Below are 56611 nucleotides of genomic sequence, written 5' to 3' on the forward strand. Positions count from 1 at the left end.
CCTATCCATTCAAATCATTGCCCGTCAAGATTGGCGGAACGCCCGGCAAGCCGGGCTTCCGCCCTACACCTTATAGCCCCGCATGATGCGTCGTTTTTAGCTTCGCCCTTCGGGCTCGCAGAAACCGAAGGGGGCGGCGCTAAAGCGCCTGGAAAGGCTTATCGCCTTTCCTTATGCGAGGCTAAACCTTATAGCCCCGCATAATCCTTCGGTTTTCGTAATCCACCCGCAACAGCACCGCCATCGCAATCAAATTCATCAGCATGGCCGAGCCGCCGAAGGACATCAGCGGCAGCGTCAGGCCCTTGGTCGGCAGCAGACCCATATTCACGCCGACATTGAAGAACACCTGGATGCCGAGCCAGATGCCCAGGCCTTGCGCCACCAGCGCCTGGTAGTAACGCTCCAGCTTTTTCGACTCCACGCCGATGTGGAAGGCGCGGCGCACCACCCAGGCGTACAGGCCGATCAGCACGCAGATGCCGGCGAAGCCGAACTCCTCGGCGATCACCGCCAGGATGAAGTCGGTATGCGCCTCCGGCAGGTAGAACAGCTTCTCAATGCTGCCGCCCAGCCCCACGCCGAACCATTCGCCGCGGCCGATGGCGATCAGCGAGTGGCTCAGCTGATAACCCTTGCCATACGGGTCGTCCCACGGGTCCATGAAGCCCAGCACCCGCTTCAGGCGGTAGGGCGAGGAGATAATCAGCAGCACGATGGCCACCACCGCCATCACCGCCAGCCCGGAGAAGATGCGCATATTGATGCCGCCAAGGAACAACAGCCCCATGGCGATGCTCATCACCACCATCAACGCGCCGAAGTCCGGCTCTCGCAGCAGCAGGAAGGCCACCACCACCATCGCCATGAACATCGGCAGGAAGCCTTCCTTCAGGCTGTGCAGCAGGTGGCTCTTGCGCACCGTGTAATCGGCTGCGTACAGCACCACCGCGAACTTCATCACCTCCGACGGCTGCAAGTTCAGCACCAGCAGATTGATCCAGCGCCGCGAACCGTTCACCACCTTGCCGATGCCGGGAATCAGCACCAGCACCAGCATCACCAAGCCGATCAAAAAGATCTTGCCCGAATACTTCTGCCAGAACGCCGTGGGGATCTGGAAGGCCGCGTAGGCCGCCGACAGCCCTATCGTCATGAACACGATGTGGCGGATCAGGTAGAAGTAACGGTTCTGCGTCGCCGCGTCCGCTTCCGCATAGGCGATCGACGCCGAGTACACCATCACCAGGCTGATAGACAACAGCAAGGCCAGCGCCCAGGCCAGCGCCTCGTCTATCGGGGTGATCGCCGTGTAACGGCTGGCCGGGTTGCGGATCATTTCCGCTCCGCCTTCACCGCCGCCACGGTGTCGATGAACACCTGGGCGCGATGCGCGTAGTTCTTGAACATGTCCAGGCTGGCGCAGGCCGGCGACAGCAACACCACATCGCCAGGCTGAGCCAAGGCCGCCGCGCGGCGAGTGGCGTCTTCCAGCGTGTCGAAGCGCTCCAGTGCCAGGCCGCTATCCTGCAGCGCGGACGCTATCTTGCCGGCGTCGCGGCCAATCAGCAGCACCGCGCGGGCAATGCGCTGGCAAGCCGGTTTCAGCGGGGCGAAGTCCTGCCCCTTGCCGTCGCCGCCGGCGATCAGCACCACCTTGCGGGTCATGCCATTCAACGCCGCCTCGGTGGCGCCGACATTGGTGCCCTTGGAGTCGTCGATGAAGGCCACGCCGTCGAACTCATCCACCAGCTCAACCCGGTGCGACAAGCCCTGGAAAGTCTTCAGGCCATCCAACAAAGGCGCCAGCGGCAGGCCTATGCCCTGGCACAGCGCCAGCGCGGCCAGCGCGTTGGCGGCGTTGTGCAGGCCTTGCAGCTGCATGTCGGCGCAGTCGAAGACTTTTTCGCCGCCGATGCTCAGGTGATAGCCGCCATTGCGCGACAGCGCGTAGTCGGCCGCGCCGGCGAGCGAGAACCACTTCACCTCATGGCCGGGCCGCGCCATGGCGCGCACCAGCGCATCGTCCTTGTTCAACACCTGCACGCCCTGGCCATGGAACACCTGGGTCTTGGCGTGGGCGTAATCCAGCAAATCGTTGTAGCGGTCGAGGTGATCCTCGGAAATATTCAGCACCGTGGCGGCATCAGCCATCAGGCTGTAGGTCGACTCCAGCTGGAAGCTCGACAATTCCAGCACCCACACATCAGGGCGTTTGCCGCTTTGCTCGCGCTCCAACTGCGCTTCCAGCACCGCCAGGCCGATATTGCCGGCGACGACGGCATCCAGACCCGCCGCCTGGCACAGATGGCCCACCAGGCTGGTGACGGTAGTCTTGCCGTTGGAGCCGGTGATGGCGATCACCTTGCTGCCGTCGCCCTCGATAGCGCGCGCCAGCACCTCGATATCGCCCATCACTTCGCCGCCGGCGCGGCGGAAGGCGGCGATGGCCGGATTAGCCAAGGGCACACCGGGGCTCACCACCAATAGATCGGAGCCGGCGAAAGTGTTTTCGTCGAACAGGCCGCTGATCACTTCAGTGCCCGGCAGATGGCGCTCCAGCTCGGCCAGCCGCTCGGCGGACGGCTTGGCGTCGGCCACGCGCACGCGCGCGCCGTGGGCGGCCAGATAGCGCGCGGCCGCCAGGCCCGAGCCTCCCAGCCCCACCACCGTCGCTTGTAGCTTGGCGTAATCCATCGCCTTCATCCTCAGCGCAGCTTCAACGTAGACAGGCCGACCAGCACCAGCATCATGGTGATGATCCAGAAGCGGACCACCACCTGGGTTTCCTTCCAGCCCTTCAACTCATAGTGGTGATGCAGCGGCGCCATGCGGAACACGCGCTTGCCAGTCAGCTTGAACGAGCCCACCTGGATCATCACCGACAAGGCTTCCATCACGAACAGACCGCCCATGATGAACAGCACGATTTCCTGACGCACGATCACCGCCACCGCGCCCAGCGCCGCGCCCAGCGCCAGCGCGCCGACATCGCCCATGAACACCTGGGCCGGATAGGCGTTGAACCACAAGAAGCCCAGGCAGGCGCCGCACATCGCCGCGCAGAACACCACCACCTCATGCGCGCCGGGAATGAAGGGCAGGCCCAGGTACTTGGAAAACACCGCGTGGCCGGCCACATAGGCGAAGATGGACAGGCCGGCCGCCACCAGCACGGTGGGCAGCGCCGCCAGGCCATCCAGGCCATCGGTCAGGTTGACCGCGTTGGAGGTGCCGACGATCACCAGATAAGTCAGCACGCAAAAGCCCACCGCGCCCAGCGGATAGGCGACGGACTTGACGAAGGGGACGATGAACTCGGTGGACGCCGGCAGCTTGGCGGTGGCGATCAGGAATACGCCCGCGCCGATGGCGATGGCCGATTGCCAGGCCATCTTGAACTTGGCGGACACGCCTTTCGGGTCCTTGTACACCACTTTGCGCCAGTCGTCGTAAAAGCCCAGCGCGCCGGTGCCCAGCATCACAAGCAACAGCAGCCAGACGTACTTATTGGATAGATCCGCCCACAACAAGGTGGTGATGGTGATGGCCAGCAGGATCAGCGAACCGCCCATGGTCGGCGTGCCGGCCTTGACCAGGTGAGTTTGCGGGCCATCGTTGCGCACCGCCTGGCCGACTTTCAGTTCGGTCAATTTGCGGATCACCCACGGCCCCATCCACAGGGAAATGGCGAGCGAGGTCAGCGTCGCCATCACCGCGCGCAAGGTGATGTAGTTGAAAACATTGAATGCCCGGATATGGGCGCCGAGCAGGTCGGCCAGCCAAAGCAGCACGTTAAATCCCTTCCTTCTGATGCATCAGGTGTTCCACCACCCGTTCCATGCGCATGAAGCGCGACCCCTTGACCAGAACGGCGGCACCCGACGCCAAGCGGCTATCCAGGCACTCCAACAGCTCGTCAATCGAATCAAAATGGCGCGCGCCCGCGCCGAAAGCGGCAGCGGCGTGGCGCGAAACCTCGCCCAGCGAAAAAAGCTGTTCGATGCCGCGCGCGCGCGCATGTTCCCCAACCTCGGCATGCAGCGCCGGGGCGGTGTCGCCCAGCTCGCCGATGTCGCCCATCACGAAGACGCGCGGAGCCGGCAGGCCGGCCAGCACGTCGACGCCGGCTTTCATCGAATCCGGGTTGGCGTTATAGCTGTCATCCAGCACGGTCAGGCCGCGCGGGCTGTGTTTCAGTTGCAGGCGGCCCTTGGCGCCGGCGAAGGCGGCCAGGCCGGCGGCGATGGCGGCCAGCGGCACATCCAGCGCCAAGGCCACGGCCGCCGCAGCCAGGGCGTTGCGGACGTTGTGCTCGCCCGGCGCCGGCAGCGCGATCTGGATCTCGCCAGCGGGCGAAACCAATGTGAAGCGGCTTTCCAGCGCCGACAGCGCCACATCGCGCGCGCCGACATCGGCGCCGGCCGACAGGCCGAAGCTCAGCTGGCGATGCGCGCCGGCGGCGGCGCGGAACAGCGCCAGATTGGCGTCATCGGCGTTGACCACGGCCACGCCGTCGTCGGCCAGTCCTTCGAAAATCTCCGCCTTGGCGCGGGCCACGTCTTCAGTCGAGCTGAAAAAGCCGAAATGGGCGCGCATGGCGTTGTTGACCAGCGCCACTTGCGGACGGGCCAGGCCGGTCAGGTAGCGCAGCTCGCCGTGATGGTTCATGCCCATCTCGATCACGGCGTAGCGGTGTTGCGGCTGCAAACGCAGCAGCGTCAGCGGCAGGCCGATGTCGTTGTTGAAGTTGCCGGCGGTGGCCAGCACCGCGTCTTCTCCGGCATGGGCGCGCAGAATGGCGGCCAGCATTTCCTTGACCGTGGTCTTGCCGTTGGAGCCAGTGATGCCGATGCGGACAGCCGATTGCGCGGCGGCCCAGCCGGCGGCCAGACGGCCCAGCGCCAGGCGGGTGTCGTCACCGGCCTGGATCAGGCTGGCGCCCGCCAGTTCGAAACCGTCGCGCACCAATGCCGCCGCGCCCTTGGCGGTCACCTCGGCGACGAAATCATGCGCGTCGAAGCGCTCGCCCTTCAGCGCCACGAACAGATCGCCGGGGCCGGCTTCGCGGCTGTCGGTGATCACGCGCGACACTGCGCCGTCGGCGCCGATCAGGCGACCCTGGGCCAAGGCGGCGGCGTGGCTCAGCTTCATCATGCTTGCGTCCCCCAGGCCGTCAGCGCCTCTTCCGCCACGCGGAAGTCGGAGAACGGCCGCTTGACGCCGGCGATGTCCTGATACTCTTCATGGCCCTTGCCGGCCACCAACACCACGTCGCCCACCTTGGCCTGGCTCACCGCCCAGTGGATGGCGGCTTCGCGGTCGGCTTCCACATGCGCGCGGGCGGCGTCCATGCCGGCCAATACGTCGCGGATGATGGCTTGCGGGTCTTCGCTGCGCGGGTTGTCGCTGGTCAGCACCGCCACGTCGGCGTGCTTTTCCGCGATGGCGCCCATCATCGGGCGCTTGCCCGGATCGCGGTCGCCGCCGCAGCCGAACACGCAGAACAGCCGGCCGCCGGCCGGGCGGATATCGGACAAAGTAGCCAGCGCCTTTTCCAGCGCGTCCGGCGTGTGGGCGTAATCGATCACCACCAGCGGCTCATGGGTGCCGCCTATGCTCTGCATGCGGCCGCGCGCCGGCTGGATGCGCGCCATCACCGCGGCGGCGTCCTGCAGGCTGACGCCGTTGACGCACAGCGTGGCCAGACAGGCCAGCAGATTGGCGGCGTTGAAGCGGCCCACCAGGCCGGTGCGCACATCCACCACGCCCCAGGGCGTGGTCACAGTCAGCTGCAGGCCTTCCAGCGTGGCGGCCAACGCCAGCGGGCGCACATCGCCCTGCTCCAGGCCGTAAGTCACCACTTGCGTAATCTTGGGGTCGATCTCGGCGGCCAACTGGCGGCCGAAGGCGTCGTCGGCATTGATCACCGCGTGCTTCAGGCCTTCCCAGAAGAACAGCTTTTTCTTGGATTCGCCGTAGGCTTCCATCGAGCCGTGGTAGTCCAGGTGATCGCGGGTCAGATTGGTGAACACGGCCGTCGCGAAAGACACGCCGTTGACGCGGAACTGGTCCAGGCCATGGCTGGAGACTTCCATCGTCACCACATTGGCGCCCTGGCGGCGGTATTCGGCCAGCTTCTGCTGCACCGTCACCGGGTCCGGCGTGGTGTGGGTGGTTTCGGTCAGTTGGCCGTAGAAACCGTTGCCGACGGTGCCGATCAGCGCCGCCTTCTGGCCCAGCAAGGAAAAAGCCTGCGCCAGCCAGTGGGAAATCGAAGTTTTGCCGTTGGTGCCGGTGATGCCGACCACTGTCAGATCGCGCGAGGGCTGCTCCAGCACGTGGGCGGCGACGATGCCGGCGCGCTCGCGCAGATTGGGCACCGCCAGATTGGGCGCCTGCCACTCGGCCTTCCAGGCGAAACCGTCGGCGTCGTCCCACAGCACCGCGGCCGCGCCCTTTTCCAGCGCGGCGGCGATGAAGTCGCGGCCGTCGGTGTATTCGCCGCGGCAAGCCAGGAACACATCGCCCGGCAGCACGCGGCGGCTGTCCGCCTCCACCCGTTTGATGGCGACGCCCAGCTGTTGCAACAAGTCCGGATTCCAATCCGGCAACGGAGTCAAACGGCTCTTCATGATCTTAGAAGTCCGCCGGAACAGGGGTCGATTCCGGCAATAAAGTGTTATTGGTTGGCTCGTCGGGAGTCACGTTCAGCACGCGCAGCGCGCCGCCTGCCACATTGGCGAATACCGGCGCCGACACTGCGCCGCCGTAGTATTTGCCCGCCGAGGGTTCATCTATCATCACCGCCACGATCACCTTGGGCGCGTGGCCGGGCGCGAAGCCCATGAACAGCGCGCGGTGCTTGTTGGCCACATAGGTGCGGCCCTCCAATTTGCGCGCGGTGCCGCTCTTGGCGCCTATGCTGTAGCCGATAATGCGGCCGCCCACGGCGCCGCCGCCCGGCTGGCTGTTGGCGATCAGCAGGTCGCGCATTTCGTGCGCGGTCTTCTCGCTGATCACCCGCTTGCCCGGCATCGGGTTATTGGTCTTGTACAGCGAAATCGGCAACATCACGCCGTCGTTGGCGAAGATGGTGTAGGCGCGCGCCATCTGGATCAGGCTGACCGACACGCCGTAGCCGAAGGACATGGTGGCCTGCTCGATCGGCCGCCATTTGTGCCAGTCGCGCAGGCGGCCGCTAGCCTCGCCGGGGAAGCCGGTATTGGGCGCGCGGCCAAAGCCCAGCGCGTCGTAGTGTTTCCAGAAATCTTCCGGGCTGTTCATCAGCGCCAGCTTGCTGGTGCCGACGTTGGACGATTTCTGGATGATGCCCAGAATGCCCAGGCTGGCCTGCGGCGACACGTCGCGGATGGTGGCCGGGCCTATCATGTAGCTGTGGGTATCCAGCACGGTGTTCAGATTGGCCTTGCCATGCTCCAGCGCCAGCGAGATAGACAGCGGCTTCATGGTGGAGCCGGGCTCGAACAGGTCGATCACGCCGCGGTTGCGCATCATTTCCAGCGTCACCCCAACGCGGTTATTAGGGTTGAACGAGGGGTAGTTGGCCAGGGCCAGCAGCTCGCCGCTGTGCGCGTCCAGCACCACCACGCTGCCCGCCTTGGCCTTGTTCTCTTCCACCGCGGCCTTGATTTCGCGGTAGGCCAGGTACTGGATGCGATGATCCACCGCCAAAGCCAGCTTCTGGCCGTCGCGCGGCGGTTCGATGGCGGCCACGTCCTCGATGATGTGGCCGCGGCGGTCCTTCAGCACCACGCGGCGGCCATCCTTGCCGGACAGCATCTTCTCGCGCGCGAGCTCGACGCCTTCCTGGCCTTTGCCGTCCACGCCGGTGAAGCCGATGATGTGCGACACGATCTCGCCGGCCGGGTAGAAGCGGCGGAATTCCTGCTGTTTGGCGATGCCGGGCACGCCCAGCGCCATCACCTTGTCGGCCTGCTCCGGGCTGATCTGGCGCTTGATGTAGACGAATTCCTTCTTGCGGTCTGACAGCTTGCCCGCCAGCTCTTCAGGAGACATGTCCAGCAAAGCGGCCAGCTCGCGCAGCTTGGCCGGCGGCACCGGCTCCATATCGGCCGGGCTGGCCCAGATGGTTTGCACCGGCGTGCTGATCGCCAGCGGCTCGCCATTGCGGTCGGTGATCACGCCGCGGTTGGCTTCCAGCGTCAGGGTGCGGCGGAAGCGCGCCTCGCCCTGGCCTTGCAGAAAGTCCTGCTGCACCACTTGCAGATACATGGCGCGGCAGATCAGCGCGAAGAACAAGCCCGCCAGCATCAGCAGCACCCAGCGCACCCGGCCTGAGGTCATGCGCAGGGCGGGACTGGCCGAGACCGGCCGCTGGCGGATGCTGTAATTCGAACCGGCGCGCATCACAGCACTCCCTTCGGAGAGATCACCTGGATCTGGCGCGGATCGGGGGTATGCATGCCCAGGCGGGCGGACGCGGCTTTTTCGATCACCGCGTGCGCGCCCCAGGTGCTCTGCTCCAGCTGCAGCTGGCCAAACTCCACCTCCAGCTGCTGCGCCGACTTGGTTTCCTTCTGCAAGTCGCTGTAGAGCTTGCGCGACACGTGCGTGGACGTCACCACCGACCAGGCGGAGAACACGGCCATCAGCAACAGCGTCGCGTTGAGCTTGTTCATGCGTCGATCTCCCGCCACGGCGCGGCCGTGCGTTCAGCCACGCGCATGATGGCGCTGCGGGCGCGCGGGTTTTCGCGCAGCTCTTCCTCGCCGGAGCGAATGGCCTTGCCCACCAGGGAAACCGGCGGCTTGGCCATGTCCTCGGCGCGCACCATGGCCCATTGCGGCAGCTTCTCTTCGCTGCTGACGTCGCGCAGGTATTGCTTGACGATGCGGTCCTCCAGCGAATGGAAGCTGATCACCGCCAGGCGGCCGTCGGTCTTGAGCAGGCGCGCGGCCTGCGGCAGCACAGCCTTGAGCTCGTCCAGCTCGCGGTTCACAAAGATCCGGATCGCTTGGAAGGTACGCGTAGCCGGGTCTTGACCCGGTTCCCGAGTGCGGACGTTTTGCCCAACGAGCACAGAGAGCTCGCGGGTGGTCGTGATGGGGCTTTCGTCCCGTTGCGCAACAATGGCTGCTGCGATCTTGCGAGCAAACCGCTCTTCACCATAAGTTTTGATGACCTCTCTGATATCGGCCTCATCTGCCGTTGCCAACCATTCGGCGGCGGTCACGCCGCGAGTGGTGTCCATACGCATGTCCAGCGGCGCGTCGAAACGGAAGCTGAAACCGCGGCTGCCGTCATCGATCTGCGGCGACGACACGCCCAGATCCATCAGCACGCCGTCGACCTCGGCCACGCCCAGGCGGCCGAGCTCGGCCGTCAGCGTTTCGAAACCGTTGTGGACAATGTTGAAACGGGAATCTTCCGCCGCCAGTTGCTCGGCGACGGCAATGGCCTGCGGGTCCTTGTCGAAGGCGATCAAGCGGCCATTCGGGCCGAGCTTCGACAGGATCAGGCGGCTGTGGCCTCCGCGGCCGAAGGTGCAATCGACGTAAACGCCATCGTCGCGGATGGCCAGCGCGTCGACCGCTTCGGTCAGAAGCACCGTGCGGTGCACGAATGTCGGGGTGCTCACAGCGTGAAATCTCCAAGGTGTTGCGCCAAATCGGCTTGGTCGATAGCCAGCGCGTCAGCGGTTTGGCTGTCCCATTCCTCGGCATTCCACAGTTCGAATCGGTTGCCCATGCCTACCAGGGCAACATCCTTGTCCAGCGCGGTCAGCTCGCGCAGGCGGGCCGGCAGCAAGATGCGGCCGGCGGAGTCCATCTCCAGCGTCTCGGCATGGCCGAGCACCAGTCTTTGATAGCGTTTCAGGGTGGGATTGCCGGTGGGAAGGGCCAGCAGGCGGGCCTCGACCGGGCGCCAGTTGGGTTCGGGGTAGAGCAGCAGGTGGTCTTGGGATTCGAGCGTGACGATCAACTTGTGGCCGAAAGCGGACAGCAGTGTCTCGCGGTGCTTGGCCGGAATAGCCAAGCGCCCCTTGCTATCGAGAGACAAGATGCTGACGCCACCAATCATGATATGAGAATCCGCTGACCGAGAAGACAGGGCCGTCGCCCCGCGGAGGCATTCTGCCCCACTTTTACCCACTTTACCCCACTTTCCGCCACTATAAGAAAGAACCGCCCCACGGTCAACATCGGGATTCTCTAATTCGCCTTTTGCGACAATGACTTACAGGGAGAGGTAAAAATGGAAACCGTGGCAAATCAGAGACTTAAATTCACCAGTAAAAGTGAGACCTGAATATTGGTTTTGACGTCGATTGAAAACCGCATGTAACAATCGGCAATGGAACTGTCTGACAAAACAGTATCTTCAAGAAAAGAAACACATTCCGCGGTCAGAATTAAAGCAATGTGTTTAAAAAACAACATGGCGGCTATAACAGCCGCCATATTGCTTAGATCAGCGCCGGATCAAGACAGCTTTTGACGCAGGATGTCCTGCACCTGAGCCGGATTGGCCTTGCCCTTGGACGCCTTCATCACCTGGCCGGCCAGCGCGTTCAGCGCCTTTTCCTTGCCGGCGCGGAATTCCTCCACCGCCTTCGGGTTGGCGTCGATCGCCTCTTCCACCATCTTTTCGATGGCGCCGACGTCGGACACCTGCTTCAGGCCGTCGCGCTCGATGATGTCATCGGCCGACAGCTCGCTGTCCCACAGCGCTTCGAACACCTGCTTGGCCAGCTTGCTGGACAGGGTGTTGTCGGCGATGCGCACGATCAGGCCGGACAGGCGCGCCACCGAGATCGGACAGTCGGCGATGTCCTTGCCGTCGCGATTCAGGCGGGCGGCGATTTCGCCGTTGATCCAGTTGGCGGCCAGCTTGCCCTGGCCGGAGGCCTTGGCGGCGGCTTCGAAATACTCGGCCTGCTTGAGACTGGAGGTCAATAGCGCCGCGTCGTAGGCGGACACGCCGTAAGCTTCAACGAAGCGGGCCTGCATCGCCGCCGGCAGCTCCGGCATCTCGCCCTGGATGCGGGCGATCTGCTCGTCGGAGATGCGCACCGGCAGCAAGTCCGGGTCCGGGAAGTAGCGGTAATCGTGCGCGTCTTCCTTGCTGCGCATCATGCGGGTTTCGCCGCTGTCCGGGTCGAACAGCACGGTGGCCTGCTGCACCTTGCCGCCGTCTTCCAGGGTGTCGATCTGCCACTGGATCTCGTACTTGGCGGCCTGCTCCAGGAAGCGGAAGGAGTTGAGGTTCTTGATCTCGCGGCGGGTGCCAAATTCCTTCTGGCCTTCCGGGCGCACCGAGACGTTGACGTCCATGCGGAAGCTGCCTTCCTGCATATTGCCGTCGCAGATGCCCAGCCAGGTCACCAGCGTGTACAAGGCTTTGACATAAGCCAGCGCCTCGTCCACCGAACGCATGTCCGGCTCGGACACCACTTCCAGCAGCGGCGTGCCGGCGCGGTTGAGGTCGATGCCGGACAGGCCCTGGAAGTCTTCGTGCAGGCTCTTGCCGGCATCTTCTTCCATATGGGCGCGGGTCACGCCGATCACCTTCTCCTGGTCGCCGACCAGAATCTTGAGCTTGCCGCCCTCGACGATGGGCAGGTCCATCTGGCTGATCTGATAGCCCTTGGGAAGGTCCGGATAGAAGTAGTTCTTGCGGGCGAACACGTTCTTCTGGTTGATGTTGGCGCCCAGCGCCAGGCCCAGGCGAATCGCCTTGTCCACCACGGCGCGGTTCAGCACCGGCAGCACGCCGGGCAGGGCCAGCTCCACCGCGGAAGCCTGGGTGTTGGGCTCCGCGCCGAAGGCGGTGCTGGAGCCGGAGAAAATCTTGGAGACGGTATTGAGCTGCACGTGCACCTCGATACCGATTACGACTTCCCATTTCATGATTGGAAAATCCTTCTATTCTTTTGCCGCGAAAGCTTTCCGCCTAGTCCCTCTCCCCAACCCCTCTCCCGCCAGGGGAGAGGAGCTTCAGGCAGAGACGGCCGCGAGGGCCTCGCGCGCGATTCTTGTGGCTAATTCAAAAATTACAGCGCGGGCGCCTTGGCGTGCCAGTCAGTCGCCTGCTGGAACTGGTGCGCCACGTTCAGCATCTTGGCCTCGGCGAAGTAGTTGCCGATGATCTGCAGCCCGATCGGGCGGCCGTTGGCGGCGAAGCCGGCCGGCACGCTCATGCCCGGCAAGCCGGCCAGGTTCACCGACAGGGTGTAGACATCGGACAGATACATCTGCACTGGATCGGACGCCATCTGGCCCAGATCGAAGGCAGCGGTCGGCGCCACCGGCCCCAGAATCACGTCGCACTGGCCGAAGGCGGCCTTGAAATCGTTGGCGATCAGGCGGCGGATCTTCTGCGCCTTCAGATAGTAGGCGTCGTAGTAGCCGTGGCTCAACACATAGCTGCCCACCAGGATGCGGCGCTTGACCTCGTCGCCAAAGCCTTCGGCGCGGGTCTTCTCGTACATGTCCACCAGGTCCTTGTAGTCCTTGGCGCGATGGCCGTAGCGGACGCCATCGTAACGGGACAGGTTGGTGGAGGCCTCGGCCGGGGCGATCACGTAATAAGCCGGGATCGACAGCTCGGTGTTGGGCAGGCTGATTTCCACCGCCTCGGCGCCCAGCTTCTTCAGCTCGGCCACGGCGTTATCGACCGCGCGCGCCACATCGCCATCCAGGCCGGCGGCGAAGTATTCCTTGGGCAGGCCCACACGCAAGCCGTTCAAGGGGTTGCCAAGCTCGCGAGCGTAGTCTTCCTTGGCGCGCTCCAGGCTGGTGGAGTCGCGCTCGTCGAAGCCGGCCATCACGTTCAGCATCAGCGCGCAGTCCTCGGCGGTCTGGGCGATCGGGCCGCCCTGGTCCAGCGAGGAGGCGAAGGCTACCATGCCGTAACGCGAAACCACGCCGTAGGTCGGCTTGATGCCGGTCACGCCGCAATGGCTGGCCGGCTGGCGGATGGAGCCGCCGGTATCGGTGGCGGTGGCTACCGGCGCCAGGCGCGCGGCCACCGCGGCGGCGGAGCCGCCGGACGAACCGCCCGGAATGGCCTGCGCGTCCCACGGGTTCTTCACCGCGCCGTAGAACGAGTTTTCATTGGACGAGCCCATGGCGAATTCGTCCATATTGGCGCGGCCCAAGGTCACCATGCCGGCGGCGGCGCACTGCTCCACCACGTGGGCGCTGTACGGCGAGACGAAGTTGTCCAGCATCTTGGAGCCGCAGCTGGTCTTCCAGCCTTGCTGGCAGAACAGGTCTTTGTGCACCAGCGGCACGCCGGTCAGGGCATGGGCGTTGCCGGCGGCGATGCGCGCGTCGGCGGCCTGGGCTTCGGCCAGCGTCTTTGCGCGATCCGTGGTGACGATGGCGTTGAGCTGCGGGTTCAGCGCCTCGATGCGGTCCAGGTATTGGCTGGCCAGCTCCACGCTGGAAACCTGTTTGGCCGCCAGCTGTTGCGACAATTGCTTGAGTGTGGCTTGTGTCATATCGGTCAAATCTTGCTATCCGGATAGTCTGGCCCGGCGCGCCAGGCTCAGGGAACCAATCGCGCCGGAAGGGCTCACAGGCTTACTCGATCACCTTGGGAACGAGGAACAAGCCTTTTTCGACTTGGGGCGCCACCGCCTGGAAGGCCTCGCGCCGATTGGTCTCGGTGACCACATCGTCGCGCAGGCGCAGCGACACGTCCTGCGGATGCGCCATCGGCTCGATGCCGGTGGTGTCTACGGCCTGCATCTGTTCGATCAGGCCGAAAATATTGTTGAGCTGGTCTGCCGTGGCAGCGATTTCCGCCTCGCTCACATTGATGCGGGCAAGCTTGGCAATCCGTGCGACATCCTGATGCGTCAGCGACATGGCTTCCTCGTTAAAACCTTTAATATTTCAAGCTTTATAGGGTATCATACCCCGTTTGATTCTCCCAAGATCGACATTGCGCCACGACGCATCCGGGCAGCATTTTTCGCTTAGCGTTTTATGCCGCCTCAGACGCGACGGGGCCATACAGTGCAGGCCTGCTTGACGCCCGCGAATCGAGGCATGTTCTGCTTCAAGGCCAGCCGAATGGGCGCACACTCCGCCCACAAGCGACGTTGATTGCAGTTGTGATTGCAAAATCTCCGATTCGGCGGGGCTGCGGCCCGGCAACAAGATAAACTGGATTTTTTACGGACGCCGGTGGCGTCCGCCACTGACGAAAACTGACCAGGATCGCCCAATGTTTCGTTCGCTGACCGGATACTTCTCCAACGACCTCGCCATCGACCTCGGCACCGCCAACACCCTGATTTACATGCGCAGCAAGGGCATCGTGCTCGACGAGCCGTCGGTGGTGGCCATCCACAACGACGCGCCGACCAACAAGAAATCCATCCTGGCCGTCGGCCTGGAAGCCAAGCGCATGCTGGGCCGCACCCCGGGCAGCATCCAAGCCATCCGCCCGATGAAGGACGGCGTGATCGCCGACTTCACCGTCACCGAACAAATGCTGAAGCAGTTCATCAAGAAGGTGAACCCGAACCGCTTCTTCGCCGCCAGCCCGCGCATCGTGATCTGCGTGCCCTGCGGCTCCACCCAGGTGGAACGCAAGGCCATCCGCGACTCCGCCCTGGCCGCCGGCGCGCGCCGCGTGGAACTGATCGAAGAGCCGATGGCCGCCGCGATCGGCGCCGGCCTGCCGGTTGAGGAGCCGACCGGCTCCATGGTGGTGGACATCGGCGGCGGCACCACCGAAGTGGGCGTGATCTCGCTGGGCGGCGTGGTGTACAGCAACAGCGTGCGCGTCGGCGGCGACAAGTTCGACGAAGCCATCATCAATTACATCCGCCGCAACTACGGCATGCTGATCGGCGAAACCACCGCCGAAGAAATCAAGAAAACCATCGGCTCCGCCTTCCCGGGCGCCGAAGTCCGCGAAATGGAAGTCAAGGGCCGCAACCTGGCCGAAGGCATTCCGCGCGCCTTCACCGTGTCTTCCAATGAAATCCTGGAAGCGCTGACCGAACCGCTGAACCAGATCGTCTCCGCCGTGAAGATCGCGCTGGAGCAAACCCCGCCGGAACTGGGCGCCGACATCGCCGAAAAAGGCATGGTGCTGACCGGCGGCGGCGCGCTGCTGAAGGATATCGACCGCCTGCTGGCCGAAGAGACCGGCCTGCCGGTATTCGTCGCCGAAGAGCCGCTGACCTGCGTGGTGCGCGGTTCCGGCAAGGCGCTGGAGAAAATGGATAAGATCGGCACCATTTTCACCAACGTGCCTTAAACTTCCAGCATCGGACCTTAACGAAGCAAGCGGACGCCGCGCCGTCAAGGCGCGGCGTGTCTGGCCATGGATTTCGCCAACACCCCCAGCTTTTTCCGCTCCGGGCCGCCGCCGGCCGCCCGTCTGGCGATGAGCGTCGTCGCGTCGATCGCGCTCTTGATCGGCGATAGCCGCTATGGCCTGATGGAGCAAGCCCGCGAGGCCTTGTCGCTGGCGCTGTACCCGGTGCAGCGCGCGGTCAATCTGCCGGCCCAGGCGGTGCGCCACGCCGGCGACTACCTGATCTCGCAGACCGAGCTGAAACAGGAAAACACCCAGTTGCGCGAGAAGCAGCTGCAGATGTCCGCCCAATTGGCGCGGCTGCAGACGCTGGAGCGCGAGCTGAACGAATTGCGCCAGCTGAACGCCATCCGCGCGCAGCGCGACGACTCGGCCCAGATCGCCGAGACGCTGTACACCGGCCGCGACCCCTTCTCCTACAAGATCATCATCGACAAGGGCGCCGACGCCAAACTGCTGGCCGGCCAGCCGGTGATCGACGCGCACGGCCTGCTGGGCCAGGTGACGCGCGTGCAGCCGCTGACCGCGGAAGTGTCGCTGATCATCGACAAGAACCAGATGGTGCCGGTGATGGTGGAGCGCACCGGCGAGCGCGCCATCCTGTACGGCTATGGCGGCGGCGTGGAGCTGCGCTATCTGCCGCAGAGCTCGGACGTGAAGGAAAAGGACCGCATCGTCACCTCCGGCCTGGACGGCCTGTTCCCGGAAGGCATTCCGGTGGCGACCGTCAGCCGAGTGGAACGCAATGCCGGCGCCGCCTTCACCCGCGTTTACACCCAGCCGCTGGCCGGCGTGCAGCAAACCCGTTACGTGCTGGCGCTGCAAGCCAAGCAAACGCCGGCCCGCCCGGCCGAGCCGCCGGCGCCGCCGGAGAAGAAGACCAAGGGCGGCAAGAAGGCCGCCGACGAGGAGTAAGGCCCGATGTCGTTGGACCGCCCCAAGGAATTGCTCAAGCCGGTCAAGCGCCGCTTCATCTTCCTGACTTTCGTCATCGCCGTGCTGATCGAGCTGGTGCCGCTGCCGCACGGCAGCACGCGCTGGCTGCCGGATTTCATCGGCCTGTTGATCCTGTACTGGGTGATCAACCAGCCGCGCCGCGTCAATATCGGCGTGGCCTTTCTGATGGGCATCGTCGCCGACGTGTCCACCGCCGGCCTGTTCGGCCAGCACGCCCTGGCCTACTCCGCCACCGCCTTCCTGGCCTTGAGCCGCCAGCGCCAGCTGGTGATGTTCAATCTGGGCCAGCAGGCGCTGGTGGTGCTGGGTCTGATGACCATGAACCAATTCATCATGGTGGTGGTGCGGATGCTGACCGGATCGGCCTTCGTCGGCTGGAGCTATTTCCTGCCGCCGCTGATCGGCGCGCTGCTGTGGCCGCTGCTGACCAAGCTGATGTTGATTCCTTACCGCCACCATTCTGCATGAAGCCCGACTGATCCATGCGCCGCCCCAATCGCTTCAAAAACCCGCAGAACGACGAAGAACAGTTCGAGCTGCGGCTGATCATCGCCTACGGCCTGATCATTCTCTTGTTTCTCACCCTGCTGGCCCGCTTCGTCTGGCTGCAGGTGCTGCAACACGACCACTTTTCCACGCTGGCGCAGAACAACCGCATTTCGCTGGTGCCCATCCTGCCCAACCGCGGCCTGATCCTGGACCGCAACGGCATCGTGCTGGCGCAAAACTACTCCGCCTACACCCTGGAGCTGACCCCGAGCAAGATTCCCGACCTCGCCGCCACCATCGCCAAGCTGAAAACGCTGGCCGACGTGACCCCGCGCGACGAGAAGCTGTTCAAGAAACTGCTGGGCGATAGCAAGAACTTCGAGGCGGTGCCGCTGAAAGTGAAGCTGACCGACCAAGAGGCCGCCCGCGTCGCCGCCAATGCCTGGCAACTGCCCGGCGTGGAAGTGAAGGCCCGGCTGTTCCGCGACTATCCGTATAAAGAAATGACCAGCCATGTGCTGGGCTATATCGGCCGCATCAACCAGAAAGACAAAGAGCGGCTGGACGACGAGGACAAGACCACCAATTACAAGGGCACCAACTACATCGGCAAAACCGGCCTGGAAGCGGTGTACGAGGACGATCTGCACGGCCAGGTGGGCTTCGAAGAGGTGGAAACCGACTCCGGCGGCCGCGCCGTGCGCAGCCTGCGCCGCACTCCGCCGGTCAACGGCAATACGCTGAAGCTGGCGCTGGACATCCGCCTGCAGGAAATGGCCGACAAGCTGTTCGGCCAGCGCCGCGGCGCGCTGGTGGCCATCGACCCCAGCACCGGCGGCGTGCTGGCCTTCCTGTCCAAGCCGGGCTTCGATCCCAGCCTGTTCATCGACGGCATCGACAGCCAAACCTGGAGCGCGCTCAACACCGACTGGCAAAAGCCGCTGATCAACCGCGCGCTGCGCGGCACCTACCCGCCCGGCTCCACCTTCAAGCCCTTCATGGCGATGGCGGCGCTGATGACGCACAGCATAGGCCTTCGCGACATCCGTCCGGCGCCGGGCTACTTCACGCTGCCAGGCTCCAGCCACCAGTTCCGCGACAGCAAGAAGCAGGGCAACGGCATGGTGAACCTGCAGCGCGCCATCACCGTCTCCAGCGATACCTTCTTCTACAAGCTGGCCTGGGACATGGGCATAGACAAGATCCACCCGGTGGTCGGCTCCTTCGGACTGGGCAGCAAGACCGGCATCGACCTGGACGGCGAAGCCAGCGGCATACTGCCGTCCAAGGAGTGGAAGGAAAAACGCTTCGCCCGCTACAAGCCCGAGGTGAGGCGCTGGTATCCGGCCGATGTGGTCAGCGTCGGCATCGGCCAGGGCTTCAATGCCTATACGCCGCTGCAGATGGCCAATGCCACCGCCATCATGGCCAATAACGGCCAAGTGTTCAAACCCCACTTGGTGCAGCAAATCGTCGACTCCAAAAGCGGCGAGGCGCGTCTGATCGAACCCAAGCCGGTCAGACAACTGCCCTACCCGCAGGAGTACTTCGACTACATCAAGGAAGGCATGCACGGGGTGATGATCTCCGGCACCGGCGCCCGCGTCGGCGTCGGTCTGCAGTATTCGATGGCGGGCAAGACCGGCACCGCGCAGGTGGTGGCGATCAAGCAAGGCGCCAAGTACAACGCCGCCGCGCTGGCCGAACAATACCGCGACCACAGCTGGTTCATCGCCTTCGCCCCAGTGGAGAAGCCCAAAATCGCCGTGGCCATCATCGTCGAGAACGCCGGCTTCGGCGCCGCCGCCGCCGCGCCGGTGGCGCGCGGCCTGTTCGACTTCTATCTGCTGGGCAAGGTGCCCAAGGACCTGGACGGACTGCTGAAAACCGTGCCGCAGGAAAACGGCGACGCCGCCGCGACCGGAGAGCAAAATGAAAACGCCGCTGATTAAGCTGATCTGGCAGCGGATCAAGGAGCCGCTGGACGGCTGGCTGATGCTGTTCCTCGGCTTGATCTTCGCGGTCAGCATGGTGCTGCTGTACTCCGCCAACAACCAGTCTTTCGACAAGATAGACAACAAGCTGATTTACACCATGATGGCGCTGACGGTGATGTGGCTGATCGCGCGGATGCGGCCGCAAAGCGTGATGAATTTCGCGCCGCCGATCTACGTCATCGGCGTGCTGCTGTTGATCGCCGTCCATTTCAAGGGCATCACCGTCAACGGCTCCACCCGCTGGCTGAGCCTAGGCGTCACCCGGATACAGCCTTCGGAAATCCTCAAGATCGCGCTGCCGATGATGCTGGCCTGGTTCTTCCAGAAGTACGAGCTGTCGCTGCGCTGGTGGCATTATCTGGTGGCCGCCGGCCTGATGCTGGTGCCGGTGGCGCTGGTGCTGAAACAGCCCGACCTCGGCACCGCGCTGCTGATCGCCGCCGCCGGCTTCTTCGTGCTGTTCTTCGCCGGCCTGCCATGGAAGGTGATTTTCAGCGGCATCGTGCTGGCCGGCGCCAGCATGCCCCTGGTGTGGAACCATCTGCACGACTACCAGCGCAAACGGGTGCTGACGCTGATCGACCCCACCACCGACCCGCTGGGCACCGGCTACCACATCATCCAGTCGATGATCGCCATCGGCTCCGGCGGCCCCTGGGGCAAGGGCTGGCTCAACGGCACCCAGACTCACCTCGACTATATCCCTGAGCGCACCACCGACTTTATCTTCGCGGTGTATTCCGAGGAGTTCGGCCTGATCGGCAATCTGGTGCTGCTGGTGCTGTATCTGCTGGTGATCAGCCGCGCGCTGATGATCACCGCCAGCGCCCAAACGCTGTACGGCCGGCTGATGGCCGCTTCCATCACCATGTCCTTCTTCGTCTACGCCTTCGTCAATATGGGCATGGTGTCCGGCATCCTGCCGGTAGTCGGCGTGCCGCTGCCCTTCATGTCCTACGGCGGCACCGCCACCGTGACGCTGTTCATCGGCATGGGCATGCTGATGGGCATCAGCAATCTGCGCCGCAATTGACCCTCCCCGCCCGGCCATCCCGCTGGGCCTTCTTTTCAAGACCGGAACCCCGGCGCGCCGCAGCGATCTATCCTTTTTGTCTGCAATCCACAATTATACCTATGTCATTTTATTGTCATTCATGACATGATATGGCTGAATGTTAGACCTATCAGCCGACCTGGATCGCCGGCCTGCAATAATCTGTCTGCCATGGACAGCGGAGAATCTATGCGCATCAAACACCTTGCCCTAGCCATCGCCCTAAGCATCGCCCCTGCCGCGGCCGTGTGGGCCGACGCCGCCCCGGTCGCCGCCGCTCAAGCCACGCTGTCGCCTTACGCCGTTGTGGAAGGCATCAGCGAATACCGGCTCGCCAATGGCCTGCGCGTGCTGCTGGCGCCCGACGCCTCCAAACCGGTCGCCACGATCAATCTCACCTATCTGGTCGGCAGCCGCCACGAAAGCTACGGCGAAACCGGCATGGCTCACTTGCTGGAACACATGATGTTCAAGGGGACCGGCCAGATCGCCAATGTGATGGACGAGCTGTCTCGCCGCGGCTTCCAAAGCAATGCCAGCACCGCGCAGGACCGCACCAACTATTACGAATCCTTCCCGGCCGGCGAAGAAAACCTGGCCTGGGCGCTCGGCATGGAAGCCGACCGCATGGTCAACAGCCGCATCGACCAGGCGGACTTCGACAAGGAATTTTCCGTCGTCCGCAATGAGATGGAAAAAGGCGAAAGCGACCCCTTCCGCACCTTGTGGAAGCAGCTGACCGCCGCCAGTTTCGACTGGCACAACTATGGCCACAACACCATAGGCGCGCGCTCCGACGTGGAGAAGGTGAAGATGGAAAATCTGCGCGCCTTCTACCGCAAGTATTATCAGCCGGACAACGCGGTGCTGGTGATAGGCGGCAAGTTCGATCCCGCCCAGGCGCTGGCGCTGGCGCAAAACACGCTGGGCAAGCTGCCCAAACCGCAGCGCCAGCTGGTTCCCACCTGGACCGTGGAGCCGCAGCGCGACGGCGAACGCCAGATCACCGTGCGCCGCGTCGGCGACACCCACATGCTGGCCGCGCTGTATCACGCTTCATCCGGCAGCCACCCGGACTGGGCCGGTCTGGAAATGCTGGACGCGATTCTGACCGACAACCCCAATGGCCGGCTGTATAAAAGCCTGGTCAATCGCAAGCTGGCGGTTGGCGTCTGGCCCGTCAGCATGGGCTTGGCCGAACCCGGCTACGTATCTTATTGGCTGAAGCTGTCCAAGGAGCAGAACAGCGAGCCGGCGCGCAAAGCCTTGCTGGGCACCTTGGAAGACTTCAAGCGCCACCCGGTGACGCAACAAGAGCTGGACCGCGCCAGAAGCGCCTGGCTCAGCGACTTCAGCCAGACGGCGGCCGATTCGCAATCGCTGACCTTGGCCTTGACCGAAGCCATCGCCCAGGGCGACTGGCGCTTGTTCTTCCTGCAGCGCGACCGCATCGAGGCGCTGCAGCCCGCCGATGTGCAGCGCGTGGCGGAAAACTACCTGAAAGCCAGCAATCGCACGCTGGGCGAGTACTTGCCGACGGCCAAGCCCGACCGCAGCGCGATTCCGGACACGCCGGACGTGGCCAAGATGGTGGAAGGCTATCAAGGCAAAGCCCAGCTCAGCCAGGGCGAAAACTTCGACCCCAGCCCCGCCAACATCGATCAGCGCACCGAGCGCGCGACGCTGCCCAATGGCGCCAAGCTGGCGCTGCTGCCCAAGAAAACCCGCGGCAATACCATCAGCGGCTATTTCGCCTTCCAGTTCGGCAATGCCGCCAACCTGGCCGGAAAAGCCACGATCAGCCAGCTGACCTCGGCCATGCTGCTGCGCGGCGCCGGCAAGCTCAGCGCCAGCGAAATCTCCAGCCGCATCGATCAGCTCAAAGCCTCGCTGCAGATCAGCGGCAGCGGCCAGAATCTGCGCGTGGGCTTCAGCGTCCAGCGCGAGCAATTGCCCGCGCTCTTGGCTTTGATCGGCGACGCGCTGAAATCTCCCACCTTCCCGGCCGATGAGTTCGCCAAGCTGAAACTGGCCAGCCAGAGCAATATAGACAGCCTGCGCAACAATCCGCAGTCGCAGGCCTACCAGTCCATCGCCAAGCGCATGGACCCTTACCCTGCCGGCGACATCCGCCATTTCGCCACGCTGGATGAGCAAAGCGCCGCGCTGAAGGCCGCGACGCTGGAACAGCTCAAAGCGTTCCAGCGCGAGTTCTACGGGGCCGGCCACGCGCAGTTCGCCCTGGTTGGCGACTTTGACGCCGCGGCGGTCAAGCGCCAGCTTGGCGAACTATTCGGCGACTGGAATAGCCGCCAGGCCTACAGCCGCCTGGAGGAGAAACAGCGCGCGGACCAGGCCGGCAGCGAGCAACTGCAATTGGCGGACCAGGCCAACGCCGTCTATTTCGCCGCCCTGCCGCTGGCGCTGCAAGACGATTCGCCGGACTATCCCGCCCTTCTGGTCGCCAACCGCATTCTGGGCGGCGAAACCAAATCGCGGCTGTTCCAGCGCCTGCGCCAGCAAGACGGGCTCAGCTACCATGCCGGCAGCGACCTGATGGTGGATAGCTTCGCGCCGGTGTCGCAATGGATACTGTCCGCCATCTACGCGCCTCAAAACCTGGCCAAGATCAAGACCGGCGTCAGCGAAGAGCTGGCCCGGCTGCTGAAGGACGGCGTGACTGCGGAAGAAGTGGCGGATGCCAAGCATTCCTTGCAGCAAGCCCGGCAGCTGGCGCGCGCGCAGGACGATACGCTCAGCAGCGCACTGGCCGGCCAGCTGGAGCGCGGCCGCACCATGGCCTTCAGCGCCGGCCTTGAGCGCCAGATAGAGGCGCTGACGACGGAACAGGTCAACGCCGCCTTGCGACGCTATCTGCAACCGTCGCAGCTGGTGGAAGCCTATGCCGGCGACTTCGCCGCCACCGCCAAAACCGCCAAGTCCGGCTCCTAAGGCGGATGCCCCGCCAGCGGGGTGATCCGCCATGCCCCCTCAGCCATCCAACGGAGGGGCAACCGCCTCGCTGCCGACGTCTGAGGCCTGATCTGGCGAGGCGTCGGGAAAAGGCCGGCCATGCCGGTCAAACAATCGCAGCTGGCGCGGCAAGTCCTGCTCGTCCGCCAGCTTCACCCCCACCCCCAGCAAACGCACCGGCCGGCCGCCGCGGGCATGGCCGGTGCGCAACAGCTGGCCGAACGTCGCCATCGACAGCGCGAACCCTGTCTGCTCCACCGTGGTTTGGCTGAAATCGTCGAACTTCAGTTTGACGGACAAACCCTTGAACTCCGGATTGCCGTTGCGCGCCAGCCGGGCCTGCAATCTGTCGGCCAGTTCCGGCAGCTTGGCCAGGCAACTCTGCAGATCCGGCAAATCCTGAGCATAGGTTTCTTCCACGCTGATGGACTTGCGGCTGCGGTCCGGCGATACCGGCCGCTCGTCGCGGCCCAGGGCCATCGCCAGCAATTGCTCGCCGAATCGGCCGAAATGGCGGAACAGATCGGCGGCGGGCCAGCGCCGCAAATCGCCGCAGCTGTGGATGCCCAGCTTGTGCAGGCGCTCCGCCGTCACCCGCCCCACGCCGTGCACTTTCTCCACCGGCAAGGCGGCGACAAAGGCATCCACGTCGCGCGGCCGCACCAGAAACTGGCCGTCGGGCTTGTTCCAGTCGCTGGCCACCTTGGCCAGGAATTTGTTCGGAGCGATGCCGGCCGAGGCGGTGATGCCCACTTCGTCGCGGATCTGGCGGCGGATGGCTTCCGCCATCAGCGTGGCGCTGCCCTGCTCGTGCGGCTGGCCGGTCACATCCAGATAAGCCTCGTCCAAGGACAAGGGTTCGATCAGTTCGGTATAGCGCAGGTAAATGGCCATGATCTGCTGGCTGGCCAGCCGGTAGCGCGCCATGTCCGGCGGCAAGATCACCAGCTCAGGGCATAGCCGCAGCGCGCGCGCCGACGACATCGCCGAATGCACGCCGAAACGGCGGGCCACATAATTGCAGGTGGCGATGACCCCGCGCGTTTCCGGCCGCCCGCCAACGGCCAACGGGAGCTCGCGCAGGCTGGGGTCGTCGCGCATCTCGATGGCGGCGTAGAAGCAGTCGCAATCGACATGGATGATTTTGCGCTGCGGGGCGTTCATCGCGGCGTCGCTCAGGCGGGGCGGTCGCTATGCCCCAGCGGCTTGTCCGGCGCGATGCGGTCGCGCAAGCGCTGTTTCAGCAGCTTCAACTCGGGAAAGCCATCATCGCGTTTACGATCCCACAGCAGCTCGCCATCGACCTCGACGCGGAAGACGCCGCCGCTGCCGGGACGCAACGCCACTTCGGACAATTCTTTTTCAAAGGTGGTCAGCAGCTCTTGGGCGAGCCAGCCGGCGCGCAGCAGCCAGCGGCAGCCGGTGCAATAGTGGATGACGACGCGGGGCAAAACGGAGGCGGCGGAAGCGGTCATGCGGAGGGAATGGACAGAAGGAACAAGACTCTAGCATAACGCATAAAAGTGCCGCCGGGCCCCCTGTCTGTAGTTTGTATCGAACGCGATAAGCGTCCGCTCCTCCATCTCTCTTTATATTTGGCAGACTTGGCGCAAAACCGGTTTGCGGGGGCCGGCGGCGGGCATGACGTCTTGTTCAAAGCTCATTACGGGAGCCAGTTTGCCCAGCGAAAATCCGCCTGTAAAGCGCCTTCGTCGTTGCTGCAAAGCACCATGTAACTTCGGCGCAACGCGGTTTCGCATTGCGCCGAAGCTTGGGAAAACAGATATAAATCAGTGATCAATGCTCATGGCCGCCGGCGGCGCCGTCCTGCACCACCACGTCCACGGTCACGCTGCCCGCCTTTTCGAATTTCAGCGTCAGCGGGAAATGATCGCCAGCCTTCAGCGGCTGCTTCAGGCCCATCAGCATCACGTGATAGCTGCCCGGCGCGAACTTGACGGTTTTGCCGGCCGGCAGCTCCACGCCGCCTTCCACTTTGCGCATCCGCATCACGCCGTTATCGTTGATATGGGTATGCAGCTCGGCGGTTTCCGCGCGCGGCGTGGCGGCGGACACCAGCTTGTCGGCTTCCTTGCCCTTGTTCTCCAGCGACAAGTACACGCCGCCCGTGGCGCTGGTTTCCGGCATCGCGCGGCTCCAGGGATGGCCGATGTGGATGGAACCCAACTCAAAGGAATGGGCGGCGGCGAGGCCGGACAAGCACAGGCCGATCAGGGCGGCGGCGAAGCGTTTCATGGATTGACTCCGGGAGAATAGAGAAATGCTTCACTTTAGCATGGCACAATAGCCGGCAAGCGCGGCAAAATGTCGCAGCCGTGCGGTCTACGCCACAAGAAACCGATGCCATCGGATTAAAAGGCAATTGCCCGCTATCCAGCCAAATCGGAACCTTCTACAATCGTCAGGCACTAATTCGGCCCCGCATCATGTTCAAAACCTTGTCGCTGCAATTCCTGTTTGGCGGTCTGCTCAGCCTGATCACCATCACCAATCCGCTATCCAAGATTCCCCTGTTCATCACGCTGACCCGCGAGATGAGCGAGCTGCGCCGCAACTCGCAAGCCAAACGCGCCTGCGTCTTCGCCGGCGCCATCATGGTGGTAAGCCTGCTGGCCGGCAACCTGATCATGGCCGCCTTCGGCATTTCCTACGGCGCGCTGCGCATCGCCGGCGGCTTTGTGGTGGCGGTATTGGGCTACCGCATGCTGTTCCTGTCGCAAGACCCGGGCCAGACGCCCAAGCAATCGGGCGAACGCGAGGACTACGCCTTCTTCCCGCTGGCCATGCCCGGCATCAGCGGCCCCGGCACCATCGCCGTGGTGATCGGCATCTCCACCGAGATCGCCGAACTGTCGACCTTGCCGGCCAAGGCGCTGGCCTTCGCGATGACCTTCGCCGCCATCGGCCTGACTTGCGCCGGCATGTGGCTGACGCTGAAGTCGTCCTTGCTGATCTCGGAACGCCTGGGCCGCGGCGGCCGCGAAGTGATGACCCGGCTGATGGGCTTTTTGCTGATCTGCATCGGCGTGCAGTTCGTCGGTTCCGGCATCCGCACCTTCATGGCCGGATCCTAAGCCGGCCATCGCGCGGCCAAGCCAAAACACCTATCTGGTATATTGATCATTCCGCCTTTACGGAATGATGCGCATGACCGCTCCTCCCGCCCGCCAGCTGCTGGATGGCGCCCGCGACACCCTGCCGATGATGGTGGGGGCGGCGCCGTTCGGCCTGATCTTCGGCACGCTGGCCACCGCCGCCGGCTTGTCCTCCGCCGCCGCTTTCGGCATGTCGCTGCTGGTTTTCGCCGGCTCCTCGCAATTCATCGCGGTGAGCCTGGTATCCGCCGGCGCGGCCTTGCCGGTGATCTGGCTGACCACCTTCGTCGTCAATCTGCGCCACGCTCTGTACAGCGCCACCCTGCTGCCGCACGCCCGTTCCTGGCCCTTGTCCTGGCGCTGGCCGCTGGCTTTCTGGCTGACCGATGAAACCTTCGCCGTGGTGGAGCACCGTTTCCGCAGCCTGGGCTCGGTCGACGGCCGATGGTATTGGCTGGGCTCGTCCTTGGCGATGTACGGCAACTGGCTGCTGTGGACGCTGGCCGGCATCGCGCTGGGGCGCTCGGTGCCGGGTCTGGCGCAATTGGGCCTGGATTTCGCCATGGTGGCCACTTTCGCCGCCATCGTCGCGCCGCAGCTGAAAAAACGGCCCACGCTGGCCGCCGCCGCGGTCGCCTCCGCCACCGCCCTGCTGGCGCGCGGCCTGCCCTACAAGCTGGATCTGATGCTGGCGGCGCTCTTGGGCGTGCTGGCCGGCCTGCTGGCGGAAAAACTGGACCCGAAGGAGCCGGCATGAGCGAAGCGCAATCCTGGCTGATGATAGCCGGCATGCTGGCCTGCACGCTGGCCATCCGCTCCAGCTTCCTGGTGTTCGGCCACCGGCTGGCCTTTCCCGACTGGCTCAACCGCGCGCTGCATTATGTGCCGGCGGCGGTGCTGTCCGCCTTGATCGCGCCGATGGCGCTGGCGCCGGCCGGCCACATCGACCTGTCCTGGCGCAATGCGTATTTGATCGGCACCCTGGTATCCATCGCCGTGGCCTGGAAAAACGGCAAGACGCTGCTCGCCATCGTGATCAGCTTCGTCGTCTACGGCCTGCTGCGCTGGCTGTTATAGGTTGTAGACCAGCACCATGCCGATCAACAACGGCGCCAGCCAGCGGCAGGCGGCTCGCATCAGCGCCGCCGCCAGCGCGGACAAGCTCAGCTCAGCGCTAACCGCCGGCCAGGCGACGCGCCCGGCAAACAGCGCGGTGCCGATGCAGCCCAGCGGCAGCAGGACATTGGAGGCCGCGTAATCCATCAACTCGAAGGCATTGCGGCCAAACAACTTGTACTCGGCCAGCGGCCCAAAGGACAGCGCCGCCGGAATGCCGGCCAGAAACACCAGCGCGGTCACCAGCAGCGTGGCCTTGCGCCGGCTGACGCCGAACTCGTCTATCGGCAACACCACCACCACTTCCAACAGCGAAACCGCCGAGGTCAGCGCCGCCATCAGCAGCAAGGCGAAGAACAGCACCGCAAACAGCTGGCCGTAAGGCAGATGATTAAACACCGCCGGCATCACCATATAGGTGAGCCCCGGGCCGGCCTGAGGATCCAGTCCAAAAGCGTAGATGGCGGGGAAAATCATCAAGCCCGCCAATACCGAGGTCAGCGCGGTCAACCCGGTCACCCACAGCGCGGAGTTGCCCAGCCGCGCGTCCCGGCCCAAATAAGAGCCGTAGGCCAACATGCAGCCGGCCCCGACCGACAGGGAAAAGCAGGCCAATCCCAGCGCCTCCACCAGCATGGCCGGCGTCAGCTTGGAAAAATCCGGCCGGAACAAGGCCTCCACGCCAGCCTGCGCGCCCGGCAAGGTCAGCGAACGCGCGATCAGCCCCAGCATCAGCAGAAACAATAGCGGCATCAAGGCCTTGCCGGCCCGTTCGATGCCTTTTTGCACCCCGCCCATCACTACCAGCAGCGTCAGCGCCGCGAACAAGGCATGGGTGGCCAGCGACTCGGCGGGATTGCCGACATACTGGCCAAACAAACCGCCCAGCTCGGCCAGATCGCCGTTCATCACGCGGCCGTCCAGCGCGCGCCGCAGATAGCCCAGCGTCCAGCCGCCCACCACGCTGTAAAACGAAAACACCAGGAAGCAGCACAACACGCCGCTGTAGCCCAGCAGTTTCCAGCGCCGCGAGCCCAGCCGGGCGAACGCGCCCACCGCGCCGCAGCCGGCCGCGCGGCCGATGGCCAGTTCCGCCTGCAGCAAAGCCAGGCCCAAGGTAAAGGTGAATGCCAGATAAACCAACAGGAAAGCGCCGCCGCCATTCATCGCGGTGACGTAAGGAAACTTCCAGATCGAACCCAGGCCGACGGTGGCGCCGGCTGAGGCGAGAATAAAACCGAGGCGCGAGCCCCACTGCATGCGTTGCATGGCTACTCCTGAACTAGCTGAAGCTGCCGCCGCATGGGGTGAGACTGGATACAACAAGGCCGCCCTGTGCGGCGGCCTTGGAAAAAACAAACACTCTCCCCTGGCGCGCCGTTTAGCGGCGCCACCACGCTTTGCGATTGGAGGAGAAGGAGAGTTTCGTTTGCATCGTTTTTACAGCATGCCGGTTTGAACGAGGGTCCGTCAAGCCCGGCATGCGCTTTTGGCCGCCGCGCTCAGGCGTTTTCGCGCGCCAACTGCGGCGCGGCCGGCGAGCGCTTCATCCGGTAAGCCACCCACAGCACGCCCAGCCAGATCGGCAAGGCATAGACCGAAACCGACATGCCCGGCGTGAACAGCAGGATGCCCAGAATCATCACCATGAACGCCAGACAGATCCAGTTCGCCGCCGGGAACATGAAGGACGGGAATACCGTCTGCTGGCCCGCCTTGGCGCGGCGGAACTTCAGGTGGGTCAGGCTGATCATCGCCCAGTTGGTCACCAGCGCGGCCACCACCAGCGACATCAACAGGCCCAGCGCCTCGCCCGGCAACAGATAATTCAGGATCACGCAAGCGAAGGTGGCGATGGCGGACGCGATGGTGGCGTTCACCGGCACGCCGCGCTTGTCCAGCTTTTTCAGTCCAGCCGGGGCATTGCCCTGCTCAGCCAGGCTGAACAACATGCGGCTGGTGGCGTACACGCCGCTGTTGTACACCGACAGCGCGGCGGTCAGCACCACGAAGTTCAGCGCATGCGCGGTGAAACCGGCGCCGATCTGCTCGAAGATCATCACGAAGGGGCTGCCGCCGGCCGCCACCTTGCTCCACGGGAACAGCGACAACAGCACCACCAGCGAACCGATGTAGAAGATCAGGATGCGGTAGATCACCTGGTTCACCGCCTTCGGGATCGTCTTCTGCGGGTCGGAAGCTTCCGCCGCGGTCATGCCTATCAACTCCAGGCCGCCGAAGGAGAACATGATCACCGCCATCATCATGAACAGGCCGCTGAAACCGTGCGGGAAGAAACCGCCGTCATTCCACAGATTGGAGATGGAAGCCTGCGGGCCGCCGGTGCCGGAAATCAGCAGATAAGCGCCGAACACGATCATGCCGATCACCGCCGCCACTTTGATCAAGGCGAACCAGAACTCGGACTCGCCATAGGATTTGACATTGGCGAGGTTGATGGCGTTGATGCAGACGAAGCACACCAGCGCGGTGGCCCAGGACGGCACATGCGGCCACCAGTACTGGACATAGGCGCCGACCGCGGTCAGCTCGGCCATGCTCACCAGCACATACAGCACCCAATAGTTCCAGCCGGACAGGAAACCGGGGAAACGGCCCCAATAGCGATAAGCGAAATGGCTGAACGAGCCGGCCACCGGCTCTTCGGCCACCATCTCGCCCAGTTGGCGCATGATCATGAACGCGATGAGACCGGCGATGGCATAGCCGAGAATCATCGAGGGACCGGCCGCCTTCAATACGCTGGCCGATCCAAGGAATAAACCGGTGCCGACCGCGCCGCCAAGCGCAATCAGCTGGATGTGGCGGTTTTTCAGCTCGCGCTTCAAACCTGTGCTGGATTCGCTCAAGAGAGATCTCCTTAGTGTCGGAAGATGGTCAAGCCATCTGATTTTCTAGGCTCCATCTAATCATTGCGAGCCGAGCATCGTCAAACCCGCGCAATCGAATAAAATATCCAAATTATGACTAATGCAGTATTTTTTATATATTAAATTTCAATTAATTTGAAATTTAACAGGAAATATTGCACAAAACCACCCATCATCCTGCGAATTTCCATCTCAAACCCCCTGCTGTCGGCAACTTGTTCGACATTCTGCGTGCCTGGCGCACCGCGCCACTGTCTAGCCATCCACAATGCATGATTCTGCGCGCGCGCTACGCTGTCGTAGCAAGCGAGATGCAATCCAGCGCCTTAATCATCATTCCAAAAGCATCGCTGAAAAATTCGGTTACCTGCGGTGACAAAACATGCACAAAGCCCATGCAACCTCCCGCTATCGTCCACAGTCAGAGCTTTGAAATGGCCAACAGTGCCATCATCCACATCAGGGAGCCCAACATGAAACAATCCGTATTGATCGCCAGCGTGCTCGGCGGCGGCATCGCGCTCGGCGCCATCGGCGTAGCCGGCATCCAGGCTTTGAAGCCTGCCGCTCCTGCCGCTCCTGCCGCTCCTGCCGCTCCTGCCGCGGCCATCGCCGCCAGTGCGCCGCTTGCCCAAGCCTCCGCGCCGACCGCGCAAGCGCTGGCGCCCAGCAGCGCCTCCTCCGCGCTGGGCCAAACCGCTACCGCGGCCACGGCCGCTCCTATCGCCGCCGCAGCTGTCGCCGCGCCCGTAGCCGCCGCTGCCCAGGCCAAACCAGCGGCCAAACCCAAGCCGGTCCACGCCAGCTACGCCAAGGTGCTGGGCGTGACGCCGATCAAGGAAACCGTCAGTACGCCCAAGCAGGTCTGCCATCAGGAACAAGTGACGCATCAGGCGCCGGTGCAGGACAACAACCGCATCGCCGGCTCGGTGCTGGGCGGCGTGGTCGGCGGCTTGTTGGGCAATCAGGTAGGCGGCGGCAACGGCAAGAAGGTCGCGACCGTGGTCGGCGCGCTGGCCGGCGGCCTGGCGGGCAACAAGGTGCAGGAAGGCATGCAGCAGCGCGATCAGGTCACCAGCACGCAGACCATCTGCAATACCGAAAATGTCGATAGCGAAAAAGTGGTGGGCTACAACGTCCGCTACTCGCTGGACGGCAAAACCGGCACGGTGCGGATGGATGAGAAGCCGGAAGGCAAGACCCTGCCGGCCAAAGACGGCAAGCTGCTGATCTGACGCTGGCGAGCTTCGTAGGTCGGAAGCCCGGTCGCACCGGGCATTCCGACACCCCGCGCATCGCACGCGGCTACGAGGCGCCCTTTGGGCCAGCCGCCCTATGCCGAGGCGCGGGTGGCGGCGGGCAGCGGCTTGCTCGCCACCGCCTCGGCCGCTTCCGGCGGACCGAACAGCAAGGTCAAACGATCGCGCCAATTGTCGGCGCGCCAGGCCTCAGCCAGCATGTCCCGCCACTCCACCACGCTGACCCATAAGGGATTGAAACTGTTCACCGGCTTCACCGTGCCGTAGTCGCAGGGATCGCTATCCCATTCTTCGACATAGGTGCCGAACAAGCGGTCCCAGATCACCAGCACGCCGGCGTAGTTGTGGTCGATATAGCGCGGATTTTTAGCGTGATGGCTGCGGTGGATGGAAGGCGTGTTGAATACATATTCCAGCCAGCCCAGCTTGGGCGCGGTCTGGGTGTGGACGAAGAATTGAAAAGCCAGATTGAGCAGCACCGTCGCCACCACCTGCTCCGGCGGAAAGCCTATCCAGGCCAGCGGCAGCCAGAAGGCCCACATGCCCGCCAACGGATACATCAGGCTCTGGCGGAAAGCGGTGGTGAAGTTCATCCGGGTGGAGCTGTGATGGACGCTGTGCGCCGCCCACAGCCACCGCACCCGGTGGCTGACGCGGTGGAACCAGTAGTAAAGAAAATCCTGGCCCAGAAACAGCAGGAAAAAACTCCAGCCGGCGGCGGGGATATCGAATAGGCGGTGATGCTGATACAGCCAGCCATATACAGGCAACACCAGCACCCAGGCCAGCTTGTCCGCGCCTTGGTGCAGCAGGCCCAGCGCCGCGCAGCATAGCGAATCGCGCCAGTCGTACAGGCCCAGCCTGCCCTGCCGCTGCAAATGCCACAGCTCCCAGCCGACAAACAGCAAGAACACCGGCACCAGCGCCAGCAGGATCAACTCCACCGGAAATTTCATCGACAGCCCCTCTCCCGAAACGAGCAAACACTCGATTGGAGTTTAGGCTCTAACACAGGCTAGCTGTCAACTGCCGCCCGCCTGGCGCGCGCTCCCGCCGCCTGCGCTGTGGCGGGAACGCCAAACGCTAGTCGCGGCGCGCCATCAAGGCGGCCAATGCCGCGTCGCGGTCCGCCCAGGTCCGGGCCACGCTGGCGCGGCCGCCCAGGCGCTGCAGATAATCGCGACAGCCTTCCAGCCGCTCGGTCATATCCTCGCCCAAAAAACTCTTGCTCACGCGCGACACCACCGGCAGCACGCCTGCTGCGCTCAAATCGGCGAAACTGAAATCCTCGCCCGCCAGCCAGGGCTTTTGCTGCGCCAGCGACGCCACCGCGGCGATGCCGCGCGCCAGCGCCGGTTTCACTTCCTCGCACAGCGCCGGATCCGGCCGGGTGCCGCGCAGCATGTGATGAACCAGCTTGCTGCTGGGCTGCATCACGTACAGTTCCAGCATCATCATCAGTTCGCGCGCCAGCGCGCGGCCATTCGGCGTCGGCGGCAACAGCGAGGCGGTGGGATAGGCGTCCTCCAGCCACTCCAGGATGACCGTGGACTCGGCCAAAGGCCGCCCATTGATCTCGACGAAGGGGATTTTGCCCATCGGGCTTTTTTCCAGCAGTCCATCCTCCTGCGAGGGCAGGGCCAGCACTTCCTGGAAATTGACGCCTTTCTCCAGCAAGGCGATCTTTACCTTGATGCAGTAGGGCGAAAAAGGCACACCGTGCAATTTGATCATGCGAGCTCCCATTTGGCGATCCAGATAAGCCGCAGGCCGGAAACCTGCGCCTCCGGCCTGCGGCCATGCATATCAATTCCGCTGCTCAATCAATTATTTAGCCAGCGCCAAGCTTTTCTGCTGCAACAATTTGCGGATTTGCGGCAACATCTGCTGCGCCGCCTTCTCGCCTTCCAGAATCGCCTGGTGGCGCGCCTCGAAATCGGCCGAGCCTATGCTCAGCACTTTGGGCTGGATCACCACGTCGGCTTGCTTCAGCTCTTGCGCCAGCACCGGGCCGTTCATGATGTTGAGGCTCTGGTCCAGCATGGAGAAGAAACCGGTGGCCTTGCCCGCTTTGGGACGAGCGGTGATGTCCACAGCGATGACGAACTGCGCGCCCATCTCGCGCGCGGCGCTGACCGGCACCGGGCTGACCAGGCCGCCGTCGACATAGCTCTTGTTGCCTATCTTCACCGGCAGGAACACATTGGGAATGCTGGCGGAAGCGCGCACCGCCTGGCCGGTGTTCCCGGTGCGGAACACCACCTTGCGGCCGGAGTCCAGCTCGGTGGCCACCACGCCCAGCGACTTGGGCAGTTTTTCCAGCGGCCGGTTGCCGACCTGGGCGTTGATCCAGCTCTGCAGCTTCTCGCCCTTGAGCACGCCCTTGCTGGACAAGGTCCAGTCGGTCAGCTCGGACTCGCCCAGCGTCATCGCCTTGGCCTGCAGCTGCATGCCGGTCATGCCGGAGGCGTACAGGCTGCCCACCACGCTGCCGGCGCTGGTGCCGGTGATGATTTCCGGCTCGATGCCGGCCGCTTCCAGCACCTTGATCACGCCGATATGGGCGAAACCCTTGGCTGCGCCGCCGCCCAAGGCCAGGCCGACCTTGACTTTGGCCGGCGTCTTCGGCGCGGTCTCGACATTGCTGTTAATGGGATTGGTGGTGCAGGCCGCCAGCATGGCGGCGACGCCAACCAGCAGCCAAGGACGTACAGCTCGATTGCTAATCATGATTCCATCAGTCTTTTACACGATGGCGGCCTCTGCGGCCGCCGCAACAGGCGCGGGATCGAGCATCACATAATTGAGATGCCGCGCGCCCTCCAATTCGAAATACGTTTCGCCATGCACCGGCATGCCCACCCGCTGGTAAAAGGCGATGGCGCGCGCGTTGCCATGCCATACCGTCAGCCACAAGCGCGGCTGCCCCGCCTGGGCGCTCGCCCATTGCCGCGCCGCGTTCAACAGGCGTTTGCCCAATCCTTGCCCGGTATGGCTTTCCAGCAGATAGAGCCGCTCCACTTCCACCGTCGGGAAGTCGCAGTCCTGGCAGGCGCTGTCCAATTTCATTTGCGCGTAGCCGAGCAGATGGCCGTCATCCTCCATCAGCAGCAGATGCTGCGCCGGATCGGCGATCAAGGCCTCGAACTTTTCCGGCGTGAACTCGGACAACACATAATCGGCAATGCCGCGGCGGATGCCGCCGCCGATCAAATAAGTGTTCAGCCACACCTGTATCGACAAGGCGGCCAGACAAGCCGCGTCATCGGGACGGGCGCTGCGGACTTCCACATGCATTCAGCAGACTCCTGTACGCGCCGTCGGTTCCCATTTAGTCGGCCTTCGGCACTTTCTTGACGAATTCGATCACTTGCCGGCCGTCATCGCTCATTTTGGCCAGCTTCTTGCCGGTGCCCTTCCAGGCATGGCCGTACACCACCTCGTAACTGGCCGGCAGCTTGCCGTCGCGGCGGTGGCGCTCGTACGCCTCCTCCACCTTGCGCCAGGCCTCCTTGCCCATCAGGCCGCGGCCGCGGCCGGCGGTGGCGTTGTGCGCGCCGATGGCTTTCAGATCTCGCATCACCGACTTGGCATTGTCATAGGTTAACACGATCTTTTCCATGTCCATCACCGGCTCGGCGAAACCGGCGCGCATCAGCGCGTCGCCGATATCGTGCATGTCGATGAACTGGTTGACGTGGGTGGCGCCGTCCACGCCGCCGAAAGCATCGCGCAGCTCGGACAAGGTATCCGGCCCCAGCGTAGAGAACATCAGCAGGCCATCCGGCTTCAATACCCGGCGTAGCTCGGCAAACATCTTGTCCGGCACGTTGATCCACTGGATGGTCAGATTGGACCAGATCATGTCCACGCTGCTATCGGCCAGCGGCAGCTTTTCGATGTCGGCGTTGACCTGCCACGGCGGGCTGGGCTTGAACAATTTCTTCAGCAGGCCTTCGCCGGCGCGGCCGCGCTCGCGCGAGGCCAGCAGCATGGCGTGCGCCAGATCCAGCTCAAGCACCCGCGCCTGCGGATAGCGCTCGCGCAATTGCGCCGCGCCGTAGCCGGTGCCGGCGCCGGCATCCAGAATCAGCGCCGGTTGATGCTTGATGTAATCGAGACGCTCGGCCATGCGGTCGGAGACTTCCCGCTGCAGCACGGCGGCAGAATCGTAACTGGCCGCGGCCTTTTCAAACGAGGCGCGCACGCGCGCCTTGTCGGTGTAAAACGCTTCACTCATGCCTGGGTTTCCAGATGCTCGGCAAGCGCGCGCACAAAATCCTGTTCATGCGACAGGAAGGGCGCGTGCGACGCTTGCGGGAATTCGTAAAGGACGGCGTCGGGCAGCGACTCGGCCAGCCAGCGGCCGGCGCCGATGGGGGTGATGGCGTCGCGCGCGCCGTAGAACAACGCCGTGGGGCAGGCAATGCGGCCGGACAGCGAACGGGCATCCGCCTCCAGCAACAGTTCCAGCGCCGGCAGCAAGCCTTGCGGCCGGCCATGCGAGAACAAGGTTTCGCGCAAGGCTTTCAAGGTGTCGCGCGCCGCTGGCGCGCCCATCATCTGCAAGGCGAGAAAACGCTCCAGCGTCTGCTCGAAAGCGCCGTCCAGGCTTTGCGCGACGGCTTCTATCGATTTGCGTTCCTGCGCGTGCGGCCAGCCGGCGTCGCGCACGAAGCGCGGACTGCTGGCAATCAGCGATAGGCTCTTGACCTGCTCCGGATGCCGCGCCGCCCAATGCTGGGCGATCAGGCCGCCGAGCGACCAGCCCACCACATGCGCCGGCAAGGGGAAATGCGCCGCCATGATGTCGGCCACCGCGTCGGCGTCGAAGCGCGCCAGCGCCGGCGAGGCCCCATGGCCGGGCAAATCCACCAGATGCACGCAAAAGCGCGCCGACAGCTGCTCGGCCACGCGGGCGAACACGCCGCCGTGCAAGCCCCAGCCATGCAGCATCACCACGTCCGGGCCCTGGCCCAGCGTTTCGACGAAAAGATCCATGTGCAAACAAATGGGGGAAAACGCTATTTTCGCAAGAGCGCGATACGAAAGAAACCTCCCAGACCGGCATCTTCGTCGTGAATCCGTTGCAGTTGTGTGACGGCGACGATATCGCCCAGGCGGCGGTTGATGTCGGTGGCCACCGCGCGGGCCAGCAAATTGCCGGCGCGCCGCCACAAGGGCGCGCGCTTGCGGTCGGCCAGAAACTTGTCGAACACCGCCACGTGGCCGCCCGGCTTGAGCACCCGCTCCACCTCGCGGATGCAGGCCTGCGGATCGGGAATCACCGCCAACACCAGATGCAGCACCACGGCGTCGAAGCTCGCATCGGGAAACGCCAGCTGATGGCCGTCCATCACTTCGGCCCTCACCTCCACGCCCAGTTTGGCCGCCCGCTCGCGCAGCTGCGCCAGCATGGCCGGCGCGATGTCGATGGCGGTGATGTGGCGGCAGCGCACCAGGAAGTCCAGATCCAGGCCGGTGCCCGCGCCCAGCAGCAGCACCTGCTCATTGGGCTGCGGGTTGAGCAAGCCTATGGAGCGGCGGCGCGCGGCGGCGAAACCCTGGGCGACCTTGTCGTAAAGCGGCGCGTACAGATCGTAGCGCCAGCGGTTGAAGCGGGTGGACCAGTCACGCCACACTGCGGATATCCCGTTCGAAGCGCGCCAGCCGCTCCCAGTCTATGTTCCAGCCCGGCGCCGGCGCGGCGAAATAAAAGCCTTGCAGCTTGCTGCAACGCATCTCGCGCAAGATGGCCAGCTGACTGGCGGTCTCCACGCCCTCCGCCACCACATCCAGCCCCAGGGCGCTGGCCAGCGCCAGGATGGCGCGGACGATGGCGGCCGACTCCTCCTTGTGCTCCAGCTCGAACACGAAGGACTGGTCTATCTTCAGCACATCGAATTTATAACGGTGCAAATAGGACAGCGCCGAATAGCCGGTGCCGAAATCGTCCAACGCCAGCTTCACCCCCAGCGCGTGCAAGGCCTGCATCACCGTGGCGGCGGTTTCGGGTTGATCGATCAGCGCGCTCTCGGTGATTTCCAGATGCAGCATGGCCGGCGGCAGCTGGTAGTAAGCGATGCGCTCGCCTATCCAGCCTACCAGGTCCGGATCATGGAAATTGGCCGACGACAGATTGATGTGCAGCGAGATGTGCTCGCCGACCTGCCCCTCTGCCCGCCAGGCCTGCAATTGGGCGCAGGCGGCGTTGAGCATGTAGCGGTCCAGCCGGGTGATCAGCCCGCTCTCCTCGGCGATGGGAAGAAACACGCCGGGCGAGATCAAGCCGCGCTGCGGATGCTGCCAGCGCACCAGCGATTCGAAACCCGCCAGCTTGCCGGTTTCCGCTTCGATAAAAGGCTGGTAGTAAGGCACCAGCTGGCTCTCCTCCTCCAGCGCGCGCCTGAGCTCCGTCTCCAAGGCCAATTGATCGGCCTGATCTATGCGCAACTGGTGGCTGAACAGGGTGTAGCCCTGGCGGCCCTGTTGCTTGGTGCAATACATCGCGTGGTCGGCGTCGCGCAGCAGATCATCGGCCTTGCGGTAATGCTCGCGGTCGGCCAGCACCACGCCGACGCTGGCGGTGGAAAACACCTCGCGTCCGGCCAGGATCACCGGCCGCTCGAATTCGCCGACGATGCGGCGGGCGATGATCTCGCACTCCTCCGCCGCCTCCATGCCGAACATCAGCACGGCGAATTCGTCCCCGCCCAGCCGGGCCAGGAAATCATAATGCCGCAAGCAGGAGCGGATGCGGGCGCCGGCCTCGAACAGCAGGTGGTCGCCGGCCAGATGGCCCAGCGTGTCGTTGACCAGCTTGAAGCGGTCCAGGTCGATGAACACTACGGCGAAGCGGTCGCCCTTGCCTGACACATAGGCGTCCCAGGCGCGGCGCATGGTCTTGGCGAAATAATTGCGGTTAGGCAGCTTGGTCAGCGGATCGTGCAGGCTGTCGAATTCCAGCTGGGCATTGACCGCGTCCAGCTCGCTGGTGCGCTCGCGCACCCGCTGCTCCAGCTCGGCATAGGCTTTTTGCAGGCTTTCCAGCGCCCGCACCCGCGCCAAGGCCGCGCCGATATTGTTGGCGACGAACTCCAGCACCTCCTGGTCGCGGAAGGTGTAGACAACCTCGCTCTCGTAACTCTGCACCGCCAGCACGCCCAGCAGTTCATGACCGCAATACAGCGGCACGCCCAGCCAGCTCTTGGGCTGCGCGCCGCTTTCCTCCTGCTCCTGATTGGCGAGATGGCTATATGGGTCCACCAGCAGCGGCCGTCCGCTATGCAACACCTGCTCGATATAGCCCTTGCCGGGCTTGCGCGGCTTGATCTGCACCGCATATTCATCGGCGCAATAAGGGAAGCTGATCCGGTCATTGATCATATCGTACAGCGCGACCAGGCAATTGCGCGCCGCCACCATCTCCCCCAGCAAACGGTGCAGGCCGCTGAGGAAGGCCTCCAGCGACAGGCTGGTATTCGACAACTCGGCGATGCGGAACAATACATCCTGGAATTTCTCGGCGCGCTTGCGGCTGGCCACTTCGGCCCGCAGCCTGGCGTTGGCCCCCTCCAGCTCGCTGGTGCGCAACCAGACCTGGCGCTCAAGCTGGCCTCGATATCTGACCCTATCCAGCGCGAAGCCGATATGGCGCGCGGCGAACATGAACATCAGCTGTTCGGCCGAGGTCAAGGGCGGCTGGTTCTCGTATTGCTGCAGCACCACCGCGCCGATCAGATTGCCGCCGACGCTGACCAGCGGCGCGCCCATCCAGCACAAGGGCAGATCGATGGGGCGCTCCAGGCCCGCATCCCGGCAGACCTCCAAAATCCGCTCCCGCGTCAGCGCCACCGGCTTGCCGCCGCGGATCAGCCAGGCGGTCAAAGAGCCATCCTGGCCATCCAAGGGAAACATGCGCTCCGCCGGCGGCGGCTCGACGCGGCTATCCACATAAAAAGGGAAGTGCAAGCAGGCGCCGTCGTCATCCAACAAGGCGATATAGAAGTTGCTGGCGTCCATCAGCCGCGCCATCAAGCGATGCAGACGCGGCAGCAAGCGTTCCAGCGAAGGGCTTTCGCCGGCCAGCAAGCTGATTTCCAGCATGGTTTCATTGGAAACGCGCGCCGCCGCCTGTTCGGCCTGCAACACCGCGCTTTGCAGATGGCCGCTCAACAAGGCGGCGATTTCGTCCACGCTTTGCGGCGCCTTGCCGCGCCAGATCAGCCAGCCTAGCGAGCGCTCTCCGATGCGGATAGGCAGCGCGCCGCCATCGGGCCCCGGCAAGCGGCCATGCTCCAGCGCGTCCGCCACCGGCAAGGCATCGGCCGCGCCAAAACTCGCCAGCCGTTGCCACGTCTCGCCCAATCGGCTCCATACGGCGGCGGCCGACAAGCCTCCCTCCCGCTGCAGCAGGCTCAGGGCCAGCACTGCCGCCCGCTCAGAGTTCAGAACATCATCGACCGTACCATTCATGTCATTATCGTAGTACGAATCCCGCAGAAAGTCCTCAGCCGACGGTTTGGCACAAGTGCCAAACCGTCGGCTGAGATCAACAGACCCGGCGACCGCGCGCCTGCGGGGCTTATGCCGTCAATAAAGGTATCAAGCTGTCCAGCAAGGCTTCGAGCTGGCTCGGCTCATGAGCCGCCGACAAGGAAATCCGCAGCCGCGCGCCGTTTTCCGGCACCGTCGGCGGACGGATGGCCGGGACCCAAAAGCCGTTGTCGCGCAAAATCTGCGCGATGGCGACAGCCTTCTCATCGCTGCCGACGATGACGGGCTGGATAGGAGTCGCAGACCCGGTGGAACAGGATGCCGGCAGGCGCTCACGGCAAACGGCTATCAATTGCCGCAAGCGCTCGCGCCTCTCCTCGCCTTCGCGGATCAAGCGCAGGCTGACCGGAATGGCCGCGGCCAGCGCCGGCGGCATCGCCGTGGTGAAAATATAGGTGCGCGCCTTGTTGATCAACCAATCGATCACAGGCTTCACGCCCGCCACAAAGGCGCCGGACAAGCCGGCGGCCTTGCCCAGGGTGGCCATATAGATGATGCGCTCGCTGTTCAGGTCGCGCTCGGCCAAAGAGCCGCGGCCTGCGCCCAGCACGCCGAAGCCATGCGCGTCGTCGACATACAGCCAGGCGTCGTAGCGCTCCGCCAAGGCCAGCAGCTCAGGCAGGGGCGCGACATCGCCATCCATGCTGTACACCGCATCCACGGCGATCAGCTTGGTCGGCGCCTGGCTCTCGCTCAACAAGCGCTCCAATTGCGCCAGATCATTGTGGGCGAAGCGGTGGAAATCGGCGCGCGACAACAGGCAGCCGTCGTTGAGCGAGGCATGGTTGAGCTTGTCTGCGAACACGGCGTCGCCGCGGCCGACCAGGCTGGTGATCACCGCCAGATTGGCCATATAGCCGGAGCCGAACAGCAAAGCGGCCTCGCGGCCGACAAAACCCGCCAGCGCGCGCTCCGCCTCCTCGTGCGCCTGGCTGTGGCCGGCGACCAGATGCGAGGCGCCGCTGCCGGCGCCCCAGCGATCCGCGCCTTGCTGCACGGCGCTCACCAGCGCGGGATGATCGGCCAGGCCAAGATAATCATTGCTGGCGAAAGCGTAGTATTCCTTGCCGTCGATCACGACATCGACGCCTTGCGGCGACTCCAAGGCCGCGCGGCGACGAAGACGGTGGCTGGCGTCCAGATCCAGCAGGGCTGCGGACAGGTCTTGTAAGCGCATGAGGTGCACTCTCTTTATATATGTTGTTGACCGAACCGACGCATCGCGCCGGTATCGTCCACTATATATAGTTTCGCAAACTGTGCCGCACAAGGAATTGCTAACAACTGTTTATTGTTGCGCGGACAGGTCAAGCTTGCTTAACAAATTGCGATCCGCTTCGACATCGGGATTGCCGGTCGTCAGCAATTTATCGCCATAAAAAATGGAATTCGCGCCCGCCAGGAAACATAATGCCTGCGCCGCCTCATCCAGCTCGCGGCGGCCCGCGGACAGCCGGACGTAGCTTTTCGGCATCGTGATGCGCGCCACGGCGATGGTGCGGACAAATTCGGTCCAATCCAGCCTGTCCGCGCCCGACAAAGGCGTGCCGACGATGGGCACCAGATTGTTGATCGGCACCGACTCCGGCTGCGGGTCCAGATTCGCCAGCTGCGCGATCAGCCCGGCGCGCTCGCGCCGCGTTTCATTCATGCCGACGATGCCGCCGCAGCACACCGACAGCCCAGCCTTGCGCACTTTGCCCAGCGTATCCAGCCGATCCTCGTACTCCCGCGACTGGATAATGTCGGCGTACTTGTCCGGCGCCGTATCCAGATTGTGGTTGTAGTAGTCCAGCCCCGCGTCTTTCAATCGCTCGGCCTGGCCGTCGCGCAGCAGGCCGAAAGTGGCGCAGGTCTCCAGCCCCAGGGCCTTGACTTGCTTGACCATGTCCAGCGTCTTTTGCAGATCGGCGTCCTTCGGACCGCGCCAAGCCGCGCCCATGCAGAAGCGGCCGGCGCCGTTGGCTTTGGCCAATTTGGCCGCCGCCACCACCTCGTCAACCGTCATCATCGGCTGATCCGCCACCGGCGTGTCGTGATGGACCGATTGCGAGCAGTAGCCGCAATCCTCCGGACAGCCGCCGGTCTTGATCGACACCAGCGTGGACAGCTGGACTTTGGCCGGATCGAAAAACTGGCGATGGATTTCCGCCGCGCGGTACACCAGCTCCATGAATGGCAGACTGAGCAGCGCCTCCACTTCGTCCACGCTCCAATTGGCGCGTTCCGGATGCGGCGAGGCCGGGCGTTTGAACTCCATCGTTGCGATTTGCATCATATGCTCCTGAAAGCGGGTTTCATTCTGCATGACAAAAAATCGCTTTGTCATGCAGCCAAAAGAACAGGCGGGCAAATCTTGGAGCGGATCACGCCATGCTGTCAAACAAGGCAAGATCAATAATTGACAGATGCTCAATTATTAAGCAGAAATGTGTACTATGCGGCGCAACAAATAGCCATGCCGGCTTGTGTTCGCCATGTCTCTCCATGCTGCCCAAGCTGCCGGACGCGCACTGCCCGCGTTGCGCCGACCCCAGCCCGGGCCAGGTTTTATGCGGGCGTTGCCAGACTGCCCCGCCGCATTTCGATGCCCTACACGTTCCTTATCTATTTGGCTACCCCCTGAATAGCCTAATTTACGCTTTCAAATACGGTCGCCAGTTACAATTATCAGGAGTATTGACAAATCTGTTCTGCGAGTTCGCCCGCTCGAAAGCCCCGAAATACGACCTTGTCATCCCCGTTCCATTGGCAAATGAACGACTTGCGAAAAGGGGCTTCAATCAGAGTTCCGAGCTTGCCGAAGCATTCGCTGTTACAATAGACGGCCGTTTTTCGGACAATCTGTGTTGGCGAAAATGCAACACATTGCCGCAAGCCTCGCTTGACCTCGCCGAAAGACGAAAAAACGTGCGCCATGCATTCGGCGTAAAACGCCGCTGCGACGGGCTTTGCATTGCCATCGTCGACGATGTCGCGACCAGTGGCGCCACCCTGTCCGAGCTTGCCAAAATGCTCAAAAAACAGGGGGCGAAACGGGTCGATGGATGGGTGCTCGCCAGGGCGTTTTCCCCAAAAACTTGACCAAGATTTTGATTCCTTGGAACAATCCAGCCTGCCAACGATGTTCACTGTTGTTCTATTTCAGCCGGAAATCCCGCCCAACACGGGCAATGTGATTCGTTTATGCGCCAACACCGGCTGTGAACTGCATCTGGTCAAACCCTTGGGCTTTCCGCTCGAGGACGCCAAGTTGCGGCGCGCGGGACTCGACTATCATGAGTATGCCCGCGTCGTCGTTCACGAAGACTGGTCTGCCTGCTTGCAGACGCTTCAGGGACGGCGGATTTTCGCCGCGACGACGAAAGGCGCCACGCGCCATGACCGGATTTCCTACCAACCCGGGGACGTGTTTGTGTTCGGTCCCGAATCCCGCGGCTTGCCGCAAGATGTGCTGGCTGCCCTGCCGGCGCAGCAAAGGATTCGTTTGCCGATGCGTCCCGAGTCGAGAAGCCTCAACCTCTCCAATGCCGTCGCGATAACGGTGTTCGAGGCTTGGCGCCAGATCGGTTTCGAAGGGGGGGTATAGCAGCTCACAAGGTTGGCCCAACAGCATAGGGAGGTTTATGCAACCTGTTCTCCGATGGCTGTGGCTTGTATTTGTCAGTCTCGTGCTTGTGGCCTGTTCCACCGTGAAGACGGCCAGCGCCACAAACCAATCGACTTTGCCGAGCAACAAAAAAACCGTCGCCAAGAACGGAGCTTATTTCCAGAACGATGGTCCGGCCGATCATATCCCGGTCAACCTGAACCTGGTTCCCGACGCCGTTCCGCAGGATGAGCCGCTGATCCGTTCAGCCAATCTCCCCTACTCGGCGCTGGGCATGAGCTTCCGTCCCGATGTGCGGGAAAAGCCTTACCACGCCACAGGCCGTGCCTCTTGGTACGGCAAGCAGTTCCACGGTCGCAAGACCACCTCGGGCGAACGATACGATATGTTCGCCATGACAGCCGCGCATCCGACGCTGCCGATTCCCAGCTACGCCCGGGTCACCAACCTGAGCAACGGCAAATCGGTAGTGGTGCGCGTGAACGACCGCGGTCCTTTTCACAAGAGCCGCTTGATGGACCTGTCGTTCGCCGCCGCCTACAAGCTTGGCTTCATCAAGCAAGGCAGCGCCAAGATCGCGATCGATCGCGTCTGGCCGAGCGACGACACCGTGCAGACCGCCGCCGCCGAACCGGCCACCCAGCCGCGCCAGTTGCGAGCGGGCGACAGTCCGAAGTATCTGCAGCTAGGCAGCTTCACCACCTTGGCCAATGCCGAGGCGCTGCTGCAGAAGACCTTGACCGACTTGGATGACAAATACGACTCCAAGCTCGGCATCGTCAACCAGCAGGGCGTGTACAAGGTTCGCCTGGGGCCTTTCCCCAGCGATGATGCGGTCCGCAGCGCCGCCGAGAACCTGCACGTGGAAACCGTCATCACCAGTCTGTGACGGCTATCCGCTGAACCCGTTTGGCAACAGGGCGAAAGGCGAAGGAGACATCCTTCGCCTTTTTTGCTGCCCGCTCGCCGCCCAAGCCCCCGCCTGACACGTCCCTCGCGGCGCTCCAAGCCGCCCTCCGGCTGCGCGCAAGCAATAAAAAACCCCGGCCGATGGCCGGGGCAATGCCTGGATGATCCCATTCAGGCCCCGCTCAGGGAGCCAAGCGGGAGGTGTGAACACCTGCAAGTTAGGCGAAGTCCGCCGCTTAAAGTTCCAGCGGGCCTTCTTCCGGCTCGGGCAGGGCGTCGAACCAGCCCTTCACCACCGCCTCCACTTCATCCACGCCGGTTTTCTTCAGGCTGGAGAACATCTGCACGCTGACGGCCGGAAAATCAGCCAGCTCGCGCTTCACCAGCGCCAGCACCTTGTTCTGTTCCTGGCGCGACATCTTGTCCGCTTTGGACAGCAGGATATGCACCGGACGGTTGGTGGTGCGGAAAAATTCCAGCATTCTGCGATCCAGCTCCTTAAGCGGGTGGCGCGCGTCCATAATCAACAGAAGGCCGATCAGGCTTTGTCGGGTCTGCAGGTAGCGGCCAAGCAGCTCCACCCAGTGGGCGCGGACCGCTTCAGGCACCTCGGCGTAGCCATAGCCGGGCAAATCCACCAGGAAACGCTCCTCGCCCAACTCGAAAAAGTTGATGTGCTGGGTACGGCCGGGCGTTTTCGACACATAGGCCAATCGGGTTCGGTTGGCCAGCGTGTTGATGGCGCTGGACTTGCCGGCGTTGGAACGGCCGACGAATGCCACCTCGGCGCGGGTAGCCGGCAGATCCTTCATGTGATTGACGGTGGTATAAAATCGAGCGTTCTGAAAAATCGACATGGTAGTAAGGTTGAAATCAATTGGTATAGAATAACAGGTTTGGAATTGCTACTTTTACAGATATTTTAGGGCATCGCCCTAAAGGAGCGACCATGAGACGTAAAGTGCTGTTGGCGTTGGCAACCCTGACCCTGGCCGGCAACGCGCTGGCAGCGGCCCCAGAGGCCAAAGGGGACCCGACTAAAGGCAAGCAGATCGTAGACACCGTCTGCGCAGCCTGCCACGGAGCGGACGGCAACAGCGTCGCCGCGGCCAACCCCTCGTTGGCGGGGCAGAATCCGCAATATCTGTACAGCCAGCTCAAAGCCTTCAAGAGCGGCGAACGCAAAAACCCGACAATGTTCGGCATGGCCGCCACACTTTCCGAAGACGATATGCGCAACGTCTCCGCCTACTTCAGCCAGCAAAAGCCGAAGGACCGCGAAGCCGCCAACAAGGAGCAGATGCCGCTGGGCGCCAAAATCTACCGCGTCGGCAACGCCTCCACCCACGTGCCGGCCTGTATGTCTTGCCACGGCCCGGCCGGCAAGGGCCTGCCTGATCAGTTCCCGCGCATCGGCAGCCAGCACGCCGGCTATATCGCCAAGCAGCTGGCCGACTTCAAAGCCGGCGCAGATCGCAAGAACCAGATCATGGCCGATATCGCCAGCCGGATGACCGACGCCGAAATGAAAGCGGTTTCGGAATACATCTCCGGCCTGCGCTAAGCCGCGCGACGACCCTTGACGGCAGCGGTTGGTGAAAATACCCCTCCGCTTCCGCCAGCGCCGACGCAACTTCGCTCATCCGGCACGCTCAAAAGGGAAGCTCGCAGCGGGCTTCCCTTTTTGTCTTCTATACCATGAAAAACCACCGACGCCAAACCATACGCCACGCCCTGTACGAGTTGTTCAGCTCCATGCGCTTCGCCGTGGGGCTGCTGACCATCCTGGCCATCGCCTCCGTGGTCGGCACCGTGCTCAAGCAGAACGAGCCCTATCCCAACTACGCCTTCGAATTCGGCCAGTTCTGGTTCCAGGCTTTCGAGAAGCTGGGCCTGTTCGACGTCTACCACTCGGCCTGGTTCCTGACCATCCTGGCCTTCCTGGTGCTGTCCACCACGCTGTGCATCATCCGCAACGGCCCGGGCTTCATCCGCCAGATGCGCTCCTACCGCGAAAAGGCGAACGACAACTCGCTGGCCGCGATGCCGCACAGCCAGGCATTTGAAACGGATGCGCCCGATATCGCCACCGTGCGGGCCTATCTGCAGGGCCAGGGCTTTCGCTGGCGCGAAACGCCGCGCGACGGCGGCCTGCTGATCGCCGCCAAGAAAGGCGCCGCCGGCAAGCTCGGCTACTTCTGCGCCCACATCGCGCTGATCGTGATCTGCGTCGGCGGCCTGATAGACGGCAATCTGCCGCTGAAGCTGGGCGAGCTGTTCGGCAGCGTGGTGCCGGAGACCCGCAACATCCCGCAAAGCCAGATTCCGGCGCAAAGCCGCCTGTCCGGCGCCAACCTGTCCTTCCGCGGCAATGTGGACATCGCCGAAGGCAAGAGCGCCGATGTCACCTTCCTCAACGCCGGGCAGGGCTATCTGGTGCAGGAGCTGCCCTTCATCGTGTCGCTGAAGAAATTCCACGTCGACTACTACAGCAACGGCATGCCCAAGCTGTTCGCCAGCGACATCGTGGTCACCGACAAGGCCAGCGGCAAGATCACAGAGGCCACGGTCAAGGTCAACCACCCGCTGATCATCGACGGCATCGCCATCTACCAGTCCAGCTTCGGCGACGGCGGCTCGCCGCTGCGCTTCAAGGCCTGGAACCTGGCCCAACCGCAAGGCGCGCCGGCCGACCTGCAAGCGGTGTCGATGAACACCCAGCCCTTGCGCGCCAACGGCAAGGAATACTCGCTGGAAATGGGCGAGCTGCGCGTGTTCAATATCGAGAACATAGGCAAACCGCAAGATGCTCCGCCCACCATGGGCCAGCGCATGCATGACGCGCGCGAGGTGAGGCAGGAAAAAACGCTGAAGAATTTCGGCCCCTCGATCAGCTTCAAGCTGCGCGACAATCAGGGCCAGGCGGTGGAATACCTGCATTACATGGCGCCGGTGGAACAGGAAGGTGGCCAATACCTGATGGCCGGCATGCGCAAAACGCCGGCCGAACCGTTCCAGTACCTGCGCCTGCCGCTGGACGACGACATGAAGATAGACCGCTTCATGCGCCTCTACGCCGCGCTGCGCAACCCGGCGCTGTACGACGAAGTGGCCCGCCGCGCCACCGACAAGGCGCGCCAGGGCGGCGTGATCGACGCCAAGCTGGCCAGCCAGTTCGGCGACAGCGTCAAGGGCGTGCTGCAGCGCTTCGCCGACGGCGGCTTCTCCGGCCTGGAGCAGTTCCTGGACGAGCGCGTGCCGGCCGACAAACGCCAGGCGGTGGCGCAGACCTATATCAAGATCCTGCAAGGCGCGGTGATAGACGTGATGGCGGTGGCCGACGACCAGGCCCACGCGCCGCAGCTGAAAGCCGACGCCGCCCACTACCGCTTCCTGCTGGACGGCCTGGTGGCGGCCAGCGGCCTGCACGATTACGGCGCGCCGGTGTTCCTGCAGCTGGATGGTTTCGACCAGGTGCAATCGTCCGGCCTGCAGCTGACCCGCTCGCCGGGCAAGAACCTGGTTTATCTCGGTTCGCTGCTCCTGGTGCTCGGCATCGTGCTAATGTTCTATGTGCGCGAACTGCGCCTGTGGGTGCGCGTCAATGGCCGCCAAGTGCGGGTGGCCATGACCTCCAACCGGCATAACCGCGACCTGGACCAAGATTTCCGGCGTCATCTCGACGCCCTCCAACAGTTGACCCGGAGACCATGATGGAACTGGCAACCTCCTCTTTCGACCGCGTCCCGTTCTGGCAAAAGCTGGACCGCTGGGACTGGGGCTACGCGCTGCTGATCCTGGCGGCGGCGGGCTACGCCTTCACGCTTTACCACCAGGCGATGGACGGCTACGAGCAAGGCATTCTCGCCGGCTCGGCGCTGGGCCTGATCGCGCTGGGCTGGTTCTGGAAGGCCTGGCGATGGTTCTTCCCGCTGGCGGGCGTGATTTCCCTCGGCGCCATCCAGCTTTACCAGCACGATCTGACGCGCGGCCAAAAAGCCTTCTGGCTCAAATACGCGCTGTCCAGCCAATCGTCCATCATGTGGATGTGCACGCTGTTCTTCCTCGCCACCGGCATCTACTGGCTGGGGCTGGCGCGCCGCTCGCCGCAGCTTAACCGCATGGGCAGCGGCCTGACCTGGGCCGCCGCCGCGATGGGCTTCGCCGGCCTGTTCACCCGCTGGTACGAGAGCTATCTGATCGCGCCGGACGTCGGCCACATTCCGGTATCCAATCTGTACGAAGTGATGGTGCTGTTTTGTCTGATCACCTCGCTGATGTACCTCTACTACGAAGCCAAGTTCGCCGTGCGCCAGGCCGGCGCGCTGGTGCTGCCGGTGATCAGCGCCACCGTCTGTTTCATCCTGTGGTACAGCTTTGATCGCCAGGCGCACCAGATCCAGCCGCTGATCCCGGCGCTGCAATCGTGGTGGATGAAGATACACGTGCCGGCCAACTTCGTCGGCTACGGCGCCTTCGCGCTGGCGGCGATGCTGGGCATAGGCGAGCTGATGGCGCTGAAGGGCTGGCTGAAAGACCGGCTGCCGGCGGCAGAGGTGCTGGACGAAATGATGTACAAGGCCATCTCGGTCGGCTTCCTGTTCTTCACCATCGCCACCATCCTGGGCGCGATGTGGGCGGCGGACGCCTGGGGCGGCTACTGGAGCTGGGACCCGAAGGAAACCTGGGCGCTGATCGTGTGGCTGAACTACGCCATCTGGCTGCACATCCGCTTGGTCAAGGGCTGGCGCGGCGCGCCGCTGGCCTGGTGGGCGGTGATCGGCCTGGCCGTCACCACCTTCGCCTTCCTCGGCGTCAATATGTTCCTGTCCGGCCTGCACTCCTACGGCGGCTTGTAATCGACCTCTCCAGCCGGCAAGCCCCTCTCCCCTCGCGGGAGAGGGGTTTGGGGAGAGGGGGCCGCGCAAGCTCCCCAAACCATGCGCCCCGCCGCAAAAATCTGCCAACCCCTGCCCTTTCGCGGGGGTTGTTGTTTTTCCCCCTGCCGGCGGGGTTGGCATTTGGTATCCTTATAACGTTTTTATCGAATTTTTACCGCACAAGGAACGCAAAACTCCATCATGGACTTATCGTGGCTGTCCGACCCCGCCGCCTGGCTCGGCCTTCTGACCCTGATCATTCTCGAAATCGTTCTGGGCATCGACAACCTGATTTTCGTGGCCATCCTGGCCGAGAAGCTGCCGCCCGAGCAGCGCGACCGCGCCCGCGTCACCGGCCTGTCGCTGGCGCTGCTGATGCGCCTGGGCCTGCTGGCCAGCGTGTCCTGGCTGGTCACCCTCACCGAACCGCTGTTCTACCTGTGGAGCATGGGCTTCGCCGGCCGCGACCTGATCATGCTGGGCGGCGGCGTATTCCTGCTGTTCAAGGCCACCAACGAGCTGCATGAGCGGCTGGAGGGCGTGGACCACGTCAAGAGCGGCGGCCAGCGCGCCTACGCCGCCTTCGCCACCGTCGTCGCCCAGATCCTGGTGCTGGACGCGGTGTTCTCCATCGACTCCGTCGTCACCGCCATCGGCATGTCCGAGCACCTGCCGGTGATGATGCTGGCCGTGATCGTGGCGATGATCTTGATGATCGCCGCCAGCAAGCCGCTCACCACCTTCGTCAACGCCCACCCCACCGTGGTGATGCTGTGCCTGGGCTTCTTGCTGATGATAGGCTTCAGCCTGATCGCCGACGGCCTGGGCTTCCATATTCCCAAGGGCTATCTGTACGCCGCCATCGGCTTCTCGGTGCTGATCGAGGTGTTCAACCAGGTATCGCAGGCCAACCGCATCCGCTACCTGAACCGCAGCCAGAGCTTCCGCGAGCGCACCGCCAACGCGGTGCTCAGCCTGATGGGCAGCCGCCTGTCCGAAACCGCCCACGCCGAAGCCAAGCCGGAAGCCGGCCCGCAGCCGGTGGAAGACACCGCCTTCGGCCACAATGAGCGCGCCATGATACACAGCGTGCTGACGCTGGCCGAGCGGCCGATCCGCGTCATCGCCACCCCGCGCGCCGACATCCACCGCCTGGACCTGAGCCAGCCTGAAGCCTCCCAGCGCAAGGCGCTGCGCGACAGCCCATACTCGCGGCTGGTGGTGATCCGCGACGGCAGCATAGACGAGCCGCTGGGCATCGTCGCCCGCAAAGACCTGCTGGCCCAGTTGCTGGACGGCCAACCGCTCGATATCGACGCCGCTTTGCGCCAGCCGCTGATCCTGCCGGAAACCGTCACCGTGCTGAAGGCGCTGGAAAGCTTCCGCCAGCACGCCGCCGACATGGCCTTCGTCGTCAACGAGTTCGGCAGCCTGGAAGGCATCGTCACCCAGAAAGACCTGATGGAAGCCATCGCCGGCGAGTTCCCCGAAGAGCACGAGCGCCATGAGCGCCCGGCCATCGCCGTGAACGCGGACGGCAGCTACGATGTGGAAGGCAGTCTGGAGCTCGTCACGCTGGAGCAATACCTGACGCTGGGCGACTTCGAGGACGAAGACTTCCACACCATCGCCGGCCTGCTGATGGACTGCCTGGAGCGCATTCCGCGCGAAGGCGACGAAGTGACCTTGGGCGAATGGAAGCTGCGCGTCACCGCGCAGAAGGGCAACCGCACCGAACGCGTGCTGATCTGCCCGGCGGCCAACGGCTTCGATGCCAGCATCTAAGCCCTGCCAGGGCCAGCCCCGGCCCTGGTTTCTCTATGTGCTGCGCTGCGAGAGCGGCACGCTGTACACCGGCGTCAGCACCGATGTGGCGCGCCGCTTCCGCCAGCACCAAGCCGGCAAAGGCGCGCGCTACACCCGCCTCAACCCGCCCCGCGCCATCGAACTGGTGATCGAATACCCCGATCGCTCCTCGGCCCTTAAAGCCGAATACGCCTTCAAGCAGCTCTCCACCGCCGCCAAACGGGATTTCCTCAGCCGTCACGCCATGCCCGCCGCGTAAGGCTGCGCCTGCGGAAAATCAGCTGCAAGCCTATGTAAACCAAGCGGCTTTTACATATATGTACATATATCTGCGCGATCAAAAAAACGCCGCCGGCGCCTACTCTGAACTCAGGTAGCTGTTACCTGGATCGTTTGGAGAAACCATATGAACACCCTCGCTCGCCGCACCCTCGGCTGCGCCCTGCTCATCCTGTCCGGCCTGGCCGTCGCCGGCTCCGCGCTGGCCGACGAAACCCAATGGCAAAAAGACCACCCCCGCCGTACAGAAGTGAACAAACGCCTGGCCAATCAGAACAAGCGCATCCAACAAGAACAGAAGAACGGCCAGATCAGCAAGGCCGAGGCGAAAAAGCTGCATAAGGAAGACAAGAACATCCGCCAGCAAGAGCGCGACATGGCCAAACTGGACCACGGCCATATCAGCAAGCAAGACCAGAAAACGCTGAACCAGGAAGAAAACGGCGTCAGCCAGCAGATCAAGAACGGCAATTAATCTTGCCCACAAGTGCTCCGCCAGGGACAAAACCCTGGTCTCTTCAAAATGGCGGATCGCTCCAGACCATGCGCCCTGTTATCTTGTAACCGGCGCGATGCGCTACCCTCACCAAGAGCCGGCCAGCCTACTCCGACCAGCCCCTCTCCCCGGAGAGGGGGCCGTCGCCTAGCGCAGCTTGCCACCGCATGCCTGCCCGTAAATCAGTCTCGCCGGCCATAGCCGCAGCTCGCAAGCAGCGGTCTTGCGCCGCCGGCAAAGCCGTTTTGCCGGTACGCGCCTGTTCCAGCGGCCTGCCAAGCTCTACACTCCCGCCATCGCCTTGATGGAAACGATGATGGCATCCCACACCCATGCCGGTCTGTCCCGCCCTTTGCTCTTGCTCTACGCTGCCGCCAGCGGCTGTGCCGTGGCCAATCTCTACTACATCCAGCCGCTGCTGCCGCAAATGGCCCAGGCCTTCCACTGCGGTCTGGGCCAGATCGGCGCCATCGCCACCGCCTTGCAGCTGGCCTATGCCGCAGGCTTGCTATTGCTGCTGCCCTTGGCCGACGCTGTGGATAAAAAGGGGTTCTTGACCTGGCTGTGGATAAGCAACGGCGCGGGCTCCATCCTGGCCGCGCTGGCGGACAGCTGGTCTGTGCTGATGCTGGCCAATCTGGCGATAGGCCCCAGCGCCATCAGCGCGCAGCTGTTGATTCCGCTGGTCAGCCAGCAAGCATTGCCGGAACAGCGCGGCCGCGCGGTGGGCGTGGTGCTCAGCGGCATGTTGAGCGGCATTCTGCTGTCGCGCGTCGCCTCCGGGCTGATCGCCGCCCACGGCGGCTGGCAAGCCGCCTATTGGCTGGCGGCGGCGCTGGACGGCGCGCTGTTGCTGCTGGTGAGGCCGCGCCTGCCCCGCAGCCAAACAGCCGCTGCCGCGCCATATCCGCAGTTGCTCGCTTCGCTGTGGCGATTGTGGCTCAGCCATCCCTTGCTGCGCGCGTCCGTGCTGTGCGGCGCGGCCTCATTCGCCGCCGTCAGCGCCTTGTGGGCCGCGCTGGCCTGGCTGCTGGCCCAGCCGCCTTATCATTACGCCAGCGCGCAAGTCGGCGCCTTGGGCTTGGTCGGCATCGCCGGCATCCTGGCCACCCCCTATCTGGGCCGCTTAGCCGACCTGCGCGGCAGCCGCCATCTGGTGGCGCTGGGCGCCGGACTCTCCTTGGCGGCCTTCCTATTGCTGCTGATGGGGGCGAAGCTGCCCGCGCTGCTGTTGGCGCTGATTTTATTGGACATCGGCGGCCGCGCCGCCTTGCTGGGCAATCAGCTGCGGGCGCTGGCGCTGGACGAATCGGCGCGCGCCCGCCTCAACACGCTGTTTATGAGTTGCTACTTCCTGGGCGGCGCGTTCGGCACCCGCCTGGGCTCCAGCCTGGCGCCGCAGTACGGCTGGGGCGGCATCGCCGCCATCGGCGTGGCCGGCGCGCTTATCGCCTGGGCAATCAATCGCCGCCTGCCGGGTCCAGCCATGCGGCCAGCGCCTGCCGGAACGCATTGAGTTTGGCCGGCATGGCCGGCAAGGCGCGCAATAAATGGATGTCGTCGCTACGCTTCAGCGGATCGTCCATCGCCAGCCGCAAGCTGCCGGCTTGCAGCTCGGCGCGCGCCGCCCAGTCCGGCAGCAACGCCAGGCCCAGGCCCAGACGGGCCGCTGCGGCCAAGGCCTCGTAATCGTCGCAACGCAAAACCGCGCCCGCATCCGGCAGCACGCCGCGCCAGCCATAGCCGGCCGCATCGTGCAGCTTGTCGAGCAGCCGATGGCGGCGCAAATCCGCCACCGAATCCGGCGCGCCATGTTTCGCCAAATAATCAGCGCTGGCCACAACCACCCAGCGTTGCGTGCCGATGCGGCTGGCGTACAGCCGGCTATCCGCCAACGGCCCGATGCGGATCGCGCCGTCCAGCCGCTCCAAGGAGGGGTTGGCCAGCCTCTCGCTCAAATCCAGCTCCAAACGCAATTGCGGATAGCGCGCTTGCCATTCGGGCAGCCAGGGCAGGATCTGCCGCTTGCCGAAGGTAGGCAGGCAGCTGATGCGCAACACGCCCTCCACCGTGCCGGGCACGGCGCGAACCTCGGCTTCCAGATCGGCCAGCGCGTCCAGAATGCCCTGCGCGCGGGCGAAAAGGACCTCGCCGCTATCCGTCAGCGCCGCGCCGCGACTGGTGCGCAACAACAAAGCTGCGCCAAAATGCGTCTCCAGCTGATCCAGCTGCCGGCTCACCGCCGAAACCGTCACCCCGCGCCGTTTAGCCGCAGCAGATAAAGAACCCCGCCGCGCTACTTCGACAAAAACCACCAGCCATTCAGCCTGCTTCCCCGTCTCCACCCTCGCCCCCATTCATTGCCGCGGCAAAGCCCTGGCGCTTGCTTGAGCGTCCTTGCCGTGCCACTGCGACCCTCGGCATCGGCGCGCCTTGGCTCTGGCGCGCCGCTTAGTTTTGCCGACAGCCCTTCACCCATCGCACCGTACACGCTTGTCATGAGTCAAATCAATAGACATAAAGCGGCTTATTTCGATCACCGCTGGACTAAAGAACAGTTCAGCTAAGCAGTTACACGGGCTAAAACGCTTTTTCCCATTATTACAATCAAATTCAATGGCGCATCGCGCAGGAACGCTTGCCGGCTCTTGGCTGCATCGCTGCCACCCAGCTCACATACAGGCCTCGATCCGGCATCGCGCGCCCGCGCAATCCTGCCCGCCATCGCTCCGGGAGAATTCATGTCAAACCACAGTGTAGTTTTGACCTATTCAGAAACCAGCCATCCCAGTTACGCAGGCCGGCCGTCGCCGACAATCAACCTGCGCGACATCACCACCGAGGAAGCCCATGATCTGCTGCGCGGTCTGGTCGCTCAAGGCCGGCTGTCCGAAACGGAATATCTGAACATACTGCCCGCCTTGCTGGCGCGCAGGCTGAGAGAAAATCTGAACCATACGCCGCCGGAGCGCTTCGATCTGCTGGCCGGCCTGCAGACGCTGGCCGACAACAGCCGCTCGCTCGGCCGGCGGGAACAGGCCATCGCCCAAACCCATGCGCTGGAATGGCTAAACCGCTATCAGGAAGAAGGCTGAGCCGCGCCGCTCAGCCCTCGGCGGCAAGCAAACGCTCGGCTTCGGCAAAACCGTAAAAATGCGCCGACATGCTGACCCACTCGCCTCTCTTGGCCTCTGCCGCCATGGCTTGCATCAGTCCCATGCATGCCAGCATCGGCCCAACGCCCAGGCTGACGCGGCGAACACCGGCAGCGAACCAATCCGCCGCGCCCGCCACCCCAGGCAAAGCCATCAGGTTGAGCGGGCCATTCAAGCGCGCGGCCAAGCGGCCGGCCTCGGCGGCATCCGCCAGCCCCGGCGCAAACACCATGTCCGCGCCCGCCGCCAGGTAAGCATTGCCGCGCGCCAGCGTTTCGGCGAAGCAAGCCTCGCCCTCGCCGCCAATCAAGTAGCTATCTACCCGAGCGTTGATCCACAAAGGAAGGCCCAATGCATCCGCCGCCCTGCGCGCAGCGGCCAGCCGCGCGCATTGCGCCTCGATGTCGAACAAGGGCTGCGGCAGCATGCCATGGCCGTTATCCTCCAAGTTCACCCCCACCGCGCCGGCCTCGATCGCGCCCGTCACGGTCAAGGCCACGTCCTCGGGCGATGGGCCATAGCCAGCCTCGATATCGGCGCTCAGTGGCAACGCCACGCATTCCGCCAAGCGCCGAACCTCCGCCAGCATCGCCGCGCGTCCCATATGCTGGCCATCGGAAAAACCGCGGGCATAGGCGATGCCGCCGCTGGTCGTCGCCAAGGCCTCAAAGCCCTGGGCGGCGAAGATGCGGGCGCTGGCGGCATCCCAGACATTGGGCAGCAACAAACCGCCCTGCTGATTCAGCTGGCGGAAACGTTCGAAACGGGACAAAGGCGCGATCATGGTCAGCTCTCCGATAAAAGAGCCGCCATCATCCGCGCCGGCGCCGTCGCGGGCTGGCGGTTTTCGGCCATCAACAGCGCGCGGCATCGATGTCCGAAAAGCGCTGGCCGCCGCGCCGCTTTGCCTCCATCATCGCGGCATGGAACTGGATCCCGATTTCTGCCACCGCGCGCTGGCCAGCCGCGACGCCCGTTTTGACGGCCGCTTCTTCATCGGCGTGCGCAGCACCGGCATCTATTGCCGGCCGATTTGCCCGGCCCGCACCGCCAAGCGCGAAAACATCGTAGTCTACGCCACCGCGGCTGCGGCGCAGGAGGCCGGCTTTCGCCCCTGCCTGCGCTGCCGGCCGGAAGCCGCGCCCGACTCCGGCGCCTGGCGCGGCGTGGCCAACAGCGGCCACTCGCACACGGTGGCCAAAGCCCTGGCGCTGATCGAGCAAGGCGCGCTGGACGAAGACGGCATCGCCCGATTGGCGGATAGATTAGGCGTGGGCGAGCGCCAGCTCCGGCGGCTGTTCGCCGAGCATGCCGGCGCTTCGCCGCTGGCCGTGGCGCAAACTCGGCGCGTGTTGCTGGCCAAGCAGCTGATCCATGAAACCCATATGCCGCTCACCGACATCGCCTTTGCCGCCGGCTTCGGCAGCGTGCGCCGCTTCAACGAGGTGTTCCAACAGCTGTATCAGCGTCCGCCCAGCGCCTTGCGGCGCGACGCCTCGGCCCAAGGCGGCGCGCCTGGAGAGGTTTCGCTGCGGCTGCGCTACCGGCCGCCTTACCACTGGCCCGACATGCTGGCGCAACTAGCCGCCCAGGCCGTGCCTGGCTTGGAAGCGATACAGGACAACCGCTACGCCCGCGCCGTGCATTGGCGCGGCGTCACCGGCATGCTCAGCGTGACGCAAACAGATGGCTCAGCCCTGCTGGCCACGCTGCGGATCAGCCAATGGCAGGCGCTGAGCGACAT

The 56611-nt window shown here is 63.8% G+C and carries 52 protein-coding genes (1 of these 52 running past the window's edge); 22 read left to right on the top strand and 30 right to left on the bottom strand.

The window, feature by feature from the left end; all coding sequences use genetic code 11:
* Positions 1–181: 181 nt before the first annotated feature.
* From ftsW to gatC, 12 genes are all read right to left on the bottom strand, one after another.
* The gene (ftsW, locus tag NKT35_RS05580) at positions 182–1339 is read right to left on the bottom strand and encodes a putative lipid II flippase FtsW (protein ID WP_254299609.1); all 1158 of its coding nucleotides are present in this window, start codon (positions 1337–1339) and stop codon (positions 182–184) included.
* Entirely contained in the window at positions 1336–2697 is a 1362-nt protein-coding gene (gene murD, locus NKT35_RS05585) for a UDP-N-acetylmuramoyl-L-alanine--D-glutamate ligase (RefSeq protein ID WP_254299611.1), read from the bottom strand. Before murD ends, ftsW begins: the two co-directional genes overlap by 4 nt.
* Before the next feature lie 11 nt (positions 2698–2708).
* Positions 2709–3794, bottom strand: a complete 1086-nt coding sequence (gene mraY / locus NKT35_RS05590; protein WP_254299613.1) for a phospho-N-acetylmuramoyl-pentapeptide-transferase — start codon at positions 3792–3794, stop codon at positions 2709–2711.
* Between the two features lies 1 nt (position 3795).
* Positions 3796–5157, bottom strand: a complete 1362-nt coding sequence (locus NKT35_RS05595) for a UDP-N-acetylmuramoyl-tripeptide--D-alanyl-D-alanine ligase (protein ID WP_254299615.1) — start codon at positions 5155–5157, stop codon at positions 3796–3798.
* Positions 5154–6635 carry a UDP-N-acetylmuramoyl-L-alanyl-D-glutamate--2,6-diaminopimelate ligase gene (locus tag NKT35_RS05600; protein ID WP_254299617.1) on the bottom strand — a complete coding sequence of 494 codons (1482 nt, stop codon included), beginning with the start codon at positions 6633–6635 and terminating at the stop codon, positions 5154–5156. Before NKT35_RS05600 ends, NKT35_RS05595 begins: the two co-directional genes overlap by 4 nt.
* A 4-nt stretch (positions 6636–6639) precedes the next feature.
* Positions 6640–8391 (bottom strand): peptidoglycan D,D-transpeptidase FtsI family protein, encoded by a 1752-nt coding sequence (locus NKT35_RS05605; RefSeq protein ID WP_254299620.1) that lies wholly within the window; start codon positions 8389–8391, stop codon positions 6640–6642.
* Entirely contained in the window at positions 8391–8663 is a 273-nt protein-coding gene (ftsL, locus tag NKT35_RS05610; RefSeq protein ID WP_254299622.1) for a cell division protein FtsL, read from the bottom strand. Before ftsL ends, NKT35_RS05605 begins: the two co-directional genes overlap by 1 nt.
* Positions 8660–9622 (bottom strand): 16S rRNA (cytosine(1402)-N(4))-methyltransferase RsmH, encoded by a 963-nt coding sequence (gene rsmH, locus NKT35_RS05615; RefSeq protein WP_254299624.1) that lies wholly within the window; start codon positions 9620–9622, stop codon positions 8660–8662. Before rsmH ends, ftsL begins: the two co-directional genes overlap by 4 nt.
* Positions 9619–10065, bottom strand: a complete 447-nt coding sequence (gene mraZ, locus NKT35_RS05620) for a division/cell wall cluster transcriptional repressor MraZ (RefSeq protein ID WP_071111930.1) — start codon at positions 10063–10065, stop codon at positions 9619–9621. The genes rsmH and mraZ overlap by 4 nt, the downstream gene beginning before the upstream one ends.
* 401 nt (positions 10066–10466) lie before the next feature.
* Positions 10467–11894 (bottom strand): Asp-tRNA(Asn)/Glu-tRNA(Gln) amidotransferase subunit GatB, encoded by a 1428-nt coding sequence (gatB, locus tag NKT35_RS05625; protein WP_254299626.1) that lies wholly within the window; start codon positions 11892–11894, stop codon positions 10467–10469.
* Positions 11895–12037: 143 nt separating this feature from the next.
* The gene (gene gatA, locus NKT35_RS05630; protein WP_254299628.1) at positions 12038–13489 is read right to left on the bottom strand and encodes an Asp-tRNA(Asn)/Glu-tRNA(Gln) amidotransferase subunit GatA; all 1452 of its coding nucleotides are present in this window, start codon (positions 13487–13489) and stop codon (positions 12038–12040) included.
* Between the two features lie 82 nt (positions 13490–13571).
* The gene (gene gatC / locus NKT35_RS05635) at positions 13572–13859 is read right to left on the bottom strand and encodes an Asp-tRNA(Asn)/Glu-tRNA(Gln) amidotransferase subunit GatC (protein WP_254299630.1); all 288 of its coding nucleotides are present in this window, start codon (positions 13857–13859) and stop codon (positions 13572–13574) included.
* A 361-nt stretch (positions 13860–14220) separates the two neighbouring features.
* On the opposite strand from gatC, the gene NKT35_RS05640 reads away from it, so the two are divergent.
* The 6 genes from NKT35_RS05640 (at position 14221) to NKT35_RS05665 (ending at position 22773) form a co-directional block, all read left to right on the top strand.
* Entirely contained in the window at positions 14221–15264 is a 1044-nt protein-coding gene (locus NKT35_RS05640) for a rod shape-determining protein (RefSeq protein ID WP_011137903.1), read from the top strand.
* A gap of 66 nt (positions 15265–15330) precedes the next feature.
* Entirely contained in the window at positions 15331–16239 is a 909-nt protein-coding gene (mreC, locus tag NKT35_RS05645; RefSeq protein WP_254299632.1) for a rod shape-determining protein MreC, read from the top strand.
* Positions 16240–16245: 6 nt separating this feature from the next.
* Positions 16246–16749 (top strand): rod shape-determining protein MreD, encoded by a 504-nt coding sequence (gene mreD / locus NKT35_RS05650; protein ID WP_254299636.1) that lies wholly within the window; start codon positions 16246–16248, stop codon positions 16747–16749.
* Between the two features lie 14 nt (positions 16750–16763).
* The gene (gene mrdA, locus NKT35_RS05655) at positions 16764–18722 is read left to right on the top strand and encodes a penicillin-binding protein 2 (RefSeq protein ID WP_254299638.1); all 1959 of its coding nucleotides are present in this window, start codon (positions 16764–16766) and stop codon (positions 18720–18722) included.
* Positions 18703–19800 (top strand): rod shape-determining protein RodA, encoded by a 1098-nt coding sequence (rodA, locus tag NKT35_RS05660; protein WP_254299641.1) that lies wholly within the window; start codon positions 18703–18705, stop codon positions 19798–19800. Before mrdA ends, rodA begins: the two co-directional genes overlap by 20 nt.
* A gap of 210 nt (positions 19801–20010) precedes the next feature.
* The gene (locus tag NKT35_RS05665; protein ID WP_254299643.1) at positions 20011–22773 is read left to right on the top strand and encodes a M16 family metallopeptidase; all 2763 of its coding nucleotides are present in this window, start codon (positions 20011–20013) and stop codon (positions 22771–22773) included.
* 39 nt (positions 22774–22812) lie between these two features.
* On the opposite strand, the gene dinB is transcribed toward NKT35_RS05665, so the two are convergent.
* The 3 genes from dinB to NKT35_RS05680 form a co-directional block, all read right to left on the bottom strand.
* The gene (gene dinB, locus NKT35_RS05670) at positions 22813–23958 is read right to left on the bottom strand and encodes a DNA polymerase IV (protein WP_254299645.1); all 1146 of its coding nucleotides are present in this window, start codon (positions 23956–23958) and stop codon (positions 22813–22815) included.
* An 11-nt stretch (positions 23959–23969) separates the two neighbouring features.
* Positions 23970–24269, bottom strand: a complete 300-nt coding sequence (locus NKT35_RS05675; RefSeq protein WP_254299647.1) for an Rdx family protein — start codon at positions 24267–24269, stop codon at positions 23970–23972.
* A gap of 322 nt (positions 24270–24591) precedes the next feature.
* Entirely contained in the window at positions 24592–25050 is a 459-nt protein-coding gene (locus tag NKT35_RS05680) for a copper chaperone PCu(A)C (protein WP_254299649.1), read from the bottom strand.
* A gap of 191 nt (positions 25051–25241) precedes the next feature.
* On the opposite strand from NKT35_RS05680, the gene NKT35_RS05685 reads away from it, so the two are divergent.
* The 3 genes from NKT35_RS05685 to NKT35_RS05695 all read left to right on the top strand — a co-directional run bounded on the left by NKT35_RS05685 (position 25242) and on the right by NKT35_RS05695 (position 26987).
* Positions 25242–25889, top strand: a complete 648-nt coding sequence (locus NKT35_RS05685) for a MarC family NAAT transporter (protein ID WP_254299651.1) — start codon at positions 25242–25244, stop codon at positions 25887–25889.
* A gap of 73 nt (positions 25890–25962) precedes the next feature.
* Positions 25963–26667 (top strand): AzlC family ABC transporter permease, encoded by a 705-nt coding sequence (locus NKT35_RS05690; protein ID WP_254299653.1) that lies wholly within the window; start codon positions 25963–25965, stop codon positions 26665–26667.
* Entirely contained in the window at positions 26664–26987 is a 324-nt protein-coding gene (locus tag NKT35_RS05695) for an AzlD domain-containing protein (protein WP_254299655.1), read from the top strand. The genes NKT35_RS05690 and NKT35_RS05695 overlap by 4 nt, the downstream gene beginning before the upstream one ends.
* Here the strand turns inward: NKT35_RS05695 and NKT35_RS05700 are convergent.
* Positions 26982–28295: a sodium-dependent transporter gene (locus NKT35_RS05700; protein WP_254299658.1), complete on the bottom strand. Its 1314-nt coding sequence runs from the start codon at positions 28293–28295 to the stop codon at positions 26982–26984. The two genes, NKT35_RS05695 and NKT35_RS05700, sit on opposite strands and share 6 nt — an antisense overlap.
* A gap of 233 nt (positions 28296–28528) precedes the next feature.
* Positions 28529–29896 (bottom strand): amino acid permease, encoded by a 1368-nt coding sequence (locus NKT35_RS05705; protein WP_254299659.1) that lies wholly within the window; start codon positions 29894–29896, stop codon positions 28529–28531.
* 494 nt (positions 29897–30390) lie between these two features.
* On the opposite strand from NKT35_RS05705, the gene NKT35_RS05710 reads away from it, so the two are divergent.
* The gene (locus NKT35_RS05710; protein ID WP_254299661.1) at positions 30391–31152 is read left to right on the top strand and encodes a glycine zipper 2TM domain-containing protein; all 762 of its coding nucleotides are present in this window, start codon (positions 30391–30393) and stop codon (positions 31150–31152) included.
* 98 nt (positions 31153–31250) lie between these two features.
* On the opposite strand, the gene NKT35_RS05715 is transcribed toward NKT35_RS05710, so the two are convergent.
* From NKT35_RS05715 to bioB, 10 genes are all read right to left on the bottom strand, one after another.
* On the bottom strand, positions 31251–32132 hold the full coding sequence (locus NKT35_RS05715) for a sterol desaturase family protein (RefSeq protein ID WP_254299663.1): 882 nt from the start codon (positions 32130–32132) through the stop codon (positions 31251–31253).
* A 127-nt stretch (positions 32133–32259) separates the two neighbouring features.
* Positions 32260–32910 (bottom strand): glutathione S-transferase family protein, encoded by a 651-nt coding sequence (locus NKT35_RS05720; RefSeq protein ID WP_254299665.1) that lies wholly within the window; start codon positions 32908–32910, stop codon positions 32260–32262.
* Positions 32911–33003: 93 nt separating this feature from the next.
* On the bottom strand, positions 33004–33906 hold the full coding sequence (locus NKT35_RS05725) for a patatin-like phospholipase family protein (RefSeq protein WP_254299666.1): 903 nt from the start codon (positions 33904–33906) through the stop codon (positions 33004–33006).
* A 15-nt stretch (positions 33907–33921) separates the two neighbouring features.
* A complete protein-coding gene (locus NKT35_RS05730) occupies positions 33922–34473 on the bottom strand; it encodes a GNAT family N-acetyltransferase (protein ID WP_254299669.1) in 552 nt (183 codons plus the stop codon).
* 34 nt (positions 34474–34507) lie between these two features.
* Entirely contained in the window at positions 34508–35416 is a 909-nt protein-coding gene (gene bioC / locus NKT35_RS05735; protein WP_254299674.1) for a malonyl-ACP O-methyltransferase BioC, read from the bottom strand.
* The gene (gene bioH / locus NKT35_RS05740; RefSeq protein WP_254299683.1) at positions 35413–36177 is read right to left on the bottom strand and encodes a pimeloyl-ACP methyl ester esterase BioH; all 765 of its coding nucleotides are present in this window, start codon (positions 36175–36177) and stop codon (positions 35413–35415) included. Before bioH ends, bioC begins: the two co-directional genes overlap by 4 nt.
* 23 nt (positions 36178–36200) lie before the next feature.
* Positions 36201–36818: a class I SAM-dependent methyltransferase gene (locus NKT35_RS05745; RefSeq protein ID WP_254299685.1), complete on the bottom strand. Its 618-nt coding sequence runs from the start codon at positions 36816–36818 to the stop codon at positions 36201–36203.
* Complete coding sequence (locus NKT35_RS05750; protein ID WP_254299686.1) at positions 36808–39651, bottom strand: sensor domain-containing phosphodiesterase; 2844 nt, start codon at positions 39649–39651, stop codon at positions 36808–36810. The genes NKT35_RS05745 and NKT35_RS05750 overlap by 11 nt, the downstream gene beginning before the upstream one ends.
* A 109-nt stretch (positions 39652–39760) precedes the next feature.
* Entirely contained in the window at positions 39761–40909 is a 1149-nt protein-coding gene (gene bioF, locus NKT35_RS05755) for an 8-amino-7-oxononanoate synthase (protein WP_254299687.1), read from the bottom strand.
* Between the two features lie 111 nt (positions 40910–41020).
* The gene (gene bioB, locus NKT35_RS05760; protein ID WP_371926492.1) at positions 41021–42007 is read right to left on the bottom strand and encodes a biotin synthase BioB; all 987 of its coding nucleotides are present in this window, start codon (positions 42005–42007) and stop codon (positions 41021–41023) included.
* A 98-nt stretch (positions 42008–42105) separates the two neighbouring features.
* Here bioB and NKT35_RS05765 point away from each other — a divergent pair, with 98 nt between their 5' ends.
* The 3 genes from NKT35_RS05765 (at position 42106) to NKT35_RS05775 (ending at position 44231) form a co-directional block, all read left to right on the top strand.
* On the top strand, positions 42106–42816 hold the full coding sequence (locus NKT35_RS05765) for a ComFC family protein (RefSeq protein ID WP_254299688.1): 711 nt from the start codon (positions 42106–42108) through the stop codon (positions 42814–42816).
* A 40-nt stretch (positions 42817–42856) separates the two neighbouring features.
* The gene (gene trmL, locus NKT35_RS05770; protein WP_254301352.1) at positions 42857–43321 is read left to right on the top strand and encodes a tRNA (uridine(34)/cytosine(34)/5-carboxymethylaminomethyluridine(34)-2'-O)-methyltransferase TrmL; all 465 of its coding nucleotides are present in this window, start codon (positions 42857–42859) and stop codon (positions 43319–43321) included.
* A gap of 136 nt (positions 43322–43457) precedes the next feature.
* A complete protein-coding gene (locus tag NKT35_RS05775) occupies positions 43458–44231 on the top strand; it encodes a septal ring lytic transglycosylase RlpA family protein (protein WP_254299689.1) in 774 nt (257 codons plus the stop codon).
* Between the two features lie 256 nt (positions 44232–44487).
* Here NKT35_RS05775 and yihA read toward each other — a convergent pair whose 3' ends face one another.
* The gene (gene yihA, locus NKT35_RS05780) at positions 44488–45108 is read right to left on the bottom strand and encodes a ribosome biogenesis GTP-binding protein YihA/YsxC (RefSeq protein WP_254299694.1); all 621 of its coding nucleotides are present in this window, start codon (positions 45106–45108) and stop codon (positions 44488–44490) included.
* 92 nt (positions 45109–45200) lie between these two features.
* Here yihA and NKT35_RS05785 point away from each other — a divergent pair, with 92 nt between their 5' ends.
* From NKT35_RS05785 to NKT35_RS05815, 7 genes are all read left to right on the top strand, one after another.
* On the top strand, positions 45201–45815 hold the full coding sequence (locus tag NKT35_RS05785) for a c-type cytochrome (protein ID WP_254299696.1): 615 nt from the start codon (positions 45201–45203) through the stop codon (positions 45813–45815).
* 134 nt (positions 45816–45949) lie between these two features.
* On the top strand, positions 45950–47965 hold the full coding sequence (locus tag NKT35_RS05790; RefSeq protein WP_254299698.1) for a cytochrome c biogenesis protein ResB: 2016 nt from the start codon (positions 45950–45952) through the stop codon (positions 47963–47965).
* Positions 47965–49110 (top strand): c-type cytochrome biogenesis protein CcsB, encoded by a 1146-nt coding sequence (gene ccsB, locus NKT35_RS05795; RefSeq protein WP_254301353.1) that lies wholly within the window; start codon positions 47965–47967, stop codon positions 49108–49110. Before NKT35_RS05790 ends, ccsB begins: the two co-directional genes overlap by 1 nt.
* A 222-nt stretch (positions 49111–49332) precedes the next feature.
* A complete protein-coding gene (locus tag NKT35_RS05800; protein WP_254299700.1) occupies positions 49333–50916 on the top strand; it encodes a TerC family protein in 1584 nt (527 codons plus the stop codon).
* Positions 50903–51196 (top strand): GIY-YIG nuclease family protein, encoded by a 294-nt coding sequence (locus NKT35_RS05805; RefSeq protein ID WP_254299702.1) that lies wholly within the window; start codon positions 50903–50905, stop codon positions 51194–51196. Before NKT35_RS05800 ends, NKT35_RS05805 begins: the two co-directional genes overlap by 14 nt.
* Before the next feature lie 147 nt (positions 51197–51343).
* On the top strand, positions 51344–51691 hold the full coding sequence (locus NKT35_RS05810) for a hypothetical protein (protein ID WP_254299704.1): 348 nt from the start codon (positions 51344–51346) through the stop codon (positions 51689–51691).
* A gap of 244 nt (positions 51692–51935) precedes the next feature.
* On the top strand, positions 51936–53228 hold the full coding sequence (locus NKT35_RS05815; RefSeq protein WP_254299705.1) for an MFS transporter: 1293 nt from the start codon (positions 51936–51938) through the stop codon (positions 53226–53228).
* Here NKT35_RS05815 and NKT35_RS05820 read toward each other — a convergent pair.
* On the bottom strand, positions 53173–54057 hold the full coding sequence (locus NKT35_RS05820; protein WP_254299707.1) for a LysR family transcriptional regulator: 885 nt from the start codon (positions 54055–54057) through the stop codon (positions 53173–53175). The two genes, NKT35_RS05815 and NKT35_RS05820, sit on opposite strands and share 56 nt — an antisense overlap.
* 396 nt (positions 54058–54453) lie before the next feature.
* On the opposite strand from NKT35_RS05820, the gene NKT35_RS05825 reads away from it, so the two are divergent.
* A complete protein-coding gene (locus NKT35_RS05825) occupies positions 54454–54807 on the top strand; it encodes a hypothetical protein (RefSeq protein ID WP_254299708.1) in 354 nt (117 codons plus the stop codon).
* Between the two features lie 10 nt (positions 54808–54817).
* Here the strand turns inward: NKT35_RS05825 and NKT35_RS05830 are convergent, their stop codons facing one another.
* A complete protein-coding gene (locus tag NKT35_RS05830) occupies positions 54818–55651 on the bottom strand; it encodes an isocitrate lyase/PEP mutase family protein (protein WP_254299709.1) in 834 nt (277 codons plus the stop codon).
* 139 nt (positions 55652–55790) lie between these two features.
* Between NKT35_RS05830 and NKT35_RS05835 the strand changes: the two genes are divergently transcribed.
* Positions 55791–56611: the 5' portion of a bifunctional transcriptional activator/DNA repair enzyme AdaA gene (locus NKT35_RS05835; RefSeq protein WP_254299711.1), read on the top strand. 376 nt of this gene lie beyond the right edge of the window; only the first 821 of its 1197 coding nucleotides appear in the window; it begins with the start codon at positions 55791–55793; its stop codon lies off the right edge, out of view.

The organism is Chromobacterium sp. IIBBL 290-4, from assembly GCF_024207115.1.
GTDB lineage: Bacteria > Pseudomonadota > Gammaproteobacteria > Burkholderiales > Chromobacteriaceae > Chromobacterium.

What these genes read in the sequence shown, in the direction of transcription:
- NKT35_RS05690 (WP_254299653.1), top strand. Translation starts at nt 25,963, where the DNA reads ATGACCGCTCCTCCCGCCCGCCAGCTGCTGGATGGCGCCCGCGACACC.
- bioC (WP_254299674.1), bottom strand. Translation starts at nt 35,416, where the DNA reads ATGAGTGAAGCGTTTTACACCGACAAGGCGCGCGTGCGCGCCTCGTTT.
- NKT35_RS05730 (WP_254299669.1), bottom strand. Translation starts at nt 34,473, where the DNA reads ATGCATGTGGAAGTCCGCAGCGCCCGTCCCGATGACGCGGCTTGTCTG.
- NKT35_RS05830 (WP_254299709.1), bottom strand. Translation starts at nt 55,651, where the DNA reads ATGATCGCGCCTTTGTCCCGTTTCGAACGTTTCCGCCAGCTGAATCAG.
- NKT35_RS05800 (WP_254299700.1), top strand. Translation starts at nt 49,333, where the DNA reads ATGGACTTATCGTGGCTGTCCGACCCCGCCGCCTGGCTCGGCCTTCTG.
- NKT35_RS05765 (WP_254299688.1), top strand. Translation starts at nt 42,106, where the DNA reads ATGCTGTCAAACAAGGCAAGATCAATAATTGACAGATGCTCAATTATT.
- NKT35_RS05720 (WP_254299665.1), bottom strand. Translation starts at nt 32,910, where the DNA reads ATGATCAAATTGCACGGTGTGCCTTTTTCGCCCTACTGCATCAAGGTA.
- mreC (WP_254299632.1), top strand. Translation starts at nt 15,331, where the DNA reads ATGGATTTCGCCAACACCCCCAGCTTTTTCCGCTCCGGGCCGCCGCCG.
- mraZ (WP_071111930.1), bottom strand. Translation starts at nt 10,065, where the DNA reads ATGATTGGTGGCGTCAGCATCTTGTCTCTCGATAGCAAGGGGCGCTTG.
- NKT35_RS05750 (WP_254299686.1), bottom strand. Translation starts at nt 39,651, where the DNA reads ATGAATGGTACGGTCGATGATGTTCTGAACTCTGAGCGGGCGGCAGTG.
- NKT35_RS05790 (WP_254299698.1), top strand. Translation starts at nt 45,950, where the DNA reads ATGAAAAACCACCGACGCCAAACCATACGCCACGCCCTGTACGAGTTG.
- NKT35_RS05810 (WP_254299704.1), top strand. Translation starts at nt 51,344, where the DNA reads ATGAACACCCTCGCTCGCCGCACCCTCGGCTGCGCCCTGCTCATCCTG.
- NKT35_RS05685 (WP_254299651.1), top strand. Translation starts at nt 25,242, where the DNA reads ATGTTCAAAACCTTGTCGCTGCAATTCCTGTTTGGCGGTCTGCTCAGC.
- NKT35_RS05695 (WP_254299655.1), top strand. Translation starts at nt 26,664, where the DNA reads ATGAGCGAAGCGCAATCCTGGCTGATGATAGCCGGCATGCTGGCCTGC.
- yihA (WP_254299694.1), bottom strand. Translation starts at nt 45,108, where the DNA reads ATGTCGATTTTTCAGAACGCTCGATTTTATACCACCGTCAATCACATG.
- trmL (WP_254301352.1), top strand. Translation starts at nt 42,857, where the DNA reads ATGTTCACTGTTGTTCTATTTCAGCCGGAAATCCCGCCCAACACGGGC.
- gatC (WP_254299630.1), bottom strand. Translation starts at nt 13,859, where the DNA reads ATGTCGCTGACGCATCAGGATGTCGCACGGATTGCCAAGCTTGCCCGC.
- NKT35_RS05805 (WP_254299702.1), top strand. Translation starts at nt 50,903, where the DNA reads ATGCCAGCATCTAAGCCCTGCCAGGGCCAGCCCCGGCCCTGGTTTCTC.
- NKT35_RS05675 (WP_254299647.1), bottom strand. Translation starts at nt 24,269, where the DNA reads ATGACCGCTTCCGCCGCCTCCGTTTTGCCCCGCGTCGTCATCCACTAT.
- NKT35_RS05700 (WP_254299658.1), bottom strand. Translation starts at nt 28,295, where the DNA reads ATGCAACGCATGCAGTGGGGCTCGCGCCTCGGTTTTATTCTCGCCTCA.
- NKT35_RS05640 (WP_011137903.1), top strand. Translation starts at nt 14,221, where the DNA reads ATGTTTCGTTCGCTGACCGGATACTTCTCCAACGACCTCGCCATCGAC.
- bioB (WP_371926492.1), bottom strand. Translation starts at nt 42,007, where the DNA reads ATGCAAATCGCAACGATGGAGTTCAAACGCCCGGCCTCGCCGCATCCG.
- bioH (WP_254299683.1), bottom strand. Translation starts at nt 36,177, where the DNA reads ATGGATCTTTTCGTCGAAACGCTGGGCCAGGGCCCGGACGTGGTGATG.
- dinB (WP_254299645.1), bottom strand. Translation starts at nt 23,958, where the DNA reads ATGAACGCCCCGCAGCGCAAAATCATCCATGTCGATTGCGACTGCTTC.
- NKT35_RS05710 (WP_254299661.1), top strand. Translation starts at nt 30,391, where the DNA reads ATGAAACAATCCGTATTGATCGCCAGCGTGCTCGGCGGCGGCATCGCG.
- bioF (WP_254299687.1), bottom strand. Translation starts at nt 40,909, where the DNA reads ATGCGCTTACAAGACCTGTCCGCAGCCCTGCTGGATCTGGACGCCAGC.
- NKT35_RS05600 (WP_254299617.1), bottom strand. Translation starts at nt 6,635, where the DNA reads ATGAAGAGCCGTTTGACTCCGTTGCCGGATTGGAATCCGGACTTGTTG.
- ccsB (WP_254301353.1), top strand. Translation starts at nt 47,965, where the DNA reads ATGGAACTGGCAACCTCCTCTTTCGACCGCGTCCCGTTCTGGCAAAAG.
- murD (WP_254299611.1), bottom strand. Translation starts at nt 2,697, where the DNA reads ATGGATTACGCCAAGCTACAAGCGACGGTGGTGGGGCTGGGAGGCTCG.
- NKT35_RS05715 (WP_254299663.1), bottom strand. Translation starts at nt 32,132, where the DNA reads ATGAAATTTCCGGTGGAGTTGATCCTGCTGGCGCTGGTGCCGGTGTTC.
- mrdA (WP_254299638.1), top strand. Translation starts at nt 16,764, where the DNA reads ATGCGCCGCCCCAATCGCTTCAAAAACCCGCAGAACGACGAAGAACAG.
- ftsW (WP_254299609.1), bottom strand. Translation starts at nt 1,339, where the DNA reads ATGATCCGCAACCCGGCCAGCCGTTACACGGCGATCACCCCGATAGAC.
- ftsL (WP_254299622.1), bottom strand. Translation starts at nt 8,663, where the DNA reads ATGAACAAGCTCAACGCGACGCTGTTGCTGATGGCCGTGTTCTCCGCC.
- gatB (WP_254299626.1), bottom strand. Translation starts at nt 11,894, where the DNA reads ATGAAATGGGAAGTCGTAATCGGTATCGAGGTGCACGTGCAGCTCAAT.
- gatA (WP_254299628.1), bottom strand. Translation starts at nt 13,489, where the DNA reads ATGACACAAGCCACACTCAAGCAATTGTCGCAACAGCTGGCGGCCAAA.
- rodA (WP_254299641.1), top strand. Translation starts at nt 18,703, where the DNA reads ATGAAAACGCCGCTGATTAAGCTGATCTGGCAGCGGATCAAGGAGCCG.
- NKT35_RS05825 (WP_254299708.1), top strand. Translation starts at nt 54,454, where the DNA reads ATGTCAAACCACAGTGTAGTTTTGACCTATTCAGAAACCAGCCATCCC.
- mreD (WP_254299636.1), top strand. Translation starts at nt 16,246, where the DNA reads ATGTCGTTGGACCGCCCCAAGGAATTGCTCAAGCCGGTCAAGCGCCGC.
- NKT35_RS05785 (WP_254299696.1), top strand. Translation starts at nt 45,201, where the DNA reads ATGAGACGTAAAGTGCTGTTGGCGTTGGCAACCCTGACCCTGGCCGGC.
- NKT35_RS05680 (WP_254299649.1), bottom strand. Translation starts at nt 25,050, where the DNA reads ATGAAACGCTTCGCCGCCGCCCTGATCGGCCTGTGCTTGTCCGGCCTC.
- NKT35_RS05605 (WP_254299620.1), bottom strand. Translation starts at nt 8,391, where the DNA reads ATGCGCGCCGGTTCGAATTACAGCATCCGCCAGCGGCCGGTCTCGGCC.
- NKT35_RS05725 (WP_254299666.1), bottom strand. Translation starts at nt 33,906, where the DNA reads ATGATTAGCAATCGAGCTGTACGTCCTTGGCTGCTGGTTGGCGTCGCC.
- NKT35_RS05665 (WP_254299643.1), top strand. Translation starts at nt 20,011, where the DNA reads ATGCGCATCAAACACCTTGCCCTAGCCATCGCCCTAAGCATCGCCCCT.
- NKT35_RS05595 (WP_254299615.1), bottom strand. Translation starts at nt 5,157, where the DNA reads ATGATGAAGCTGAGCCACGCCGCCGCCTTGGCCCAGGGTCGCCTGATC.